Below are 46857 nucleotides of genomic sequence, written 5' to 3'. Positions count from 1 at the left end.
GCGCCCCCGCGCGAGACCCCCAGCGCGCCTCCCCCCCCAGCGACCCTCTCGTGGCCCCGCCCCCCGACACCGGCGCGGGCGCCCCGGCCCCACCCCCCCCCCCCCCCGCCCCCCCGGGGGCCGTTTAGAGTGACCGCGTCAGCCGTTGAGCGCGCCAGGTGCGCGCGCACGGAGAGCGACCAGGAGGTGAGGACATTGATGACTGTCACGGCGCTGGGCGTTGCCCAGGTTCAGAAGATCGTCCTCCTCATTCCCGTGGTCTCCGGCTGACTTTCCCTCTCTTTCCACGCCCGTGCGGGCGTGCCGGGGCCACCCTTCGAAGGGTCTCCCTTGAGTCTGTCCTCTCTCTCCACTCTCTCCACCACTTCGCACGCGCTCACCCCGTACGGCTGGGACATGGGCTGGGCCGCCGAGTTCGCCCCGTACGCCGAGCGCGGGCTGCTGCCCGGCCGGGTCGTACGGGTCGACCGCGGCCGGTGCGACGTGGCCACCACCGCCGGGGTCGTCCGGGCCGACACGGCCTTCGTGACCCCGCACGACCCGCTGCGGGTCGTCTGCACCGGCGACTGGGCGGTCGTCGACCCGGAAGGTACGCCCAGGTTCGTACGGGCGTGCCTGCCGCGCCGTACCGCCTTCGTACGCTCCACCTCCTCCAAGCGGTCCGAGGGCCAGATCCTCGCCGCCAACCTCGATCACGCGATCATCGCCGTCTCCCTGGCGGTCGAACTCGACCTGGGCCGGATCGAACGGTTCCTCGCCCTCGCCTGGGAGAGCGGCGCCCTCCCGCTCGTCGTGCTCACCAAGGCCGATCTCGTCGAGGACCCCGCCGTACGGGCCCATCTCGTCGAGGACGTCTCCACCTCCGCCCCCGGGGTGCAGGTGCTCGCCGTCAGCTCGGAGACGGGGGAGGGGATCGAGGTCCTGTCGGCCGTGCTGTCGGGCGGTACGAGCGTGCTGCTCGGCGCGTCCGGGGCCGGGAAGTCGACCCTCGCCAACGCCCTGCTCGGGGAGGAGGTGATGGAGGTACGGGCCACGCGTGACGTGGACGGCAAGGGCCGGCACACCACCACGACCCGCAACCTCCTCGTCCTGCCCGGCGGCGGCGTCCTCATCGACACCCCCGGGCTGCGCGGGGTCGGGCTCTGGGACGCGACGACCGGGGTCGGCCAGGTGTTCTCGGACATCGAGGACCTGGCGGGGGAGTGCCGCTTCCAGGACTGCGCCCATACGGCGGAGCCCGGATGCGCGGTGCTCGCCGCGGTCGAGGACGGTTCGCTCTCCGTACGGCGGCTGGAGAGCTACGGCAAGCTGCTGCGGGAGAACCAGCGCATCGTCGCCAAGACCGACGCCCGGCTGCGCGGCGAGATCCGGCGGGAGTGGAAGCGCAAGGGCGCGGAGGGGCGCGCGGCGATGGAGGCCAAGCGCGGCCGGGTCCGCTGACCGGCGGCCGGACCGGCGGTCGCGACGACTGCCGGACCGGCGGTCGCAACGGCTGCCGGACCGGCTCAGGACCGGCGGCCGGGGCGGCTCAGGACCGGCGGCCGGGGCGGACGGTGACCGGCGGACGGATGCGATGTCCGAAAGCCGCGAGTGCGCCCGTCCCGGCTGCCGCACACTGGACTCGTGATGGACGAAGAGACCAGGTACGAGGCGGTCGCCAGCCGTGATGCCCGGTTCGACGGCGCGTTCTTCTTCGCCGTCGAGACCACCGGCATCTACTGCCGGCCGAGCTGCCCCGCCGTCACCCCCAAGCGCCGCAACGTCCGCTTCTACCCGACCGCCGCAGCCGCCCAGGGCCACGGCTTCCGCGCCTGCCGCCGGTGCAGGCCGGACGCCGTGCCCGGGTCGGCGGAGTGGAATGTGCGCGCCGATGTCGTCGGCCGCGCGGTGCGCATGATCGGGGACGGGGTCGTGGACCGGGAGGGCGTGCCGGGGCTGGCCGGGCGGCTCGGGTACAGCACCCGTCAGATCCAGCGCCAGCTCACCGCCGAACTGGGCGCGGGACCCGTCGCCCTCGCCCGTGCCCAGCGCGCGCATACCGCCCGGGTCCTGCTCCAGACGACCGGACTGCCGGTCACCGAGATCGCGTTCGCCGCCGGGTTCGCGAGCGTGCGCCAGTTCAACGACACGATCCGGCAGATCTACGCCCGCACCCCCAGCGCCCTGCGCACCGAGTCCGGCACGGGGACCGGCGCCCGGCGCGACACCCGCGCGGCGTCCGGGAGCGCCGGGCCCTCCGTGCCCGTGCCCGCCCGGATACCGCTCCGGCTCGCCCACCGGGGCCCCTACGCCGCCTGCGACGTCTTCGACCTGCTCGCCCTGGAGGCCCTCCCCTCCGTCGAGGAGGTGACGGGGCCGCCCGGCGCCCGCACCTACCGCCGTACGCTGCGGCTGCCGCACGGCTCCGCCGTCGTCGCCGTCGACGAGGCCCCGCCCGCGCGCGGCGACACGGCGGGACGCTCCGCCAACGGCTGGCTGGAGGCGCGGATCCACCTCACCGAGCTGCGCGACCTCACCACCGCCGTCCAGCGGCTGCGCCGCCTCCTCGACCTCGACGCCGACCCGTACGCCGTGGACGAACGCCTCGGCGCCGACCCCGCGCTCGCCCCCCTCGTCGCGGCGCGCCCCGGGCTGCGCTCGCCCGGCGCCGCGGACCCGGTGGAGTACGCGCTGCGGGCAGTCCTCGGGGACGCCGGAGCCGCGCGGGCCGTGGAGACGTACGGGGAGACGCTGGAGCACCCGTGCGGCGGGCTCACCCGGCTCTTCCCCGGGCCCGCCGCGCTGCGCGCCGACCCGGTGGCGGGCCCGCTCGCGACCGCGCTCGCCGACGGCACCGTACGGCTCGACGCGGGCGCCGACCGGGACGCGGCCGAACAGGCGCTGCGGGCCGTCGCGGGGGTCACCCCCGCCATCGCCGCGCTGATCCGGATGCGGGCCCTCGGCGACCCGGACGTGACACCCGAGGGGGAGCGCGACGAGGAGGCGTGGCGGCCGTGGCGCTCCTACGCGGCCGGGCACCTGCGCGCGGCCCGGCGGGCCGCCGGAGCACCGGTCAGTCGAGACCCCAGCTGTGGATCTTCCGCGGATGGATACGGATCAGCTCCTCGCTGAAGTGCGGGCCGAGGTCGTGAGGGCCCGTCAGCAGCTCCGCCTCGCCCCGGACGTCCACCCCGCGCACCGTCCACGGCGTCGTGCTCACGATGTCGTCGACGACCAGGGCGACCCGGGGATTGGCCTGGAGATTGCGCCACTTCTTCGTCGTACCGAGGGCGAAACCACCGATCAGGATGGTCCCGTCGTCCTGCGGGAAGAAGCCGACCGGGTTGGCCTGCGGCTGCCCCTGCGGATCGACGGTCGCCATCCGGCCCAGCCGCTGGGTCCGCAGATACGCGCGTTCGGCCTCGCTGAATTCGGTCATGCCCCACCCTCACACGGGGACGGGGCCGCCGCACCGCTCTCCGGGACGGCCGGGGCCCCACCACCCCCGCGTGGCGGCCCCACGGCCGCGCTCTCAGCCCCGGGTCAGCACCACGCCCAGCCACGCCCCCACCACCAGCAGACACGCGAACAGCTCCACCAGCAGGGACGCCCCCGCCGTCCGCATCACCGCACGCGTGGACGCCGAGCCGTCCCGGTGGCTGCCCAGCCGAGCCCGTTCCGCGCCGTAGATCCCGCCCACGAACCCCAGGATCCCGCCCACCACCGGCACCACGAAGAACCCCACGATGCCCGCGACCCCGCCGGTCACCACCGTGCGGCCGGGCACCCCCGCACCACGCTGCCTGCGGGCCGGCAGGAGCGGCCGGAGCGCCTGGTTGAGCAGCAGGAGCGCGGTCGCGCCGATCAGCAGCGCCCAGGCGGGGCGGGTGGTGTCGGTCAGCGCCCACCAGAGCACGGCCGCCCAGACGATCGCCTGCCCCGGCACTCCGGGGACGAGTACGCCGAACAGACCGAGCAGCATGACCAGGGCGACCAGCACGAGCTGCCAGACTTCCATCCGCCAACTGTGCAGTACGCCGCCCGCTCCCGCAGGTCGCGCCCGCGCCGGGTGGGCGTGTTCAGCCCTCCGGGCCGCGGGCCACCCAGCCCCGCTCGTACGCGTGCCAGCCGAGCTGGAGCCGGGTCGTCACCCCGCTCAGCTCCATCAGTCCCTTCACCCGGCGCTGCACGGTCCGCAGCCCCAGGTCGAGCTGTTTGGCCACGCTCGCGTCCGTCATCCCGGCGAGCAGCAGCGACAGGATCTCCAGATCGGTGGGGTCGGGGCCGGGCGGACCGTCCTCCCGTACCGTCCCGTCCGTCCCCAGCCGCAGCGGCAGCCCCTCACGCCACACCGCCTCGAAGAGCCCCATCAGCGACTCCAGCAGCCCGCTGGCGTGCACGACCAGCGCCGCGGGCCCGATGCCGCGGCCGGTCAGCGGCACCATCGCCAGCGCGCGGTCCGCGACCACCAGCTTCGTCGGCACCCGCTCCGTGACCCGGACCCGTTCCTGCCGGCCGAGCGCGGCGGCCAGTTCGGTGAGCCCGGTGGGCTGGGCCAGCACCTCGCGCTCGATGACCACCCGGTAGGCGACGCCCCGGCTCGCCGCGCCGTCCTCGGCCTCGTTCTCCCGCCCGGTCACGGCGACCGGCTGCCCGGTGACCAGGGCGCAGACCTCCTCGGTGGCCCCGAGCTGGAGCTGGAGGAAACGGTGCGCCACGGCGCTGGCGCCCGTCACCACCTCGATCAGATCGTGCACGGCGGGCTCCGCCGCCTCCGCGCGGTACTCCTGGGCGAGCAGCACCGCGGCCAGCTCCGCCTGTTCGAGCTGATGACGGTGCTGGGTCAGCAGCGCGCCCAGCGCGACGGCGGGCGGTGCGGCGACCCAGCGGCCCGCCCGGGAGGAGGACCGGGCGGCCAGACCCTGCCGCTCCAGCCTGCGCAGCGCCCGTTCGGTCTCCGCTTCGGGAAGGGCCAGCCGGTGCGCCAGATCCGCGACCTCCGCGGCCCCGATCGCCACCAGCGCCCGATACGCGGCCTCGTGTCTCTCGTCCAGACCTATGGCTGACAGCACCCCGCCCACCCCTCCCCGCTCATGCCGCGCGACCTCCTCGGACGCTTCGGTACCCCGGCCCACCGTGGCGGATACCGGCCACGGCGTAAACCCGCCGTGCCCATCATCCCCTCTTGGCCCCGGCACTCTGTCATGGTGGCGCCATCACAGCAGCAACAGTCCCGGTCATATGCCTCTGTGCCTCTTCGGCCGGGTTGTGCTCGGGAGAGCGGTACGTGCGGCCCTGGCGCCCGCGTACCGGCCCGCGCTGGATCTGTGACCGTTCGCCGGGCGTCCTTCCCGTGGGGGGTGGGGTCGCCCGGCGGACTCATTTTCGGCGATGCCCGTTTTCGCTCCCCGGGAGCGGTCGACAATAAGGGACATGAGCGAGCAGGGGGAGCGGCCGGGCACGGACGACTGGTGGGCCCGCCTGTACGACGCGTCCGCGCCCGACACGGGCCCCGCCGCGAAGTCGGGGGACACGCTCGACGACCGCTTCGACTCGGCGGCGGGCGCGGTGAACACCTCCCCGGCCGAGGCGGAACCCGAACCGGAACCGGACGACGGGTGGCCGGGGGCGCGGCCCCCCGCCTGGTGGGAGCAGGCGCCCGCGCCGGCCCCGTACGCACCCAGCGACGCCAGACCCCTGCCGAGCACGGACGCCCAGGACGCGGTACCGCCCCCGGCCCCGCAGCCCCCGGCCGCCCCGCCGCCTTCGGCGACCCCGCCCGTACCCCCGCCCGTACCTCCGCCCGTACCCGCGCCCGCGCCCGCGTCCGGTCCGCGGGCCGTCCCCGATCCCCGCTCCGCGCCGGGGCGCGCCCCCGCCCCCGTACCGGAGCCCGCCCGGGTCACCCATCTCGGTGACCGGCCGCCCACCTACGCCCCCGAGCCCACCGCACTGCCCGCCGCCCACCCCGACCGGCTGGACCGGCTCACCGCCGACACCGTGCTCGACGGGGCCGCCTACGGGACGTACACCCTGCGGGCCGTGTCCGTACGGGGCGACTCCGCGCGGTACCGGGGCGAGCCCCGGCGCGACGCGCTGCTCACCGCCCGCTTCGGGACCGGGCCCGGCGCGCTCGTCCTCGTCGCCGTCGCCGGCGGCGCCCGTACGGCCGAGGGCGCCCACCGGCCCGCCGACGACCTCTGTCACTGGATCGGCGGCGCCGTCGGCCGCAGCCACGACAGGCTCGCCGAGGATCTGCGGGCCGACCGCAGGGGCGAACTCAAATCCGGGCTGCACCGGCTCACCGACCGGGGGTTCGGCAAGCTCCGGGCCCGCGCCGCCGAACTGGGCCTGGCGCCGCAGCAGTACACCGCGAGCCTGCGCTGTCTGCTGCTCTCCGCCGACCCCGGCTGCCGGACCCGGGTGTCCTTCGGGATCGGCCCCTGCGGTCTCTTCCGGCTCAGGGACGGCGGCTGGCAGGACCTGGAGCCCCCCGTCCCCGCCGCCGCGCCCGTCCCCGCCGCCGGGACGCCCGGGGGCGACCGGACCACCATGGACCTGGAGATCACCAAGAACCACGCCCCGTACATCGAGGGCCCGCTCCCGCCGCCGCCCGAGCCGTTCCGGTTCCGGGCGACCGTCGGCCGTCCCGGCGACACGCTCCTGCTGTGCAGCGCGGGGCTGGCCGAGCCGCTGCGCGGGGAGCCCGCGCTCGCCGGGGAGCTGGCCGGCCGCTGGGCGGCGCAGGAACCACCGGGGCTGGCCGACTTCCTCGCGGACACCGCACTCCGTGTGAAGGGCTACGCCGACGACCGTACGGCGGTCGGCGTCTGGGAGAGCTGACCGGGGAGACGCCCCTCGCCGGCAGGCGCGGCTGCGCGTGCGCGACCGGCCCCGCCATGGGTTGATGGAGACCGCGGGGCGGACCGGCCGCCCCGCCCGTCACCGGAGAGGGCGCGGATCCATGGCCAAGCAGAACGTGGCGGAACAGTTCGTCGACATCCTCGTCAGAGCGGGCGTCCAGCGGCTGTACGGAGTCGTCGGCGACAGCCTCAACCCCGTCGTCGACGCCATCCGCCGCACCCCCGCCATCGACTGGATCCAGGTCAGGCACGAGGAGACCGCCGCCTTCGCGGCCGGCGCCGAGGCCCAGATCACCGGGACGCTGGCCGCCTGCGCGGGCTCCTGCGGCCCCGGCAACCTGCACCTGATCAACGGCCTGTACGACGCGCACCGCTCCATGGCCCCCGTCCTCGCGCTCGCCTCCCACATCCCCTCCGCCGAGATCGGCCTCGGCTACTTCCAGGAGACCCACCCCGAACGGCTGTTCAACGAGTGCAGCCACTACAACGAGATGATCTCCAGCCCCCAGCAGATGCCCCGGCTGCTCCAGACGGCCGTCCAGCACGCCATCGGCCTGAGCGGCGTCAGCGTCGTCACCCTGCCCGGCGACATCGCCTCCTCGCCCGCCCCGGAGAAGGCGGTGGAGCACTCCCTCGTCACCTCCCGCCCGTCGGTACGCCCCGGTGACGCGGAGATCGAGAAGCTCGTCCGCCTGATCGACGAGGCGGACCGGGTCACCCTCTTCTGCGGCAGCGGTACGGCGGGGGCGCACGCCCAGGTGATGGAGTTCGCCGAGCGGATCAAGTCGCCCGTCGGCCACGCGCTGCGCGGCAAGGAGTGGATCCAGTACGACAACCCGTACGACGTCGGCATGAGCGGACTGCTCGGCTACGGGGCCGCCTACGAGGCCACCCACGGCTGCGATCTGCTGCTGCTCCTCGGCACGGACTTCCCGTACAACGCCTTCCTGCCCGACGACGTCAAGATCGCGCAGGTCGACATCAGGCCCGAGCGGCTGGGCCGCCGCTCCAAGCTGGACCTCGCCGTGTGGGGCGACGTCCGAGAGACGCTGACCTGTCTGACCCCGCGCGTCCGCGCCAAGACGGACCGCCGCTTCCTGGACAGGATGCTGAAGAAGCACGCCGACGCGCTGGAGGGCGTGGTCAGGGCGTACACCCGCAAGGTCGAGAAACACACGCCGATCCACCCCGAGTACGTCGCCTCCGTCCTGGACGAACTCGCCGACGAGGACGCCGTGTTCACCGTGGACACCGGGATGTGCAACGTCTGGGCGGCCCGCTACCTCACCCCCAACGGGCGCCGCCGGGTCATCGGCTCCTTCAGCCACGGCTCGATGGCCAACGCCCTGCCGCAGGCCATCGGCGCGCAGTTCACCGACCGGAACCGGCAGGTCGTCGCGATGTCCGGGGACGGCGGATTCACCATGCTGATGGGCGACTTCCTCACGCTCGTCCAGTACGACCTGCCGGTGAAGATCGTCCTGTTCAACAACTCGGCTCTCGGCATGGTGGAGTTGGAGATGCTGGTGGCCGGACTGCCCTCGTACGGCACGACCAACCACAACCCCGACTTCGCCGGGATCGCCCGCGCCGCCGGCGCCTACGGGGTACGGGTCGAGAAGCCCCGGCAGCTCGCGTCCGCCCTCAAGGACGCCTTCAAACACCGGGGTCCCGCGCTGGTGGACGTGGTCACCGACCCGAACGCGCTCTCCATCCCGCCGAGGATCAGCGCCGAGATGGTGACGGGCTTCGCCCTCTCCGCGAGCAAGATCGTGCTGGACGGCGGGGTCGGCCGTATGGTGCAGATGGCCCGCTCCAACCTGCGGAACGTACCCAGGCCCTGACCCCGCCGCCCACCGCCCCGGCGACCCGCGCCAACTCCGGTGCGGTTACGCCGGGGTGAGCCGCAGCGTCAGGATCTGGAACGGCCGCAGCCGCAGCCGCACCCCCTCCTCGCCCGGCTCCGCGTCGTGCAGCGGCCGTTCCAGCAGATCGGTCACGCGTGCCCCGCGCAGCGGGAACCCGACACGCAACGTGGCGTCGGCCCGGCCGCCCGCCGACTCGTAGAGCCGTACGATCACATCGCCGCTCCGGTCCTCGGCGAGCTTGACCGCCTCCACGGTCACCGCCGGGCTGTCGATGTCGACCAGCGGCGCCAGCTCCGGGGCCGCCGCCACCCGCAGCGGCAGATTGAGCGCCAGCCCCTCCTGCACACTCTCCTCCACCGTCGCGCCGGGCAGCAGCGCGTACCGGAAACGGTGCGTCCCCTGGTCCGTCTCCGGATCCGGGCTGTGCGGGGCGCGCAGCAGCGTCAGCCGTACGGTCGTCCCCAGGCCCTCCGGGTGGGGAGTGCGCGTCACATCGTGCCCGTACGTCGAGTCGTTGAGCACCGCGACCCCGTACCCCGGTTCGGCGACCCGCAGCCAGCGGTGGGCGCAGATCTCGAACCGGGCCGCGTCCCAGCCGGTGTTGTCGTGCGTGGCCCGGTGCACATGGCCGAACTGGATCTCGGCGGTGGACCGTTCGGCGTGCACATCGAGCGGGAACGTGGCCTTGAGGACCTTCTCCGACTCACGCCAGTCGATGTCCGTGACGACATCGATCCGGTTGCTGCCCGCCGTGAGCCGGATCTCCTGGGTGATCCGGGACGCCCCGAACGCCCGTACCACCCGCACCGCCGCCCGCAGCGGGCCCCGCTCCGTCACCTCGACGGACTCCGCCCCGACCAGATCCGTGTGCCGGTGCCGGTAGTGCCGGTCGATGTCCCAGGCGTCCCACTGGTTGGGGTGGTCGGGGTGGAGCTGGAGCAGATTGCCCCGGCCGCCGGGCGCCAGCACCTCGCGGCGCGCCACGAGATCCCGTACCGAGGAGAGCAGCCCGTCCGCGTCGACCACCACTTCCACCAACTGGTTCCTGAGCGTGACCGGCCCGCGACCGCCCCCGCCCTCCCCCGACACCGACACGGAGACCCCCGACCGGTCCAGCGCGCCGGTGAACGACCCGGACGCCAGCGACCGGGTGAACGCGGCGGCCAGCACCCGGCCGCCCGGCAGCGGCTGCGCGCGCACCGACGCCGGGACGTCCGCCGCCTGGAACTCGACCGGCTCACGGCGCGCGAACGGCGCCGCGTTGAGCACCGCGGGCCGGCCCCCGCCCAGCGCCGCCACCGCGTCCGCGACGATCCCCTCCAGCTCCTCCCGCACCGCCCGGTACGTCGCCCGCGCCTCCCGGTGCACCCAGGCGATCGACGAACCCGGCAGGATGTCGTGGAACTGGTGCAGCAGCACCGTCTTCCAGATCCGGTCCAGCGCCTCGTACGGATACGCGTACGGCCGCGCCCCGGGCGCGGGACGGCCACGCAGCGCCGCCGTCGTCGCCCACAACTCGGCCTCACGCAACAGGTGTTCACTGCGCCGGTTGCCCTGCTTGGTCTTGGCCTGGGTGGTGTACGTCGCCCGGTGCAGCTCCAGGTACAGCTCTCCCGACCAGACCGGCGCCCGCTCCCCGTACTCCTCGCGCGCCGCCGCGAAGAACGCCGCCGGGTGCTCGATCTCCACCCGGGGCGAGCCCTCCAGGGACTTCAGCCGGCGCGCCTTCTCCAGCATCTCCCGGGTGGGACCGCCCCCGCCGTCCCCCCAGCCGAACGGCACCAGGGAGCGCGACGCCCGGCCCTTCTCCGTGAAGTTCCGCTCCGCGTGGGCCAGTTCGGAGCCGTGGAACTGCGCGTTGTACGTGTCCACCGGCGGGAAGTGGGTGAAGACCCGGGTGCCGTCGATCCCCTCCCACCAGAAGGTGTGGTGGGGCATCCGGTTCGACTGGTTCCACGACAGCTTCTGCGTGAGGAACCACTTCACCCCCGCGAGCTTCGCCAACTGCGGGAAGGCCGCCGTGTATCCGAAGGAGTCCGGCAGCCAGATCTCCTCCGTCTCCACCCCCAGCTCCTCCTGGAAGAAACGCTTGCCGTGCACGATCTGCCGGGCCAGCGCCTCACCGCCCGGCATGTTGGCGTCGGACTCCACCCACATCGAACCCACCGGCGCCCAGGTGCCGTCCTTCACCGCCTGCTTGATACGCCGCCAGATGTGCGGCTGGTGATCCCGCACCCACGCGTACTGCTGCGCCTGCGAGCACGCGAAGACCAGCTCCGGATACTCCCCGGCGAGCGCCGTGACATTGGCGAACGTCCGCGACGCCTTGCGCACCGTCTCACGCAGCGGCCACAGCCACGCCGAGTCGATATGGGCGTGGCCCGCCGCCGAGACGCGGTGCGCGCTCGACGACGCCGGCCGCGACAGCGCGCCCGCCAGCTCCCGCCGCGCCCCGGCCGCCGTACTCGCCACGTCGTGCAGGTCCAGCGCGTCCAGGGCCGACTCCAGGGCGCGCAGGATCTCATGGCGCCGCGACCGGTCGGTGGGCAGCTCGGCCATCAGCTCCGAGAGCACCTCGATGTCCAGGACGAGATGCCACACCTCCTCGTCCAGCACGGCGAGTTCGGCCGAGGCGAACCGGTAGAGAGGGCGGTCGCCGGCCGTCAGCACGTCCCCGAGGAGCGTCGGCTCGAAGGAACGCAGCACCGCCGGGTTGGCCGCCGCCTCCAGCAGCAGATCCACGGACTCGCCGCCCACCGCCGGTGCGGCCACCGGGACATGCCGGTTGCGCGGATGGATGCCCTTGAGGGGCACGCCCGACGCGTCGTACACCAGCCCCTCGGCCTGGAACCCGGGCCCCTCACCGGTGAACCCGGGGTCGATCACCACCTCCACCCGGCTTCCCGCCCAGCCCTCCGGCACGGTGCCGGTCAGCCGGAACCAGCTCGTCGACCACGGCGAACCCCACTCCGTACCCGTGGCGAAGGGCTCGTACGTCCCGCGCAGCGCCCGCTCCACCGGCACCGGTTCCCCCGGGGCGTGCCAGACGGCGAGCGTCAGCGGCTGCCGCGCCGCGTACTGCGCGGGGCGGATGAACTGGCGGAGCGCGCGCTCCAGCCGCCCTTCCACGTGCGTGCGGTCGTCGTGCATCGGGGCTCCTCGCTCCTCGGGATCGCTCCCCCCAGGACTTCCCCGCGGCCGCCGTGCGCACCCACCCGGCCGTGGCGGACCGCTGCCGGGGCGCCGACAGGTGACGAACGCCATGAGTGGCCCATTCCGGCAAGGGGAATACACCTCTTGTACGCATGCGCCACGAGCCATTTCCGGCGGGGGCTTGAAGTGACGAGCGGGGGGACCGAGTGATGAGAGGGCTACGGCGCAGAGTGGGGGGCGCCGATCTGGCCGCCGTCCCCGAGGTGCGGCATGCCTTACGGGAGATGCTGGGCCACTGGCGGGAGCGGGACTCCGCCGAGGTGGCCGAGCTGCTGATGAGCGAGCTGGTGACGAACGCGCTGGTCCACACAGAGACGGGCGCGGTGGTGACGGCGACCGTCGCGGACTCGCGACTGCGCGTGGAGGTACGGGACTTCGTCGGCGCGCTGCCCGCGCCGCCCGAGCCGCACCGCCCGGTCCCCGACGACTCCACGCACGGCAGGGGGCTGGCGCTGGTCAGGAGTCTCGCGGACGACTGGGGGATAAGGGCGAGGCCGCTGGGGAAAGTCGTCTGGTTCGAGCTGGACGGTGAGGCGGCGTAGCCGGTGGTTCCCGAACGGAGGCCGCCCCGGCGGCCGGTGGAGGCGCGACGACGAAGGACCGGCGTGACGATGATCCGTCACGCCGGTCCGGGGAATGCCGCCGCACACGCCGGTGCGGGTGGTGCCTGTGGAGCTGGTCACACGGGTCGTGCTGGTGACGCGGATGGCGCTGTTCCACGTGGTGCGGTGCGGTGCGCCGATGGTCCGCCGAGCTGTCCGGACTCAGCCGAACTGACGCTCCATCTCCTTGAGCTTGCGCTCCAGGGAGTCGAGCCTCGGCAGCGCCTGGGTGTCGTCCTCGGCGGTGAGGTCCACCGTACGGGCCTCAGGACCCTTCGCGGGTTGAAGGGAGAGCCGGGAACGCTGGGGAAGCTGCGGCTGCTCCCCTATAGCAGGCTCCGCTGCGGCCTCGACGGCCGGCGGCGAACCCGACCCCGAAGTCGCCGAGGGAAGGGCGACCTGACGGCCGCCGCGCCCACGGCCCCAGGCGCGGTGCTGCCGGTTGAGCGCCTTGATCTGCGCCCGCTCCAGCTTCACCTGCTCGCGCCTGCGGAGACGGCCCTGCTCCTTCTGGCGCCGGTCCTCGCGCACCTCGTCGACGGCCTCGTCCAGCGTCCGCACGTTCTCCAGAAGCATCAGGGACCAGGCCGCGAAGGTCTCGCGCGGTGCCCGGAGCCACCGCACGATACGGATCTGCGGCAGCGGACGGGGGACGAGCCCCTGTTCGCGGAGCGCCGCCCGGCGGGTCTGCTTCAGCGCGCGGTCGAAGAGCACCGCGGCCGAGAGAGACATACCGGCGAAGAAGTGCGGAGCGCCCTCGTGGCCGAGGCCCGTGGGCGCGTGCACCCAGTTGAACCAGGCGGCGGCACCGGCGAACGTCCACACGAGCAGCCGCGACCCGAGGGCCGCGTCGCCGTGGCTGGCCTCGCGCACCGCGAGGACCGAGCAGAACATCGCCGCGCCGTCGAGACCGAACGGCACGAGATACTCCCAGCCGCCCGACAGACCCAGGTTCTCCTGGCCGAAGCCGACCAGACCCTTGAACGAGAGAGCCGCAGCCACGGCGGCACAGCAGAACAGCAGAGCATAGGAGGCCATCCCGTAGATGGCCTCCTTGCGCCTGCGGCGCTCCTCGCTGCGCTCCCACGAGTCCTCGACAGCCGGCTTCTCCCGGGAGCGCTTGCCACCGGCGAGAACCGCGACCGTCACCAGGGCCCCGACGACCAGCACGACGCCGGGAATCAGCCAGTTCAGCGATATGTCAGTCAGTCGCATGCGGTGTTCCTTGCATCGCAGTAGGGCGTTTGAATCGCCATTTTGGCGGAAGTGCGGTGCCCCTCAGAGGGTTTTGGGACAAGAGAACACCAACGGGGCGGTGTGGCACACAAATATGCACGATCGGCTAGAGCTGCCGTTCGGCAGGTGGCTGTCATGTTCGATTAATATCACTACTGAGGGTGGCGTGGAATCCACGGGTGACGGAGGGTCAGACGGTCGCGCTGAGCTTCCTGACCCGGTCGTCGTCGCAGGTACGCGGACAGGTGACGCAGGTGTCCTCGGGGCGCAACGTGTAGAAAAGGCAGCAACTCGCTCGGTCACGGGTCGGCAAAGATTCGCCCCCCGGACCCGTCAGCTCACGGAAGCCCGCGGCACCCACGTACGGCTTGGTCGCCCCCGGCAGCAGCAGCTCCAGCTCCGCCATCGCGCGCCGCTCCTCGCCGAGCAGATGCGCGACGTACCAGAGCCCCTCGACGATCTCGTCGGTCGCCATGCCCCACAGCGCCCGCCTGCCCCGCCGCATACGCGGGGCGAACCCCTCCAGGACGGGCCCGAGGTGCTCGGCCACGGCCGCCCGCACCTCGTCGCGCAGCGCCTCCTCGTCCGGTACGACACGGGCGCCGGGCAGTGACGCGGCGGGGTCGTCCGGCAGGCAGGCGAACTCGTGCACACGGACGGTCATCCGGCCCAGCGCCCGCTGGAACGAGACGGACCCGACCGGGATCCGCGGCACCCGGCGGTGCAGGAACCACGGCACGGTCATCAGCAGACAGGCCGGCCAGGCGTACCGGTGCAGCGCGAAGCTGGCGATCACATCGGGCCGGGCCCGCTGTCCGTAGTCGCGCAGCACCTGCGACTCGTCCCAGGCGAGAAACGTGTCCAGGGCGGGACCGCCGGCCGCCAGCTCGGCCGCGCCCACCCAGCCGCCGCCGACGGGCGGCTGCTCACTGTCGGTGAGCTGATGGATGCTCAGCGCGGGAAACACCTCGGTGAGACGGGCGTACGCGCCCGTCACGGGAGAGGGGAGGAGGCCGGGCAGGACGGCGGGGACGGTCATGCAGGGGACCACCGAATCGGGATCGTTTGCAGGTAAGCCTTACCTTACCCGATGTGATCGAGGTTTGAACTGCGCCCCGGTCGGCCTATCGTGCACAGGGAGGATCCGGCCCTCCCGCGAGCCGGGCTCACCGGAAGGCCGAGGAGGACCCGAGTGGAGCAGGGCAGAGCGCGTGAGGTCACCGCGCCGGTGACGCCCGCGCCCCGGGCCGCGCGGCCCGGGGCATCCGGCCCGTCCGGGGCGGCGGGGGCTCCCGGAGGGGCGCAGGGGGCGGCGTCCGGAGGCGTTCGGGTACCGGAGCAGGCGCGTACGGACGCGTGCGAGCCGGTACGTGGGGAGCACACGCACAGTGAGCGCCCCGAGCCCCCACGGGGACCGACCCGCACGGCGGACGGCTCCGGCAGTGTGGGCCGGACGGGTGGTTCCGGTCACTCCGTACGGCGCCACTCGGTGCGCGGCCAGATCCTCGCCGCGCTGCGGGACGCGCTCGTCGGCGGCGAGCTGGTGCCCGGCGAGGTCTACTCGGCTCCCGTGCTCGCGGAACGCTTCGGGGTCTCCGCGACCCCCGTACGCGAGGCCATGCAGCAACTCGCGCTGGAGGGTGCGGTGGAGACCGTACCGAACAGGGGGTTCCGGGTGACACTGCGCACACCCGGTGAGATCGCCGAGCTGACCGAGGTGCGCGCCCTGCTCGAAGTACCGGTGATGCTGCGGCTCGCCCGTACCGTCCCCGCCGAACGTTGGGCGGAGATCCGCCCGTTGGCGGAGGCGACGCACGCGTCCGCCGCCCTCGGTGACCGCGCGGCCTACGCCGAGTGCGACCGTGCCTTCCACCGCGCGGTGCTCTCCCTCGCCGGCAATCAGCACCTGGTCGCCATCGCCGACGACGTGCACCGGCGCTCGCAGTGGCCCCCGGCCGGAGCGCCGGCCGTACGCCGCGCCGACCTGATCGCGCACGCGGCGGAACACCTGGCGCTGCTGGAGGCGCTGGGCGCGGGCGATCTGCCCTTGGTGCAGTCGCTGGTACGCGCGCATTTCGCGGGGGAGCGGAACACCGCCTGAGCGGAATTACCGGTAATTCCCCGAGGGGCTGCCGGGCGCCGTGAAAAAAGTATTCCCTATATCCGTGATTTCCCGTCGGGGGCGAATGTCCTTTCCGTCTTTCCGGGGTGATCGCGTCCGGCGGCCCCGGACCGGGCGGCACCCCGGCAGGGCCCTGCGGGCAGGCAAATGTCCTATGACTTCCCAGGCCTGATGGGGCGTAATCCCAGATTTCCGCCCATTCGGATGTTTACGCCGTGGAGTCAAGTGAGAGCCGAGGGTAATGGAGCCCGGTGGATTTCTCAAGTCCGCCGGTCGGTGATCTTCAGCTCAAAAAAAGATCTTGTCAGCTCTGGAACAGGACGCACTGGCCGGTATTCAATTGTTTCAACCCTCTGTCCCTTGGTGTAAGGCGTTCATGCGGAGTAATTCATGACCATGCTGCCATTTCGTGACAAGGATCACCTCGAAGTGGCCCCGACCCGGGGCCACCTGCCGAAACAACGGAGGCGCAAGGTCCCTGCCCCCGAGCTGAGCGACGAACTGGCGTCCCTCCTCTTCGAAGGCGAGGACCAGGACCGGGTGCACGGGGCCTGGCGTGAACTGATCGCCACGAACGAATTTCGCCACCGCCCCCTGCTGTCGCCCGCGGAGCGGGTCGAACTCTCCTACTCCCGGCTGCGTCTGGTCAACGACGTCGCCGACGACGCCACGGAGCTGGCTCTCGACCCGCGCCGGCTCGCGGCGCTGCACGAGTGGATCGGGATCGTGGACGGCGGACTCTGCACCGTCGCGAGCATTCACTACAACCTGTTCCTGGGGAGCCTGCTCGACCAGCACGCCGGCGCCGGGGGACGTGAGGTGTCCGAGTTCACCTCGATGCGGCGCGTCGGGACGTTCCTCTGTACCGAGCTGGATCACGGCAACGACGCCTCCGCGCTCCGGACCACCGCCGAACTCGACCGGGAGACGGGGGAGTTCATTCTGCACACCCCCACGCCCGGCGCCCAGAAGTTCATGCCCAACACCAGCCTGGCGGGCGGCCCCAAGAGCGCGGTGGTGGCGGCGCGGCTGCTGATCGACGGGGTGGACGAGGGCTGCTTCCTCTTCCTCACCCCGCTGAGCGACGGCGAGACCCATCTGCCCGGGGTCCATGTCAGGCGGCTGCCCGACCGTACCGGCACCCCGGTCGACCACTGCCTGACCTCCTTCGACCGGGTGCGGCTGCCGCGTGAGGCGCTGCTCGAAGCGGAGCACGGGCGGCTGGACCAGGACGGCACCCTCCACAGCGACCTGGGAAGCGCGAGGAAACGTTTCCTGCACGCGATCGCCCGGGTCACCAGCGGCAAGCTCTGCATGAGCGCCGGCACCCTGGGGATGTCCCGGGCCGCGCTGGCCATCGCCGTACGGCACTCCCACTCGCGGCACATCAGCGGTCCCAAGCTCGGCGAACGGGTCCCCCTGGTCGCGCACCGCAGCCACTCCAGCAGGCTGCTGGACGCGACGGCGACCGCGTACGCCATGACCTTCCTCCACCGGGAAGTGGTCGCCGAGTGGGTCGGTCACACAGCGGAGAACCGGGCCGAGGCCGAGCGCCTGGTCGCCGTCGCGAAGGGCTGGATCACCTGGCAGGCGCGGGCGATAGCCATCGAGTCCAGGGAGCGCTGCGGGGCGCAGGGGCTGTTCCCGGTCAACGGGATATCGGACCTGCCGTTGAACATCGAGGGCGGCATCACCGCGGAGGGCGACAACCTTGTCATCTGGGTGAAGGCCGGCTCCGAGATGGTCTTCGGCCATCAGCCGGAGAGACGCCACCCGTCCGGCGTGCCGCTCGCGGAGCGGTCGTTGACCGAGCTGTCGTTCCTGCGCGACCTCCTCGTGGAGGTGGAGTCCGCCGCCCAGACCAGGGCACGGATCGCGCTGCGCCAGGGGCCCGCGGGCGACCCGCTCGGCCGCTGGAACGTGGCGTCCACCCCCGCGCTGGAAATGGTCTCGGCGTACGCCTGCCGCCGGGCCGCCGACGCGTTCGTCGACGCCGCGGCCCGGACGGCCGATCCGATGGCGCAGACGCTCATCAAGGATCTGTGCAGACTGTTCATGCTCCGTCAACTCGCGGCGCACAAGGGCGAGTTGCTTGCCGAGGGTCTGATGACCGCCGACCACGTCCGGGCGTTCCCCGATGTCATGGGTGACATCGTCGCCGGGCTCGCGCCTCATCTGCTGACTCTGGTGAAGGGCTTCGACCTGCCCGACGAGTTCATCGCCGCCGTTCCGATCGCCAGTGGCGGCCGGATCGGCGACGAGGAGGACGCGTGGTCGACCTGGGACCTGCGCTCGTCGAGCAGCCCGGAGCCCGCGGTGCGCTGACGGTCCGCCGCGTGGGCGGCCCGCCGCGCGGTAACGCTCCGATCATCCCTTCCACCAGGTCAGGAAGCCACTCCAGAACTTCCCCTTCTGCGCGGCGGGCGACTCCTCCGCCCGGTGGCTCCCGACGGTGCGGGCCGCCGACACGTAGGAGGCGGTGGCCCGCTCCTGGGTGCGGGCCGGGGTGAACCGGGCGGGCAGCGCGCTGAGCGCCCGGTGGAAGGGGCCGGGCCGGTAGACCAGGTCCTCCGGAAGCACCGATATCTCGATGTCCGGCAGGTCGTTGAGCAGCCTCTCGATGGCCCGTACGGCGATGACCATCGCGGGGTCCTTGGCCGGGCAGGCGTGCGGGCCCGCGCCCCAGGCGAGATGGGCGCGCTTGCTGAGCGTCTGCCGGCCGGTGGAGAGGTTCGGGTCGGTGTTGGCCGCGGCGAAGCTGATGAGGACCGGGTCCCCGGTGTCCAGCTTGCTTCCCGAAAGGTCGACGTCCTGCACGGGGAAGTGCGTGGCGTAGTTGGCGATCGGCGGGCTGTTCCACAGGACGTCGTTGATGGCGTCCTCGACCAGGAGCCCTCCGGAGTGCGGACCCTCGCTCTGGCCGCCCTGGGTGAGCAGGACGCGCAGGGAGTTCCCGATCAGGTTGGACATCGGCTCGAAAGCGGCCCCGATGAGCTGGATGATCTGGGGGATCATCTCCTCGTCCGACAGGTTCGCCGAGTGCTGCATCAGGTAGGTGATGATGTCGTCGCCGGGCTGGGTCCGCTTCAGCGCGACCAGCTCGATCAGCGCCTCGATCAGGACCTCGTTCGCCTTCTGCGCGTCGACCCCGTCGAAGATGCCGGAGATGCCGAAGGCGACGCGGTCGCCCAGCTCCCCCGGGCAGCCGAAGAGATCGTTGAAGACGAGCAGCGGGATGAGCTGGGAGTAGTCGGCGATCAGGTCGACCTTGCCCCGCCCGCTGAACTGGCTGATCAGATAGGTGGCGGTGCGCTCCACCATCCGCGTCAGCCGGTGCGTGTCGACCTTCGCCAGACTGTCCGTCACGGCCTGACGGAGCCGCAGATGCCGGGCGCCGTCCTCGAACAGCGGGCCGGGACGGTACGCCATCATGGGCAGCACCGGGCTGTCCGCCGGAATCCGGCCCTCGTTGAGCGCGCGCCAGCGCCGCGAGTCACGGATGAAGGTGTCGGGGTTCTGGAGCACGTGGAGCGCGGCGGCGTAGTCCGTGATGAGCGACGCGTTCACGCCCGGGGCCAGCTCGACGGGTGCGGCGGGACCGAAGTGCCGCATGTAGTCGTAGAAGGCGTTCGGGTTCCTGGCGAACTCCTGTGTGTACAGAGGGATCCCCTGCCCGCTGTTGTGCGCCGGGCAGCCCGGTGGCGGGGAGGGGAAATCCGAAGGAGATTGCATCTGCCGAACTCCTAGTTGAGGCGTGACTGAAGGTAACGGACGAGAGAGATGAGAGCGTTCGCCGAGGAACGCTGGTCCCGCGCGTCACAGTTGACGAGAGGCGTCTCGGGGAGCAGGTCGAGCGCTTCCCGTATCTCCTGGTCCTCGTGGTTCGGCCGGTCGTCGAATCGGTTCACGGCGATCGCGTACGGGATGCCGTAGTGCTCGACGAGGTCCATCACGGGGAAGGACTCCTCCAGCCGCTCCGGGTCGACCAGGACCAGGGCCCCGAGCGCACCCCGGGTCATGTCCTCCCACACCTGGACGAAGCGCTGCTGTCCCGGTGTGCCGAACAGGTAGAGGACCAGCCGGTCGCTGAGCGTGAGGCGGCCGAAGTCCATGGCCACCGTCGTGGTGGTCTTGCCCGGAGTGCCCTTGAGGTCGTCGATCCCCTCTCCCGCCTGGGTCATCACCTCTTCGGTGCGCAGCGGGGGGATCTCGGACATGGTCCCGATGAATGTCGTCTTGCCGACGGCGAAATGGCCGACCACAAGAATCTTCGCCGCGGTCTGCACCGACTCACGTAGATAGACGCCGTCATCCAAAACGGGCTTGAAGGCCATTCAGCACCTCCTCGAGTATGTGCCGCTCGACCAGCTTCGCGGCGGGTATGGGGGCACGCGTGACGAGGTACCCCTCCTGCGTGAGATCGGACAGCAGGATTTTCACGACCCCGACGGGAAACTGGGTGTGTCCGACTATCTCGGCGACCGAGAGATGGCCGCCCGAGCACAACTCCAGAAGACCGCGCTTCTCAGGATCGAGATGTCCCGCTCTGGGAGCGTCCTGAGCCGTCGTGACCAGGGTGATCAGTGAGAACTCGTGGTCATCGAGCAGGCTGCGGCCGTTGGTGATGACGTACGGACGTACTAATTGCGGGGCTACTGGTTCCTGATCCGGCTCTTCTGGTGTGGTCATGCTTTCGTGTCAGCAATCTCGCGAGGGGGACTGGTCAGGGCTTTGCCGAGCTGGCCGACGAGCTGTTGCATACGGAAGGTGATCTCGGCCATGTCCACCTCCGGTGTGGCCGAGACGCCGAGGTAGGCACCCTCGCCGGCCGAGATGAGGAACACCCAGCCGTGATCGAATTCGACCAGCGTCTGCCGCCACTGGGCGCGGTTGTTCGGAGGAGAACCGCAGAAGTCGGCCAAGGTGCGGCTCAACGACTGCATGCCGCTCATCGCGGCGGCAACGGTGTCGGCGTGGTCCTTGCCGACTTCCTTGGACCGGGCCATGAGGAGACCGTCGGCGGAGACGAGAATCGCGTGACGCGCTTCGGGCACTTCCAGAGCACTGTCAAGCATCCATGACAGATCGTAATTCACTGATTCTCATGCCCTTCACTGCTTGAGTTGTTGAAACGACGGCCTGATTGCGTTCCCCGCTGGAACGCGCCCATCACGGAAGCGGCCTGCTCGTGGTCGCGAGCCGGTGCCTCCGTGCTGTCGGCGGTCGGTACGATCGAGATCGCGCCCCGGCGACGGCGTTTGGGGAGACCGCCGAAGGTGGTCGAGGGGGCCGCCGGAGTCTCCTCTTCGGGCGGCATCGAAGAGGACGCGGCCACGGGGAACTCCTTGGGCTCGACGCGCGCGGGCGGGGGCGTGGGCCTGGCCTCGGGCTCCGGCATGGCGGTGAGCAGCTCCTCGGGCAGGAGTACGACCGCGCGCACCCCACCGTAGGGAGAGGCGGAATCCACGGACACGGTGAAGCCGTACCGGGCGGCGAGCACGCCGATCACGGTGAAACCGAACTGCGGCGGATTACCGAGACCGGAGACACCGGGCGAACGCTCGCTCGAAAGGAGCTTGGCGGCCCTGCTCTTCTCCTCCTCGTTCATACCGACACCGGCGTCGTCGACGATGATGCAGACGCCCTTGGGCACCGGCCGGATGTTGATCTCGATGATCGTTTCCGGCGCGGAGTAACTGGTGGCGTTGTCGAGGAGTTCGGCGAGGGTCAGCGCCACGGGCTCCACGGCCCGGCTGACAATGGCGAAATTGCTCTGGGTCCGGATCTCCACACGGGTGAAATGCCGGATGCGGCCCTTGGCGCTGCGCACCACGTCGTACAGCGACGCGGCGGCACGCTGCCGGCCCAGCCATCCGTCGCAGAGAACGGCGATGGACTGCGCGCGCCGTGCGAACTGCGAGTTCATGTGGTCGATGTCGAGGAGGTCCTGGAGAATCTGGAGTTCTCCGTACTTCTCCTGGAGCTTCGTGATCGCGAGCTGCTGTTCGCTCGCGAGACCCTGAAGCGTTCGCATCGCCGACTTCAGCGCGGTCTTGGTGTCTTCTTCCGCCCTGTCCTTGGCCTCTTCGACGGCCTCGGCGTAGTGCTCCTCAAGATTGGCGTAGTGCGCCTTGAGTTCCTGTTTCTCCTTTCTCAGCTCGGCAATCGACCTTCTGCCGCGAATGATCGCGGTCGCTGCGACAGGTGTACCGGCGATCAAACCCCAAATCGCAGGATCCTGGAAGTATTGCGTCATAAGGCTCTCTTCGGGCGAGTGGGCCACCGGGTGCTGAATGTCTGGAGTGTGCGTCGAAATGGGCTCGCGGTCACAGACAGACGGAATAGGCCGCGCACGCTCGCCTGCCGGACTGCCTCGAAAGGCCCGGCTAATGGCATAGTTCTCCCCGGGACGGCGGATTTCTGGGCCGATGCGCTGACTTTCCTGTATGCCATAGCTGGTTTAGCGCCACTTGGCAAGCTTGGCGATCTTATCACCACGGCATGTGCCTCCGGCCAGGTCGTTCTGGTCCGTTTCTGGCATCTGACGGTAATTCAGCAGCGTTTCCCTTTTGGGGGCGTTGGGCATCGTTACGCGCGCGTCGTGAGCCCCTCCCGCGCGGGTGAATCGCCTGCTCTTACGGTGACATATCCCTTCTGTTCCGGGAGCGGTCATGTGCCGGAGGCACATTCGTGACGGCCCGGTGTCGAGGACGTGGGGAGGTCGTGCGGATGCGTGTGGGTGTGTGTGGCGGAGGTGTCGTCAGGGCCTCCCGTCCATATCCGGCCGGGGCACATGAGCCCAGCCGGACCCGTACGAAAGGCCCTAAGGTGCGGGAATGGGCGACACGTACAGAGATCCCGGGACACCCGACCGGCGGGGCCCCGCACGCTACTTGTGGTGGCTGGCGACCAGTCAGCGGGGCCGGGTGGCGGCCGGGGCGTTCTGGGGCAGCGTCTGGATGGTCGGGCTGACCCTCTCGCCGTACCTGCTCTCCCGCGCCATCGACGACGGTCTCGAACCGGGCGACCGGCGCGCGCTGTGGGGCTGGTCCGGTGCGCTGCTCGCGGTCGGGGTGGCCAACGCGCTGGTGGGCATGGCGCGCCACCGCACCATGACCCGGGTCCGGATGGACGCCACCTTCCGCACCGTGCGCGTCGTGGTCCGCCAGGCGACCCGGCTCAGCGCGGCGCTGCCCCACCGGGTCACGGCCGGGGAGGTCGTCACGATCGGCATCTCCGACGTCGTCGCGATGAGCCTGTGCCTGACCGCGACCGGCCCCGGCGTCGGCGCGGTCCTCTCCTACGTCGTGATCGCCGCACTCCTGATGTCCGTGTCCCCCGTCCTCGCCGCCGTCGTCCTGCTCGGCGTACCGCTGCTCGCCGTCGCGGTCGGCCCGCTGCTGGGACGGTTGCAGGGGGCGGAGAGCGCCTACCGCGAGCGGCAGGGCGCGCTGGCCGCGCGCTTCACCGACATCGTCGGCGGGCTGCGCGTGCTCGGCGGACTCGGCGGCAAGGACGTGTACGCGGCGCGCTACCGCCACGACTCCGCCCGGCTCACGGACGAGGGATACCGGGTCGGTGCGGTGACGAGCTGGATCTCCGCCTTCGGCCTCGGACTGCCGGTGATCTTCCTGGCCGCCGTGGTCTGGCTGGCCGCGCGGCTCGCCGCCCGGGGCGAGATCTCCCTCGGCGAACTCGTCGCGGTGTACGGCTACACGGCCGTCCTCGTCGTCCCCGTGGGGTTCTTCGTCGAGGCCGGGTACGACCTGAGCCGCGGCCTGGTCTGCGCACGGCGGGTCGTACGGTTCCTGGACCTGGAGCCCGAACACACCGACACCGCCGCGACCGGGGACACCGGCGGGGCCCCGGAGCGCGCGCCCGCCGCGCCCGCCGCCCTGCGCGACCCTGCCTCCGGCGTCGAGGTGGCGCCCGGGAAACTCACCGTCCTGGTCGGCGCCCGCCCCGCGGACGCCGCCGAAGTCGCCGACCGGCTGGGCCGGTTCACCGCCTCCGACGCCACCTGGGGCGGGGTACGGCTCGACCGGATCCCGCTCCGCGAGGTCCGCGACCGCGTCCTCGTCGCCGACAACGAGGCCGACCTCTTCGCGGGCACCCTGCGCGACGCCGTCGAAGGCCGCTGGAACCACGGGGACGAGGCCGTCGAGGCCGCCGTCGCCGCCGCGGCGGCCCAGGACATCGTCCTCGGCCTGCCGGACGGACTCGGCTCCGGCCTCCTCGGCCGGGGCCGCAACCTCTCCGGCGGCCAGCGCCAGCGCGTCCGGCTGGCACGGGCGCTGCTCGCCGACCCCGAGGTCCTGATCGCCGTGGAACCCACCTCGGCCGTCGACGCCCACACCGAAGCCTCCCTCGCCGCCGGGGTACGCGCCACCCGCTCGGGCCGCACCACCCTGGTCATCAGCACCTCGCCGCTGATGCTGGAACACGCGGACACCGTCCACTACCTGGTCGACGGCCGCACGGAAGCGGTCGGCACCCACCGGGAACTCCTCGCGGGACACCCGGGCTACCGCGCCCTCGTGTCACGCGGCACGGACGACGAACCCGACCGTTACGAGGAGGCCGTGCGATGACGACGACCGGACACGGAACGGGCACGACGGGCGCGCTGCCGGTCGCCGCTCCCCGGCAGGTACGCCGCGCCGCGCTCGGGCTGCTGCGCCAGGACCGCCGCGCCTTCGCCGCGACGATCGGCCTCAACGCCCTCGCGGCGGCGGCCGGGCTCGCCGGGCCCTGGCTGCTCGGCCGTATCGTCAACGCGGTCAGGGCCGCGGACCCCGTGGCCACCGTCGACCGGTACGCGCTGATCCTCCTGGTGTGCGCGCTCGCCCAGCTCCTGCTGGCGCGCTACGCCCGCCTCGTCGGACACCGCTTCGGCGAGCGGACCTCGGCCCGGATCCGCGAACGGTTCGTCGACCGGGCGCTCGGACTGCCCGCCTCGGTGGTGGAGCGCGCGGGCACCGGCGATCTGACGGCCCGCGGCACCACCGACGTCACCCTCGTCGGCACCACCCTGCGCGACGCGGGCCCTGACGTCTTCATCGCCGGGCTCCAGGTCCTGTTCATCCTGGGCGCGGTCGTCGTCCTGGCCCCGCCGCTCGGCGCCTGCGCCCTGCTCGGCCTGGTCGGCATAGGGTGCGCCACCCGCTGGTACCTGCGGCGCGCGCGCACCGCGTACCTGGCCGAGGGCGAGGCCAACTCGGCCCTGGCGGAGATCCTCTCCGCGACCGCCGAGGGCGCGCGTACGGTCGAGGCGTTCGGCCTCCAGCGGCGCCGGCTCCACGCCTGCGAGGAGGCCGTCGGCCGGTGCGCGCGCACCCGGACCAGGACCCTGTTCCTGCGCAGCGTCCTCTTCCCGTCGGTCGACGCCTCGTACATCGTCCCCACCGTGGCCGTGCTGCTGGCCGGCGGCGCGCTGCACGACCGGGGCGTGGTGAGCCTGGGGGCCGTCGTCGCCTGCGCGCTGTACATGCGCCAGCTCGACCAGCCGCTCGACGTGATCCTGCGCTGGCTGGAGCAGATGCAGAGCAGCGGGGCGTCGTTCGCCCGGGTGGAGGGGCTGGGCGCGGCCCCGGGGGAGAAGGGGAGGAAGGGGGAGACCGAAGCGGGTGTGCCGCGGCCCCGGGTCCCGGCCGACGACCGGATCGAGGTCGCCGGGGTGCGGTACGCGTACGACGGCGGGCGCGATGTGCTGCGCGGGGTCGATCTGACCGTACGACCCGGTGAGCGGCTGGCCGTCGTCGGGCCGTCGGGCGCCGGCAAGTCCACCCTCGGCAGGCTGCTCGCGGGCATCGACACCCCCCGGGAGGGGTCGGTCACCGTGGGACGGGTGCCGATCGCCGCGCTCGGCCCCGAGGAGCTGCGCCGGCAGGTCGTCCTGGTCACCCAGGAACACCATGTCTTCCTCGACAGCGTCCGGGACAATCTGCTGATCGCCGCCCCCGCGGCCACGGACCAGGAGATCCGCGCGGCCCTCGCCGCCGTCGGCGCCGACTGGGTGGACGGACTCGACGACGGTCTGGACACCCGTCCCGGCCCGGGGGAGACCTTCCTCGACGGCGCGCGCGCCCAGCAACTGGCCCTGGCGCGGGTGGTGCTGGCCGATCCGCACACGCTGATCCTGGACGAGGCCACCGCGCTCCTCGACCCGGCGACCGCGCGCCACGCGGAACGCGCGCTGGCGGCGGTCCTCGAAGGCCGTACGGTCATCGCCATCGCCCACCGGCTCCAGACGGCGCGCGACGCGGACCGGGTGGCCGTGCTGGACGACGGCCGGCTCACCGAACTGGGCACGCATGACGAACTGGTGGCCCGGGGCGGCGCGTACGCGGCGCTGTGGCGCTCGTGGCACGGGGACCTCTCGCGGTAGCGGTGCGCGCGGCGCCCGCGTCCGGGCCGGTGGGACGACGACCGTCCAGGGGCGGGCGGGTCCGCTCAGACCGCCGGTGCCGGAGGCGAGGGGGCGAGCTGGTCCGCCAGCCAGGTGGGGACGCCGCCCAGGAGGCGGAAGAGGCGGCTCGCCTCGGCGCGCAGCCGGGTGGCCTCCGGTTCCGGCTCCGCGTCGGCGAGCGCCGCGAGAGCCGGGGCCGTACCCACCAGGTAGCCCAACTCCTCCCGGATACGGAGCGATTCCCCGAACCCGTGCCGTGCCTCGGCCAACTCGCCGTCCCGCAGGGCCAGTCCGGCGAGATGGCGCCAGGTGAAGGAGAGCAGCAGCGTCTGACCGTGCGCCGTCGCCGCGGCGTGCGCGCGCCGGTACGCGGCCCGCGCCGACTGCGGGGAGTCCGAGAGGTGTTCGGCCACCAGCCCGCGCCGGAAGTCGAGCAGCGCGCGCCCCGGAGCCGTCGGGTCCAGCAGTGCCGCCGCCCGCCCCAGGGCCGAGCGCGCCTCGTCGGCGCGGTCCCGCACCCCGAGCACGGTCGAGGCGTAGGCGAGATGGCCGCGCTCGCAGGCGGCGGCGCCCCGCTCACGGTCCTCGCGGGCCGTGGCCTCCGCCGCGCGCAGCGCGTCCTCGGCCTCCGGCCAGCCGCCACCGGTGAACAGGCAGCGCTCCACCAGCAGCGCGGCCCGCTGGAGCGCGGGCCCGGGGGAGTCGGCGTGAGGTGTCAGCAGGGCCGCCGCGTCGCTCCAGCAACCACGTGAGCGCAGCCGCCATACCGCGGTCTGGAGTGGGTCGTCACCAGCGGTGCTCGCGGAACCAGACATGGCGGTATACGCCACATTGCCCTCCCCTAGCGCGCCATTGTGCTGTTGAGTGTGGACGCATCTCAGCATGGATCAGCACGCCGGGCCAATAGGTCAGGTGAAAGAATTCACAATCACCCGGGCGCCGGTGGTGGCGGGGAAGGCGCCCGGCACAGGCCCGGGGACCCGGGTTCCGGTACGCCCCCACGGCCTCGCCCACCGGTGTGTACGGCTGCCACCTGGGGTGATCGCCCCGTTCCGCGGCGCGCCCCGGTGGCCGGGCGACGCGGCGGTACGGGCACCGTCCCCGCCGGGCCGGGCGGCGTAACGCTTCATGGCCGTTCAGGGTGACGGCGGTCAACCGGATGCGACAGCGGGCACCGTCCACCTGGCGCAGGGGGCACGGCACGGCCGCGCCTCAGGTCATGCGCAGCGCCAGGAAGAAGTCCAGCTTGTCCTCCAGGCGCGACAGGTCACGGCCCGTCAACTGTTCGATCCTGCCCACCCGGTACCGCAGCGTGTTCACATGCAGATGCAGCCGCGCCGCGCACCGTGTCCAGGAGCCGTCGCAGTCGAGGAACGCCTCCAGCGTGGCGATCAGCTCGGCCCGGTGACGGCGGTCGTAGTCGCGCAGCGGGTCCAGCAGCCGCGCGGTGAAGGCCCGGCGCACATCGTCGGGGACGAACGGCAGCAGCAGGACGTGCGAGGCCAGTTCGTGGTGGCCCGCGGCGCTGACCCGCCCCGGCCGGGCCGCCGCCACGCGCCGGGCGTGCCGGGCCTCCTCCAGGGCGCCCCGCAGCCCCTCGGCCGACTGCACCGCGGCGCTCACCCCGAGCGTCAGCCGGCCGTCGTCGCCGAGCCCGGCGTCGAGCGGGGCCCGTACGGCGGCCAGCAGCGTGTCCGCGTGCAGCCGGGGGTCCTCCACCGCCGAACCCGCTTCCGGACCGGACGCCTCCTGAGAAGCCGACTCTGCCCCTGCCTCTGTCCCCGCCACCGGCGCCGGTGACGGCGGACGCACGCCCTCCTCCGGCGTCGCCAGGGGCACCAGCGCGATCGCCTCGTCACCCATGTGGCCCACAGCGATACGGTCCGCCGAATCGGCCCCCGCCGGTCCGCCCCCGGGGCCCGCCGCGCCCACCAGGATCTCCTCCAGCAGCGACTGCGCCACGGCGGCGCCCGTCACCCCGTCCGCGCCGTCCGCGCCGTCCCGCGTCCACGCGATCCGCGCCACCACGACCTGCCAGTGCGGCGCCGTACCGCTCAGCCCCGGCAGCAGGACCGGCGCCGCCACCCGCAGCCGGGCGGCGATCTCCGCCGGGGCCGCGCCCGCCTGGACCAGTTCCAGGACCTCCTGGGCGAGCCGGCGCCGTACCGTACGGGCCGTGTCACGCCGTTCGCGCTCGACCGCGATGAGCTGGGTGACGCCCTGGAGCAGATCGAGCCGGGCCTCCGGCCAGTCGCCCGCGTCCGCCTCGACCGCGAGCAGCCAGTCGGCCAGCGCCGCGCCGCGCGTCGCCTCCTCGCCCCGGCCCTGGGGACGGACCGGGAAGAGGGAGTACGCCGTACCGTCGACGGCCGTGCGGTACGGACTCCTCAGGCCCGCGCGCACCGCGGAGAGATGGTCGCCGGCGAGCGCGGCGGCCCGCGCCGCGGGCAGCGGCGCGCCCGATCCCGCGATCTGCCGGCCGGTGGGGGAGAGCACCCAGGCGCGCAGGTCGAGGTCCGAGCCGAGGAGGTCGAGGACCACATCGGGGCCGCCGCCCGCCGGGCCCGAGGTCATCAGCCTGCGGTGCCGGTCGACGACCGCCGCCAGATCACCGGCGCGCTCCCCGGAGACCTGGCGGACCACATGCTCGGTGATGGTGGCGAACGCGACCTTCTCGTGCACCGCGAAGAGCGGCAGCCGGTGGCGGGCGCAGGCGGCCACCAGATCGGCGGGGATGTCGCCCAGCTCCGCCTCGCCCGCCGCGAGCCCGGCGACCCCGGCGCCCGCGAGGATACGGACGAAGGGCTCCGAGTCCTCGGGGGCCCGGCGCCAGGCGAGGCCGCTGAGGACCAGCTCGCCGCCCGAGAGATAGCGGCTCGGGTCGCGCAGGTCGGTGGTCATCACCCCGCGTACGGCCCGGTCCAGCTCGTCCTCGCCACCGAGCAGCCGCAGCCCCAGCGCGTCGGTCTCCAGCAGTGCGCGCAGCCGCATCGTGTCGCCGCCGATCTCTTTCCTCGTCCGCCGTCCAGGGCGCCGCTCCAGGAGCTGCCACCCCGACGGAAGTGTCCTACGTTTCGATGGGAAGACCTTTCGGTTACCGGTACCCCATCATTCGTTCGAATCTACAAGACTGAGTGGTGGACCAGCCAACTCCTTCATGGTTTCGGTGACTGCACCGGGTACGACGGCGGCTTGTGTACTGGTACGAGGCCACCAGGAGCTCCGGCCGTGCACACGCCGCCCCCGGCCCGGCGCCCCCGCCCCCGGCGACCACGATCGCGACGATCGGGAAGAGAGCCGCTCATGGACTTCCTTCGCCCCGGAAGCTGGGAGGAGGCGCTCGCCGCCAAGGCCGAGCACCCCGGCGCCGTCCCCATAGCGGGCGGCACGGACATCATGGTCGAGATCAACTTCGACCACCGGCGACCGGCCCAGCTCCTGGACCTGAACCGGATCGGCGAACTGCGCGACTGGGAGGTCGGCGCCGACGAGGTCGCGCTGGGAGCCTGTGTCCCGTACACCCACATCATGGAGCACCTGCGCGCCGAGCTGCCCGGTCTCGCGCTCGCCTCGCACACCGTCGCCTCCCCGCAGATACGCAACCGCGGCGGCGTCGGCGGCAACCTCGGCACCGCCTCCCCGGCGGGCGACGCGCACCCGGCGCTGCTGGCGGCGGGCGCCGAGGTGGAGGCGGAGTCCGTACGCGGCTCCCGGCGCATCCCGATCGACGCGTTCTACACCGGGGTGAAGCGCAACGCGCTCGCGCCCGACGAACTCATCCGGGCCGTCCACATCAGGAAGGCCGACGGTCCGCAGCAGTACTCGAAGGTCGGCACGCGCAACGCGATGGTCATCGCCGTCTGCGCCTTCGGGCTGGCGCTGCACCCGGACACCCGTACGGTCAGGACGGGCATCGGCTCGGCCGCGCCCACCCCGGTCAGGGCGCGTGACGCCGAACTGTTCCTGAACGCGGCGCTCGACGAGGGCGGCTTCTGGGAGAGCGGAAAGATCATCACACCGTCCGTGGTGCGTCAGTTCGCCGACCTCGCCGCGGCCGCCTGCAACCCCATCGACGACATCCGCGGCACCGCCTCCTACCGGCGGCGCGCGGTCGGCGTCCTGGCCCGCCGTCAGCTCGGCTGGGTCTGGGAACGCTACCGGGCCCGCGGCCACCGTTCCGGCGGACTCGAAGGAGCTGCGTGACCATGCGGGTCCACTTCACGGTCAACGGACGCGAGCAGACCGCCGACGACGTCTGGGAGGGCGAGAGCCTGCTCTACGTGCTGCGCGAGCGCATGGGCCTGCCCGGCTCCAAGAACGCCTGTGAACAGGGCGAATGCGGTTCTTGTACGGTACGGCTCGACGGCGTCCCGGTCTGCGCCTGCCTGGTCGCGGCCGGTCAGGCCCAGGGCCGGGACATCCTCACCGTCGAGGGCCTGGCGGACCACGCCAGGGCCCGCTCCGGCGCGGCCGGCCCCGGGACCGGCGGGACGTCCGGCGCGGGCACGGGCGCGGACGGGGACGCCGACGCGGACCGGGCCCCGGAGCCCGGTGAACTCTCGCCCGTCCAGCAGGCGTTCGTCGACGCGGGCGCCGTCCAGTGCGGCTTCTGCACGCCCGGTCTGCTGGTCGCCGCCGACGAGATGCTGGAGCGCAACCCCTCCCCGAGCGACGGGGACATCAGGGAAGCCCTCTCCGGCAACCTCTGCCGCTGCACGGGGTACGAGAAGATCCTGGACGCGGTCCGCCTCGCGGCCGCCCGGCAGGCCGCCCGCCAGGACGAGGCGGTGTGACGGCCATGGCCACCACCGGCATACCCACCAGCCTCACCCAGGGCTCCAGGACCCGCGGCGGCATCGGCGAGTCGACCCTCCGCCCCGACGGCACCCTCAAGGTCACCGGCGAGTTCGCGTACGCCTCCGACCTCTGGCACGAGGACATGCTCTGGGGCCACACCCTGCGCTCCACCGTCGCCCACGCCGAGATCCGCTCCCTCGACATCGCCGAGGCGCTGGCCACCCCCGGCGTCCACGCCGTGCTGACGTACGAGGACCTCCCCGCCGCCGTCAAGCACTACGGCCTGGAGATCAAGGACACCCCCGTCCTCGCCCACGGCAAGGTCCGCCACCACGGCGAGCCGGTCGCCCTCGTCGCCGCCGACCATCCGGAGACCGCCCGCCGCGCCGCCGCCAGGATCAGGATCGACTACGCCGACCTGCCCGTCGTCACCGACGAGGAGTCCGCGACCGGCCCCGGCGCCCCGCTGGTCCACGAGCACCGCACCGACCACTACGCGGGCCAGGTCCCCCACCCCAACGTCCTGCACCGCCAGCCCGTCGTCCGCGGCGACGCCGCGCGGGCCGCCCGGCGCGCCGATGTGATCGTCACCGGCGACTACGTCTTCGGCATGCAGGACCAGGCGTTCCTGGGACCGGAGTCGGGTCTCGCCGTACCCGCCGAGGACGGCGGCGTCGACCTCTACGTCGCCACCCAGTGGCTGCACGCCGACCTCGCCCAGATGGCGCCCGTCCTCGGCCTGCCCGAGGACAAGGTCCGGATGACGCTCTCGGGCGTCGGCGGGGCCTTCGGCGGCCGTGAGGACATCTCGATGCAGATCCACGCCTGCCTGCTGGCGCTGCGCACCGGCCGGCCGGTGAAAATGGTCTACAACCGCTTCGAGTCCTTCTTCGGCCATGTCCACCGCCACCCCGCCAGGCTCCACTACGAGCACGGCGCGACCCGCGACGGCAAGCTCACCCACATGAAGTGCCGGATCGTGCTGGACGGCGGCGCGTACGCCTCGTCCTCCCCGGCCGTCGTCGGCAACGCGGCCTCCCTGTCCGCCGGACCGTACGTGGTGGACGACGTGGACATCGAGGCCCTCGCCCTCTACACCAACAATCCGCCCTGCGGCGCGATGCGCGGCTTCGGCGCCGTCCAGGCGTGCTTCGCCTACGAGGCGCAGATGGACAAGGTGGCCGCCGCGCTCGGCATGGACCCGGTGGAGTTCCGCCGGATCAACGCCATGGAGCAGGGCACCCTGCTGCCGACCGGTCAGCGCGTCGACTCCCCGGCGCCCGTCGCCGAGCTGCTGCGCCGCGTCAAGGCCCGGCCGCTGCCGCCCGAGCGGCAGTGGCTCCTCGCGGGCGAGGAGGCGGACGTACGGGCGCTGCCGGGCGGCCTCTCCAACACCACGCACGGCGAGGGCGTGGTCCGCGGCGTCGGCTACGCGGTCGGCATCAAGAACGTCGGCTTCTCCGAGGGGTTCGACGACTACTCCACCGCGCGCGTCCGGCTCGAAGTGATCAACGGGGTGGCCGTCGCCGTCGTGCACACCGCGATGGCCGAGGTAGGGCAGGGCGGGGTCACCGTCCACGCGCAGATAGCCCGGACCGAACTGGGCGTCGCACAGGTCACCATCGTCCCGGCGGACACCCGCGTCGGCTCGGCCGGCTCCACCTCCGCCTCCCGGCAGACCTATGTCACCGGCGGCGCCGTCAAGAACTCCTGCGAGCACGTCAGGGAACGGGTCCTGGAGATCGGCCGGCGCAGATTCGGCACGTACCACCCGGCCTGGGCCACCGCCGAGCTGCTGCTGGAGGACGGCAGGGTCGTCACCGACGGCGGCGAGGTGCTGGCCGAGCTGGTGGACGTCCTGGGGGAGGAGGCGGTCGAGGTGGAGCTGGAGTGGCGGCACCGTCCGACCGAGGCGTTCGACCTCCGTACGGGGCAGGGCAACGGCCATGTCCAGTACTCGTTCGCCGCGCACCGCGCCGTGGTGGAGGTCGACACCGAACTCGGGCTGGTCAAGGTGGTCGAACTGGCCGTCGCGCAGGATGTCGGCAAGGCGCTCAACCCGCTCTCCGTCCTCGGCCAGATCCAGGGCGGCTCCACCCAGGGCCTGGGGGTCGCCGTGATGGAGGAGATCGTCGTGGACCCCGTCACGGCGAAGGTGCGCAACCCGTCCTTCACCGACTACCTGATCCCCACGATCCTCGACACGCCGACCATGCCGGTCGACATCCTGGAACTGGCCGACGACCACGCGCCGTACGGACTGCGCGGCGTCGGCGAGGCGCCGACCCTCTCGTCCACCCCGGCGGTCCTCGCGGCGATCAGGGCGGCGACGGGCCTGGAGCTGAACCGGACGCCCGTACGGCCGGAACACCTCACCGGCACCTGAGGGCCACCGGATCCGCACCGTACCCGGCCTCGCCCGGAGGGAGACCGACATGCTGGACATCGCGCGGGAACTGCACCGGTGGGTCGGGCAGGGCCGTGACATCGCCGTCGCCACGGTGGCGGCCGTCGGGGGCAGCGCGCCCCGGCAGCCGGGGGCCGCGCTCGCCGTCGACGGCGACGGCACGGCGATCGGCTCGGTCTCCGGCGGCTGTGTGGAGGGCGCCGTGTACGAGCTGTGCCGGGACGCGCTGCGCGACGGCGGCACGCTCCTGGAGCGGTTCGGCTACAGCGACGACGACGCGTTCGCCACCGGGCTCACCTGCGGCGGTGTCATCGATGTCCTGGTGACCCCGCTGCGGCCCGCGACCCCGCTCGGCGCGGTGCTCGCCGGGGCGCTGGCCGCCGCCGCGCGCGGGGAGCCCGCGGCGCTCGCGCGGGTCACCGAGGGCCCGGCGGGGCTCCTCGGCCGTGCCCTGCTCGTACGCCCCGACGGTTCGTACGAGGGCGGCTTCGGCGGCCACCGGGACCTGGACCGTACGGTGGCGGAGGAGGCGCGGGCCCTGCTGGACACCGGCGGTACCGGCCAGATCCTGATCGGCGAACGGGGATCGCGGTGCGGCCGGCCGCTGACGCTGCTGGTCGAGACGTGCGCCGAACCCCCGCGCATGATCGTCTTCGGGGCGGTCGACTTCGCCGCCGCGCTGGTCGCCACGGGCAAGTTCCTCGGCTACCACGTGACGGTCTGCGACGCCCGGCCCGTCTTCGCCACGCGCGCCCGTTTCCCCGGCGCGGACGAGGTCGTGGTGGACTGGCCGCACCGCTATCTGGCCGGGACCGCGGTCGACGGGCGTACGGTGCTCTGCGTGCTCACGCACGACGCCAAGTTCGATGTGCCGCTGCTGGAGGTGGCGTTGCGGCTGCCCGTCGCCTTCGTCGGCGCGATGGGCTCGCGCCGCACCCACGAGGACCGTGAGCGGCGGCTGCGTGAGGCCGGTCTCACCGGCGCCGAACTGGCCGGGCTGCACTCGCCGATCGGCCTGGACCTCGGCGCCCGTACGCCCGAGGAGACCGCGCTGTCCATCGCGGCGGAGATCGTCGCCGCCCGGCGCGGCGGGAGCGGCGCCTCCCTGACGGGCGCGCACACACCGATCCACCACGACACGGCGCGCACGCCCCCGCGCCGGATCGGGTCCGCGGCCTGAGTCCGGGGCCCTGAGTCCTGGGCCCTGGGCGCGCGCGGGGGCCGCGGCGTCCCGGGCGGCCATCGGGCGCCGTCCGTCCCGCGTCCCCCACGGATGCGGGACGGAGCGGCGCCTCGGCCCCGCCTGGTGGGCGGGGTCGCGCTCCCGCGCCGGGTTACGGCAGTCCGAGCGGGGCGGCGATGTAAGGAACCGCCTCCTCCGGTGTGGGAGCGCTCCCATGAGCCTTGTCGAGGCATCGTCCGTTGTCAAGGCCGGTGGAGGGGCGGGCCGTCGGGCGGAGGTGCTTCTCGGCCAGTGCGCGGCGCTCCGGGGCGCCGCGCACCGGCGTCGGCCGTCACCCCGAGACGCGCCGCACCAGTTCCGTACGGAGCACCACGTGCTGCCAGGCCGCCGAGGAGTCGTTGATCGTCTCCAGCAGCACCCGGGCCATCGTGCGCCCCATCTCCTCCACCGGCTGCCGTACGGACGTCAGCGGGGGATCGGTGTGGCGGGCGATGGGGGAGTCGTCGAACCCCACCACGGCCACGTCCTCGGGCACCCGGCGGCCCGCCGCCCGCAGTGCGTGCAGGGCGCCGACCGCCATCACGTCGGAGGCCGCGAACACCGCGTCGATGTCCGGATTGCGGGTCAGCAGCTCCGCCATCGCGCGGCGTCCGCTCTCCTCCGTGAAGTCGCCGTGCGCGATCCACGCGGGGCCGGCGTCCGCCGTGTCCCGTACGGCCTCCTCGTACCCCCGGAGGCGGCACTGCGCCACGTACATGTCCAGCGGTCCGGTGATCGTGGCGATCGCGCGCCGCCCGGACTCCCAGAGATGGCGCACGGCGGCGCGGGCGCCGCCCACGTTGTCCGAGTCGACGTACGACACGGACTCCTCCCCGGAGCGCCGGCCGCTCAGGACCGTCGGCATCTCCATCTCCGCGAGCAGATCGGGCAGCGGGTCGCTGCCGTGCACGGAGACCAGCAGGACACCGTCGATCCGGCGGGCCCGCGCGTACTGGAGGAAGCGCTGCCGCTCGCTCTCCGTGCGGACGAGGGTGAGCAGGAGCTGGAGATCGGTGTCGGCGAGCCCGTCGCCCACCCCGTGCACGATGTCGGAGAAGTACGGCTCGGCGAAGAACCGCTTCTCGGTCTCCGGTATGACCAGCGCGACCGCGTCCGTACGGCTGCCCGCGAGCGCGCGGGCGGCGCGGTTGGGTATGTAGCCGAGCTGGGCGATCGCCTGTTCGACCAGATGTCGGGTGGTGTCCTTCACCCGCGGCGAGTTGTTGATGACGCGGGAGACCGTGCCCCGGCCGACGCCCGCGAGCGCGGCGACCTCCTCCAGGGTGGGCTGGCCCGTGCGTGCCTTCGTCACCATCGTGCGACCTCCAGTCAGCCTGAACCCGGCCTGATCGGTGCGCAGGGCACGGGCTTCGGTCATCCAACCACTGGGAGCGCTCCCATGCACGAAATCGCCCTGAGGTGTATCCCCCGTAGCGCCGGGGACACCGCCCCGTCACCTCCCGTACGGAGTGCTGACGGTCCGTCAGTTCCCGTTTGTCCCACCGGGTGCGTTATCACTATCATCCGGCGATGATCATAAGTAGACGGTCAGCAGCCGCCGTGTGCGGTCTGGTGGCCACCCTGGCCGTAGGACTCTTTCCTCCCGCCGCTGCCGCCGCCGACGAACCCACCGACCGGCCCGCGCCGAAGGTCGATCTCGTCCTCGACGTCAGCGGCTCGATGCGCACCCGCGACATCGACGGCCAGTCCCGGATGGCGGCCGCGAAACAGGCGTTCAACGAGGTGCTCGACGCCGTTCCGCAGGAGGTGGAGCTGGGCATCCGCACGCTCGGCGCCGACTACCCGGGGAAGGACACCAAGGTCGGCTGCAAGGACACCAAGCAGCTCTACCCCGTCGGGCCCCTGGACCGCACGGAGGCGAAGACCGCCGTCGCCACCCTCGCCCCCACCGGGTGGACGCCCATCGGCCCGGCCCTCCTCGGCGCCGCCCAGGACCTCGAAGGGGACGACGAGGCCACCCGCAGGATCGTCCTGATCACCGACGGCGAGGACACCTGCGCACCGCTCGACCCCTGCGAGGTCGCGCGTGAGATCGCCGCCAAGGGCATCCACCTCACCATCGACACCCTGGGCCTCGTCCCCGACGACAAGACCCGCAGGCAGCTCACCTGTATCGCCGAGGCCACCGGCGGCACCTTCACCTCCGTCCAGCACACCGACGAACTCTCGCGCCGCGTCACGCAGTTGGTCGACCGCGCCGCCGACCCCGTCGCCACCCCCGTCGCGACCGAGGGCGCCGCGCGCTGCGCCGACGCCCCCACCGTCAAGCCCGGCCTCTACAGCGACCGCGAGAAGTTCTCCGAGCACCGCTGGTACCGCGTGGACGTCCTGCCGGGCCAGGAACTGCGCGCCTCGGTGAGCGTCGCCGCCGACCGCGCCGTCGACCGGGACTACGGCGTGCTGCTGCGCGCCGTCACCGTCCACGGCCGGGAGATCGTCCGCGGCTCCGAAGCGGGCGACGGACGTACGGACGTGATCTCGGCGGGGCTGCGCTACCCGAAGCCGGAGAGCGACGACACCTCCGACGACGAGCAGCCGGCCGCCGAGACCGTCTGCCTCCAGGTCAGCAACGCGTTCTCCGCGCCCGCCTCCGTCAAGACCACCCCGGGTCTGCCCGTCGAGCTGACCGTCGACCTCGTCGACGCGCCCGACACGGCCTCCGACATCGCCGCGTTCGGCCTCGGCCGCGGCTGGTGGCTCCTCGCCGTACTGGCGCTCACCGGTCTGCTCGCCGGACTGCTGTGGGGCTGGATCTCGCGCCTGCGTATCGTCTGGAGCAGCAACTGATGCGTATCACCGGTCTGTTCGCACCCACCAGGGCCTCCCGGTCCCTGGCCACCGCGGTCCTCCTCGCGGGGTCGCTGCTCCTCGGCACGGCGGGCGCCGCCGTCGCCGACGAGTCCCCCTCGCCCTCCGCCGGGGAGTCCGAGGACTCCTCCGACGCGCCGGCGCCGACCGAGGCGGGTACGTCGTTCCGTACGGCCACCGCCTTCCGGCCGGGCCAGACGGCCACGGCGGACGGCTCCTCGGGCGACTACCTCTACTGGGTCTTCCCCGTCGACACCGGGCAGCGCGCCACCGTCACCGCCAAGGTCACGCTCCCCGGGTCCGCCGCCGCGCGGAAGGGCTCGGCCACCTGGCAGGTCGACGTCTACGACGGGCTGCGCCGCCGCCAGCCGTGCGTGTACGGCGCCCAGACGAAGGCGCTCGCGGCCGACGCGAACGCGGTCGAGCTGCGCTGCGTGCTCCGTACCGTACGGGCGTGGGCCGAGCCGTGGTCCAACGATCCGCTGCCCGGCAGCTACTTCGTACGCCTCACGGTCCGCGACGCGCAGGAGAAGGACCTCGGCCTGCCGGTCCGCGCGGAGATCAAGGCCGACACCCCCGACCAGGGCGGCGCCCACGCGGTCGACGGCAAGCTGGCCGTACCGCTGACGCCCGGCCGCACCACCGTCTCCCAGGCGGGCGGCGGCGCGTCCGCCGAGGGCGCGCGGCTCGCCGCGTCCGGCGTCGAGCCCGAGGGCGGCTGGTCCTCCGGCTGGTGGTCGGACCGCTGGCTGTGGACCCTGGCCGGCGGCGTGCTCGGCGCGCTCGCGGGCATCGCCGGCTACACCCTGGCGCGCCCCGCGCGCCGGCCGGTGGCGTAGCACGCGCGACGACATGAGGGAGGCGGTCCGGGGCACACCCGGGCCGCCTCCCGCACGTCGCGGAGCGTCCCGGCGCCCTTACGGCAGCAGCCCCGCCCGGCGCGCCGCCACCACCGCTTCCAGCCGGGTGTGCGCGCCCAGTTTGCGCATCGCCGAGCGCAGATAGCCCTTCACCGTCTCCGGGCGCAGCCCGAGCAGTTCGGCGGCCTTCGCGTTGGTCGAGCCCGCCGAGACGCAGACCAGTACGTCCATCTCGCGCGGCGCCAGCGCCATCGGCGGCGGCTGTCCGCGCCGGGGGGCCGCGGGGCCTGCCGCGCCCGCGAGGCGTCCGCAGACGGTGAGCAGCTCCTCGCGCAGCTCCGTGTCGACTATGCGCGGCGCCAGGGCCCGCAGTGCGCTGTGGGCCGCGCGGACCTCCTCCCAGGCGTCCGGGCCCGCCGGCAGCTCCCGGGTCGCCGAGAGCAGCCGCCGCACCTCGTCCCGTACCGCCAGGGACTGCTCCACGTCGCGCGCGGCGGCCACCGCCGCGTCGAAGGTGCGCTCGCCGATCGGCAGGGCGCTGCGCAGAGCGCCGTACAGGACACCGCGCACCTTGCGCCGTACGACCACGGGCACCGCGAGCACCGAGCGCAGCCCCTCGGCCGCCACCGCCGCGTCGTACTCGTGGCTGATGTGGCGGGCCACCGCGTAGTCCGTCACCGCGCAGGGCCGCGACAGGGCCATGGACTTGCCGCCCAGACCGTTGCCCGTGGAGATCGCCAGGGCGCGCAGCGCGCCGGTCGCCGTGCCGCTCAGTTCGGCGATCCGCAGATGCCCCGACTCGGGCAGGAGCCCGCCGAAGGCGACGGGCAGCCCGGTCGTCCTGCGCAGCCGTCCCAGCGCGGCGCGCATCTCCACCGCCTCGGCCACGCCCTCTTCGGCCATGCCACTTCCTCCCGCCCACGTCGCCACCACCCCCGTCCGGGGGTGGTGAGACCTGCGTCACTGATTACACGATGTTAGTGAACGGTCCCGCAATGAGGAGGACATATGACGGCAAGGACACCGACCGGGCGCCCGGCGCCGCCCGGCGCCACCGCGACCGACCGGTTCCGGGCCGCCAGGGACTTCCTCCTCGCCCACCGCGAGGACTACACGACGGCGTACGAGGGGTTCCGCTGGCCGCGCCCGGAGCGCTTCAACTGGGCGCTCGACTGGTTCGACCGGATCGCCGGGGGCCCCGACGGGCGGGGCGGCGACCGGCTCGCCCTGCACATCGTCGAGGAGGACGGCAGCCGCACCCGCGTCACGTACGCCGAGATGGCGGCCCGTTCCAACCGGACGGCGAACTGGCTGCGCGAGCGCGGGGTGCGGGCCGAGGACCGGATCGTCGTGATGCTCGGCAACCAGGCCGAGCTGTGGGAGACCGCCCTCGCCGCGATGAAGCTGCGGGCCGTCGTCATCCCCGCCACGCCCCTCCTCGGCACCGCCGACCTGCGGGACCGTGTCGAACGCGGCCGGGCCGCCCATGTGATCGTCCGCACCGAGGACACCGGGAAGTTCGCGGACGTCCCCGGCCGCTTCACCCGGATCGCCGTGGGCGGCGCGCCCGACGGCTGGCACGCCTACGAGGACGCCCGCGACCGGTCCGCCGTCTTCGAGCCCGACGGGATCACCCACGCGGACGACCCGCTGATGCTCTACTTCACCTCAGGGACCACCGCCCGGCCCAAGCTCGTCGAGCACACCCATGTCTCGTACCCGGTCGGCCATCTCGCGACGATGTACTGGATCGGCCTGCGGCCCGGCGACGTCCATCTCAACATCGCCTCGCCGGGCTGGGCCAAGCACGCCTGGTCGAACCTGTTCGCGCCGTGGAACGCCGAGGCCACCGTCTTCGTACACAACTACACCCGCTTCGACCCGGCCCGGCTGATGGCGGAGATGGACGCGGCGGGCGTCACCAGCTTCTGCGCCCCGCCCACCGTCTGGCGGATGCTCATCCAGGCCGATCTCTCGCTGCTGCGCACCCCGCCGCGCGAGGCGGTCGCGGCGGGCGAGCCGCTCAACCCCGAGGTGATCGAGACCGTACGCCGCGAGTGGGGGGTCACCGTCAGGGACGGCTTCGGCCAGACGGAGACGGCCGTCCAGGTCGCCAACTCGCCGGGGCAGCTCCTCAAGGCGGGTTCCATGGGGCGGCCGACCCCCGGCTTCAAGGTCGAGCTGCTGGATCCGGTCACCGGCGAACCGGGCGTCGCCGAGGGCGAGATCTGTCTCGACCTCGCCGCCCACCCGGTCGGCCTGATGACCGGCTACCACGGCGAGCCGGACCGTACGGCGGACGCCATGGCGGGCGGCTACTACCGGACCGGGGACATCGGGGCGCGCGACGCCGACGGCTACATCACCTACGTCGGCCGCGCGGACGACGTCTTCAAGGCGTCCGATTACAAGATCTCCCCGTTCGAGCTGGAGAGCGCGCTGCTGGAGCACGAGGCGGTCGCCGAGGCCGCCGTCGTCCCCGCGCCCGACCCGCTGCGGCTCTCCGTGCCCAAGGCGTACGTGGTCCTCGCCGAGGGGTGGCAGCCCGGCCCGGACACGGCCAAGGTGCTCTTCGCCCACTCCCGCGCGCTGCTCGCGCCGTACCAGCGCATCCGCAAGCTGGAGTTCGCCGAGCTGCCCAAGACCGTGTCGGGGAAGATCCGCCGGATCGAGCTGCGCGAGCGGACGGCCGCGGGCTCCGACGCGGAGTACGACGAGACGGAGCTGCGATGACGGAGGGGGCGGCCCGTTCGTACACGCACGGCACGGGGACGACGGCGCTGCTGCACGAGACCATCGGCGCCCAGCTGGACCGGACGGTCGCGGCCTTCCCCGACCGGGAGGCGCTGGTCGACGTGGTGTCGGGACGGCGCTGGACCTACCGGGAGTTCGACGACGCGGTCACCACGCTGGCGCGGGCGCTGCTCGGGCACGGGGTGGCCAAGGGCGACCGGGTCGGGATCTGGGCCGTCAACTGCCCGGAGTGGGTGCTCGTGCAGTACGCGACCGCGCGGATCGGCGCGATCATGGTGAACATCAACCCGGCGTACCGCGCGCACGAGGTGGAGTTCGTCCTCCAGCGGTCGGGGATCTCGGTGCTGTTCGCGTCCCTCGCGCACCGGGGCAGCGACTACCGCGCCCTGGTCGACGAGGTGCGCGGACGCTGCCCCGAACTGCGCTCCGTGCACTACATAGGTGATCCGAGCTGGGATCAACTGCTCTCTTCCGCAGTCGAGGTGACGGTCGATCAGGTGAGGGAGCGGGAGGCGGGGCTCTCCTGCGACGACCCGATCAACATCCAGTACACCTCGGGCACCACCGGCTTCCCCAAGGGGGCCACGCTCTCCCACCACAACATCCTCAACAACGGCTATTTCGTGGGGGAGACGGTCGGCTACACCGAGCGGGACCGGGTCTGTCTGCCGGTGCCGTTCTACCACTGCTTCGGCATGGTGATGGGCAACCTCGGCGCCCTCTCGCACGGCGCGTGCGTCGTCGTCCCCGCGCCGTCGTTCGACGCCGCCGCGACGCTCGACGCGGTCCAGCGCGAGCGGTGCACCTCGCTCTACGGCGTACCGACGATGTTCCTCGCCGAACTGGACCTGCCCGGCTTCGCCTCGTACGACCTCTCCTCCCTGCGCACCGGGATCATGGCGGGCTCGCCCTGCCCGGTCGAGGTGATGAAGCGGGTCGTCGCCGAGATGAACATGCGGGAGGTGTCCATCTGCTACGGCATGACCGAGACCTCGCCGGTCTCCCTCCAGACCCGGCGCGACGACGACCTGGAACGCCGTACGGGCACGGTCGGGCGGGCGCTGCCGCACATCGAGGTCAAGGTGATCGACCCGGCGACCGGGGTGACCCTGCCGCGCGGCGAGCCGGGCGAGCTGTGCACCCGGGGGTACAGCGTGATGCTCGGCTACTGGAACGAGCCCGAGCGCACCGCCGAGGTGATCGACGCCGGGCGCTGGATGCACACCGGGGACCTCGCGGTGATCAGGGAGGACGGTTACGCGCAGATCGTCGGCCGGATCAAGGACATGATCATCCGGGGTGGTGAGAACGTCTACCCGAGGGAGATCGAGGAGTTCCTGTACGGCCACCCCAAGGTCGCCGACATACAGGTGGTCGGGGTCCCCGACGCGACGTACGGGGAGGAGATCGTGGCCTGTGTGGTCCCGCGCGATCCGGCCGATCCGCCGTCGCGGGACGAGATCGTGGCGTACTGCCGGGAGCGGCTCGCGCACTACAAGATCCCGCGCCAGGTGGAGATCGTGGACGGCTTCCCGATGACGGTCAGCGGGAAGGTCAGGAAGAACGAGCTGCGGGAGCGTTTCTCCGCGTGAGCGCCCCGGTCCCGCTCAGCGCCGCGGCGGCGGGTCCGGGAGCGCCCGGCGCATACAGACCCGGGGCCAGCGGTCGAGCCCGTGGGCGGCCTCCGTACGGCGGATCTCCCGCAGCCCGGCGGTGAGTTCGTCCTCGGCGAGGACACGGAAGCCGAGGCGCGCGTAGTACGGGGCGTTCCACGGCACGTCGGCGAAGGTCGTGAGGGTCAGCGCGGTGAGCCCGCCCCGCGCGGCCCGGCCGGCCAGATGGTCGATCAGCGCCCGGCCGATACCGAGGCGGGCCGCGTCCGGGTGCACCGACACCTGCTCGACATGGGCGGCGCCGTCGACCGGGTCGTGCAGCAGATACGCGACGGGCGGCGCCCCGCGGACGGTCTCGGCCACCCAGGCGCGGCCGGCGCTCCGGTAGCGCTCCAGCACGGCGAGGGGCGGTGGCGCGTCGTCGGCGACGGCCGCCATGCCCAGCGTGCGGAACGGCTCGCCCGCCGCCGCCTCGATGTCCTGGAGGACGGGCAGATCGGCCGGGGCGGCGGGGCGGACGAGCGTCGGGCGTACAGGTGTGGGGCGGTGGGGCATGGAGCGAGTATGACGGCGCCCGGCCGCGGCGGCGCGCGGATCCCCCGTGGTCACGCCCCGGCGGAGACCAGTTCGTCGGCTGGTCCGTTCACCGGTTTCGGTGAGCCGGAGAGGTCCATGACGAAGAGCGGCAGCCCGAGGTCGTCGGCGCGGGCGCGGGCGTCGTCCGCGTATCCGGCCAGCGAGAAGTAGACGCTCACCGCCGACGCGTTGAGGCCGTTGAGCCAGAGGCACTCCACGGAGCGCACGGACGCCGGGCTCATGGTCGGGTCGACCTGGGCGATCACGTCGGGGCCGCGCAGATCGATACCGGACTCGGGCCGCTCGTCCGCCTGGACGACGCTCTTGAAGCCCAGCCAGCGCAGATAGAGCCCGGCCGCGGTCACCGCGTCGTGGGACGTACGGATCGTCAGCGGCCGGAAGGCCGGGCGGGGCGAGGCGGCGGTCCTGGGCAGCGGGATGTGCGCGGGCCGCTCGGGGGCCCGGTCCTGCTCGGGCGCGTCCCGCGGCCCGGGGCGACCGGTCGGCTCGGCGGCTTCGGCGGCGGGCACGCTCCGTACGGGAATCAGCAGCACCGTGCCGCACGGGCAGCCCAGTTCGGGCCGGGGCTGTGCGCACGCGGTCCCGCACGCGTCGCAGCGGACCGTCACCCACGCGTCGTCCCACGTGCGCCGGGTGACGGGCTCCGCCGGTACGCCCACGGCGAGCGGCGGGGCCACCGGAGCCCCGCACACACAGGGGTAGACCGACGCCGTGAAGGTGTGCCCGCTGCCGCAGGACGGACAGCGCACCGGAACACTCCCACCCATCAGAGCCCCCTCCGTTCGATTGCGCTCAGTGTTCCATCGTCCACCAGGAGCGAGGCAACGGGGAGAGGCTTCGGCCATCCCTTTCGATACGGGAGGCGGCCGTGGAGACCGGGCGGCGGCGGCGCCGGGCGCGACCGTACGAGTGTCGGCGCCGCAGCCGCCCGGGGTTCAAGGGGGGGCGGGTCAGGAGGGCGGGGTGCAGGAGGGGGGAGTCAGGAGGGCGGGGTCAGGGCGTGCGCCAGCCGAAGGACTCGGCGCTCGGCCGGTCGCCCGGCTTGTACTCCAGGCCGATCCAGCCGTCGTAACCGGCCTTGCGCAGCCGCCCGACCAGCTCCTCCAGCGGGAGCGTCCCGGTACCCGGCGCGCCCCGCCCCGGGTTGTCCGCGATCTGTACGTGGCCGGTCCGGTCGGCGTACCGGTCGATCACCTCGGCCAGGTCCGCGCCGTTCATCGACAGGTGGTAGAGGTCCAGCAGGAAAGCGGCGTTGCCGAGACCCGTGGCCTCGTTGACCCGGTCCGCGACCTCGACCGCGGAGGCGGCGGTGACCAGCGGGTAGTCCGGCGACTCGGGCCGGTTGAGCGCCTCGATCAGCAGCAGCGCCCCGGCCTCGTGGGCCGCGCGGGCGGCCGGTACGAGGTTCTCCAGGGCCAGGGCGTCCTGCGCCTGCGGGTCCACCCCGGGCACGCGGTTCCCGTAGAGCGCGTTGAGCGCCGTGCACCCCGTGGCGGCGGCGAACCCGGCCGCGACCTCGATGTTGGCCCGGAACCGCTCGGACTCCTCGCCGGGCACGGAGAGCGCGCCCCGGTCCGGCCCCGGGAGCAGGCCCGCGTAGAAGTTCAGCCCCACCAGCCGGGTGCCCGCGTCCTCCAGGGCCGCGCGCAGATCGTCGAGGGCGGCGCGCGGCGGGGTGGGGGTGTCGGTCCACGGCCACCACAGCTCGACGGCGGTGAAGCCGGCGGCGGCCGCGGCGGCCGGGCGTTCCAGCAGGGGCAGTTCGGTGAAGAGGATGGACAGATTCACATCGAATCGCTGCTCTGTGCCGCGCCAGGGCGGGGAGACATAGGCCATGGGGAGTCCACCTCTACTTCCGCATAGTGAAAAAATATTTCTGCTGTACGGAATGTTGCCCGTTGGGCTTCCGTACTGTCAAGGAAACATGGAGACGGAGACTTCGGTGACCTATCAGCAGCCGGTGCTGGACGACCTGGACCGGCAGATCCTCGCGGCGCTCGTCGCGAACGCGCGCACCAGTTTCACGGAGATCGGCCAGTCGATCGGGCTCTCGGCCCCCGCGGTGAAACGCCGGGTCGACCGGATGCGCGAGGCCGAGGTGATCAACGGCTTCACCACGATCGTGCGGCCGGCGGCCCTCGGCTGGCGCACGGAGGCGTACGTCGAGGTGTTCTGCGACGCCGCCGGGCCGCCCCGGCGCCTCGCCGAGGTCGCGCGCACCTACCCCGAGGTGGTGGCGGCGGTGACCGTGACCGGCGGGGCGGACGCGCTGCTGCACATCAGGGCCGCCGACATCGACCACTTCGAGGCGGTGCTGGAGCGGATCAGGGCCGAACCGTTCGTCACCCGCACCAACAGCTTCATCGCCCTGACCCATCTGCTGCCCGACAGCCCGGAGGCGGGCAGCCCCGGTACCCCGCCCCGCGAAACGAACAGCCGCTGAAGAGCTTACGTACGCAGTGTTCTTGCGCGTACACGCAGTCATTCTTTCTTGAGTGCCGTCGCGTCCGCTTCCTATCGTGGAGGGTGCCCCCCCAGAACGACGAGAGGATGCCTCCGTGCCGCAGACCGGTGTGCCCCGTGTGTCCCGTGTACCGGGGACGTCCCGCGTACCGGGGACGTCCCGCGTACCGGGGGTGTCCCGTGTGCCGGGGGCGCCCCGCACCCCCCGCCCCCGGCGCTATCTCCTGTGCGCGCCGCGGTACTTCGAGGTGCGGTACGCCATCAACCCCTGGATGCGCGCGGACGTACCGGTCGACACCGGCCGCGCGCTCGCCCAGTGGGAGTCACTGGTACGGGTCCACCGCGGCCTCGGCCACACAGTGGAGACCGCCGAACCCGTCGCCGGGCTCCCGGACATGGTCTTCGCCGCCAACGCCGCGCTCGTCCTGGACGGCCGGGCCCTCGGCTCCCGGTTCCACGCCGAGCAGCGCCGGGCCGAGGCCGCCGCGTACGGGGTGTGGTTCGCGGCGGCCGGGTACGAGGTGCGCGGCGCCGCGTCGGTCTGCGAGGGCGAGGGCGACCTCACCCCGGTCGGCGGGGTCGTCCTGGCCGGCACCGGCTTCCGCACGGCGCGGGCCGCGCACCGGGAGGTACGGGAGTTCTTCGGGGTGCCGGTCGTCGGCCTGCGCCTGGTCGACCCGTACTTCTACCACCTGGACACCGCGCTCTTCGCCCTGGACGACGAGAACATCGCGTACTACCCGGGGGCGTTCTCGCCCGGGAGCCGCGCGAAGCTGGCGCGGCTCTTCCCCGACGCGGTGATCGCCACCCGGGACGACGCGCTGGCGTTCGGGCTCAACTCGGTCTCCGACGGCGCGCATGTGATCGTCGCGCCCGCGGCCACCGAGCTGATCGGGGAGCTGGAGCGGCGCGGGTACCTCCCCGTGCCGGTCGACCTCTCCGAGTTCCACAAGGCGGGCGGCGGGGCGAAGTGCTGCACCCAGGAGCTGCACGGGGCGCCTCCCGCGCCGCCGCTCGCGGGAGC

At 72.8% G+C, this 46857-nt stretch carries 37 protein-coding genes; 19 read left to right on the top strand and 18 right to left on the bottom strand.

The window, feature by feature from the left end:
- The first annotated feature begins 396 nt into the window (after positions 1 to 396).
- Both rsgA and ACFXPK_RS02460 read left to right on the top strand, forming a co-directional pair.
- Entirely contained in the window at positions 397 to 1440 is a 1044-nt protein-coding gene (gene rsgA / locus ACFXPK_RS02465; RefSeq protein WP_384999715.1) for a ribosome small subunit-dependent GTPase A, read from the top strand.
- 186 nt (positions 1441 to 1626) lie between these two features.
- Positions 1627 to 3111, top strand: a complete 1485-nt coding sequence (locus tag ACFXPK_RS02460; RefSeq protein WP_385070908.1) for an AlkA N-terminal domain-containing protein — start codon at positions 1627 to 1629, stop codon at positions 3109 to 3111.
- Here ACFXPK_RS02460 and ACFXPK_RS02455 read toward each other — a convergent pair.
- The 3 genes from ACFXPK_RS02455 to ACFXPK_RS02445 form a co-directional block, all read right to left on the bottom strand.
- Positions 3053 to 3418, bottom strand: a complete 366-nt coding sequence (locus tag ACFXPK_RS02455) for a PPOX class F420-dependent oxidoreductase (protein ID WP_384999697.1) — start codon at positions 3416 to 3418, stop codon at positions 3053 to 3055. The genes ACFXPK_RS02460 and ACFXPK_RS02455 overlap by 59 nt on opposite strands.
- Before the next feature lie 93 nt (positions 3419 to 3511).
- Positions 3512 to 3997 (bottom strand): DUF456 domain-containing protein, encoded by a 486-nt coding sequence (locus ACFXPK_RS02450; protein ID WP_385070733.1) that lies wholly within the window; start codon positions 3995 to 3997, stop codon positions 3512 to 3514.
- Between the two features lie 61 nt (positions 3998 to 4058).
- Entirely contained in the window at positions 4059 to 5051 is a 993-nt protein-coding gene (locus ACFXPK_RS02445; RefSeq protein WP_384999703.1) for a helix-turn-helix domain-containing protein, read from the bottom strand.
- A 361-nt stretch (positions 5052 to 5412) separates the two neighbouring features.
- On the opposite strand from ACFXPK_RS02445, the gene ACFXPK_RS02440 reads away from it, so the two are divergent.
- Positions 5413 to 6822, top strand: a complete 1410-nt coding sequence (locus ACFXPK_RS02440) for a protein phosphatase 2C domain-containing protein (RefSeq protein ID WP_385070730.1) — start codon at positions 5413 to 5415, stop codon at positions 6820 to 6822.
- A gap of 121 nt (positions 6823 to 6943) precedes the next feature.
- Complete coding sequence (locus ACFXPK_RS02435) at positions 6944 to 8686, top strand: pyruvate dehydrogenase (RefSeq protein ID WP_385070728.1); 1743 nt, start codon at positions 6944 to 6946, stop codon at positions 8684 to 8686.
- A gap of 45 nt (positions 8687 to 8731) precedes the next feature.
- Here ACFXPK_RS02435 and ACFXPK_RS02430 read toward each other — a convergent pair whose 3' ends face one another.
- Positions 8732 to 11860, bottom strand: coding sequence for a glycoside hydrolase family 38 C-terminal domain-containing protein (locus tag ACFXPK_RS02430; RefSeq protein ID WP_385070725.1), 3129 nt, complete (start codon positions 11858 to 11860; stop codon positions 8732 to 8734).
- A gap of 212 nt (positions 11861 to 12072) precedes the next feature.
- Here ACFXPK_RS02430 and ACFXPK_RS02425 point away from each other — a divergent pair, with 212 nt between their 5' ends.
- Positions 12073 to 12465, top strand: a complete 393-nt coding sequence (locus ACFXPK_RS02425) for an ATP-binding protein (RefSeq protein WP_384996679.1) — start codon at positions 12073 to 12075, stop codon at positions 12463 to 12465.
- 222 nt (positions 12466 to 12687) lie between these two features.
- Here ACFXPK_RS02425 and ACFXPK_RS02420 read toward each other — a convergent pair whose 3' ends face one another.
- Together ACFXPK_RS02420 and ACFXPK_RS02415 are read right to left on the bottom strand one after the other, a co-directional pair.
- On the bottom strand, positions 12688 to 13740 hold the full coding sequence (locus ACFXPK_RS02420) for a DUF2637 domain-containing protein (protein WP_384996678.1): 1053 nt from the start codon (positions 13738 to 13740) through the stop codon (positions 12688 to 12690).
- A 211-nt stretch (positions 13741 to 13951) separates the two neighbouring features.
- Positions 13952 to 14800 (bottom strand): (2Fe-2S)-binding protein, encoded by an 849-nt coding sequence (locus ACFXPK_RS02415; RefSeq protein ID WP_385070721.1) that lies wholly within the window; start codon positions 14798 to 14800, stop codon positions 13952 to 13954.
- 153 nt (positions 14801 to 14953) lie between these two features.
- On the opposite strand from ACFXPK_RS02415, the gene ACFXPK_RS02410 reads away from it, so the two are divergent.
- Positions 14954 to 15862 carry a GntR family transcriptional regulator gene (locus tag ACFXPK_RS02410; RefSeq protein WP_384996673.1) on the top strand — a complete coding sequence of 303 codons (909 nt, stop codon included), beginning with the start codon at positions 14954 to 14956 and terminating at the stop codon, positions 15860 to 15862.
- A gap of 417 nt (positions 15863 to 16279) precedes the next feature.
- Positions 16280 to 18208: an acyl-CoA dehydrogenase gene (locus ACFXPK_RS02405; RefSeq protein ID WP_385070718.1), complete on the top strand. Its 1929-nt coding sequence runs from the start codon at positions 16280 to 16282 to the stop codon at positions 18206 to 18208.
- Between the two features lie 42 nt (positions 18209 to 18250).
- On the opposite strand, the gene ACFXPK_RS02400 is transcribed toward ACFXPK_RS02405, so the two are convergent.
- Genes ACFXPK_RS02400 through ACFXPK_RS02380 form a run of 5 tightly spaced genes read right to left on the bottom strand, consistent with a single transcriptional unit; the run spans position 18251 to position 22139 of the window.
- Complete coding sequence (locus ACFXPK_RS02400) at positions 18251 to 19615, bottom strand: cytochrome P450 (RefSeq protein ID WP_384996667.1); 1365 nt, start codon at positions 19613 to 19615, stop codon at positions 18251 to 18253.
- Between the two features lie 11 nt (positions 19616 to 19626).
- On the bottom strand, positions 19627 to 20217 hold the full coding sequence (locus ACFXPK_RS02395; RefSeq protein ID WP_384996665.1) for an ATP/GTP-binding protein: 591 nt from the start codon (positions 20215 to 20217) through the stop codon (positions 19627 to 19629).
- Positions 20192 to 20572 (bottom strand): DUF742 domain-containing protein, encoded by a 381-nt coding sequence (locus ACFXPK_RS02390; protein ID WP_384996663.1) that lies wholly within the window; start codon positions 20570 to 20572, stop codon positions 20192 to 20194. Before ACFXPK_RS02390 ends, ACFXPK_RS02395 begins: the two co-directional genes overlap by 26 nt.
- Positions 20569 to 20979, bottom strand: coding sequence for a roadblock/LC7 domain-containing protein (locus ACFXPK_RS02385; RefSeq protein ID WP_384996661.1), 411 nt, complete (start codon positions 20977 to 20979; stop codon positions 20569 to 20571). Before ACFXPK_RS02385 ends, ACFXPK_RS02390 begins: the two co-directional genes overlap by 4 nt.
- The gene (locus ACFXPK_RS02380) at positions 20976 to 22139 is read right to left on the bottom strand and encodes an ATP-binding protein (RefSeq protein ID WP_384996658.1); all 1164 of its coding nucleotides are present in this window, start codon (positions 22137 to 22139) and stop codon (positions 20976 to 20978) included. Before ACFXPK_RS02380 ends, ACFXPK_RS02385 begins: the two co-directional genes overlap by 4 nt.
- A gap of 580 nt (positions 22140 to 22719) precedes the next feature.
- On the opposite strand from ACFXPK_RS02380, the gene ACFXPK_RS02375 reads away from it, so the two are divergent.
- Both ACFXPK_RS02375 and ACFXPK_RS02370 read left to right on the top strand, forming a co-directional pair.
- Positions 22720 to 24474: an ABC transporter transmembrane domain-containing protein gene (locus ACFXPK_RS02375; protein ID WP_385070713.1), complete on the top strand. Its 1755-nt coding sequence runs from the start codon at positions 22720 to 22722 to the stop codon at positions 24472 to 24474.
- A complete protein-coding gene (locus ACFXPK_RS02370; RefSeq protein WP_385070710.1) occupies positions 24471 to 26270 on the top strand; it encodes an ABC transporter ATP-binding protein in 1800 nt (599 codons plus the stop codon). Before ACFXPK_RS02375 ends, ACFXPK_RS02370 begins: the two co-directional genes overlap by 4 nt.
- A gap of 65 nt (positions 26271 to 26335) precedes the next feature.
- Here the strand turns inward: ACFXPK_RS02370 and ACFXPK_RS02365 are convergent, their stop codons facing one another.
- Both ACFXPK_RS02365 and ACFXPK_RS02360 read right to left on the bottom strand, forming a co-directional pair.
- Entirely contained in the window at positions 26336 to 27121 is a 786-nt protein-coding gene (locus tag ACFXPK_RS02365; RefSeq protein WP_384996652.1) for a hypothetical protein, read from the bottom strand.
- Positions 27122 to 27503: 382 nt separating this feature from the next.
- A complete protein-coding gene (locus ACFXPK_RS02360) occupies positions 27504 to 29282 on the bottom strand; it encodes a PucR family transcriptional regulator (protein WP_384996650.1) in 1779 nt (592 codons plus the stop codon).
- A 312-nt stretch (positions 29283 to 29594) separates the two neighbouring features.
- On the opposite strand from ACFXPK_RS02360, the gene ACFXPK_RS02355 reads away from it, so the two are divergent.
- From ACFXPK_RS02355 to ACFXPK_RS02340, 4 genes are read left to right on the top strand one after another with little or no spacing between them, the layout of a single operon-like run.
- Entirely contained in the window at positions 29595 to 30494 is a 900-nt protein-coding gene (locus tag ACFXPK_RS02355) for an FAD binding domain-containing protein (RefSeq protein WP_384996647.1), read from the top strand.
- Between the two features lie 2 nt (positions 30495 to 30496).
- A complete protein-coding gene (locus tag ACFXPK_RS02350) occupies positions 30497 to 31084 on the top strand; it encodes a (2Fe-2S)-binding protein (RefSeq protein WP_384996687.1) in 588 nt (195 codons plus the stop codon).
- A gap of 5 nt (positions 31085 to 31089) precedes the next feature.
- Positions 31090 to 33474: a xanthine dehydrogenase family protein molybdopterin-binding subunit gene (locus tag ACFXPK_RS02345; protein WP_385070706.1), complete on the top strand. Its 2385-nt coding sequence runs from the start codon at positions 31090 to 31092 to the stop codon at positions 33472 to 33474.
- Between the two features lie 49 nt (positions 33475 to 33523).
- A complete protein-coding gene (locus ACFXPK_RS02340; protein WP_385070703.1) occupies positions 33524 to 34675 on the top strand; it encodes an XdhC family protein in 1152 nt (383 codons plus the stop codon).
- Positions 34676 to 35009: 334 nt separating this feature from the next.
- Here the strand turns inward: ACFXPK_RS02340 and ACFXPK_RS02335 are convergent, their stop codons facing one another.
- Positions 35010 to 36032, bottom strand: coding sequence for a LacI family DNA-binding transcriptional regulator (locus tag ACFXPK_RS02335; protein ID WP_385070904.1), 1023 nt, complete (start codon positions 36030 to 36032; stop codon positions 35010 to 35012).
- A gap of 215 nt (positions 36033 to 36247) precedes the next feature.
- Between ACFXPK_RS02335 and ACFXPK_RS02330 the strand changes: the two genes are divergently transcribed.
- On the top strand, positions 36248 to 37525 hold the full coding sequence (locus ACFXPK_RS02330) for a VWA domain-containing protein (protein ID WP_385004531.1): 1278 nt from the start codon (positions 36248 to 36250) through the stop codon (positions 37523 to 37525).
- Positions 37525 to 38385, top strand: a complete 861-nt coding sequence (locus ACFXPK_RS02325; RefSeq protein ID WP_385070700.1) for a hypothetical protein — start codon at positions 37525 to 37527, stop codon at positions 38383 to 38385. Before ACFXPK_RS02330 ends, ACFXPK_RS02325 begins: the two co-directional genes overlap by 1 nt.
- Positions 38386 to 38463: 78 nt before the next feature.
- Here the strand turns inward: ACFXPK_RS02325 and ACFXPK_RS02320 are convergent, their stop codons facing one another.
- Positions 38464 to 39309 (bottom strand): response regulator transcription factor, encoded by an 846-nt coding sequence (locus ACFXPK_RS02320; RefSeq protein ID WP_385004527.1) that lies wholly within the window; start codon positions 39307 to 39309, stop codon positions 38464 to 38466.
- A 105-nt stretch (positions 39310 to 39414) separates the two neighbouring features.
- Between ACFXPK_RS02320 and ACFXPK_RS02315 the strand changes: the two genes are divergently transcribed.
- Together ACFXPK_RS02315 and ACFXPK_RS02310 are read left to right on the top strand one after the other, a co-directional pair.
- Positions 39415 to 41139, top strand: coding sequence for an AMP-binding protein (locus ACFXPK_RS02315; protein WP_385070697.1), 1725 nt, complete (start codon positions 39415 to 39417; stop codon positions 41137 to 41139).
- Complete coding sequence (locus ACFXPK_RS02310; protein ID WP_385004523.1) at positions 41136 to 42752, top strand: AMP-binding protein; 1617 nt, start codon at positions 41136 to 41138, stop codon at positions 42750 to 42752. Before ACFXPK_RS02315 ends, ACFXPK_RS02310 begins: the two co-directional genes overlap by 4 nt.
- A gap of 15 nt (positions 42753 to 42767) precedes the next feature.
- On the opposite strand, the gene ACFXPK_RS02305 is transcribed toward ACFXPK_RS02310, so the two are convergent.
- The 3 genes from ACFXPK_RS02305 to ACFXPK_RS02295 form a co-directional block, all read right to left on the bottom strand.
- Positions 42768 to 43328 (bottom strand): GNAT family N-acetyltransferase, encoded by a 561-nt coding sequence (locus tag ACFXPK_RS02305; protein ID WP_385070694.1) that lies wholly within the window; start codon positions 43326 to 43328, stop codon positions 42768 to 42770.
- Positions 43329 to 43378: 50 nt separating this feature from the next.
- Positions 43379 to 44137 (bottom strand): hypothetical protein, encoded by a 759-nt coding sequence (locus ACFXPK_RS02300; RefSeq protein ID WP_385004519.1) that lies wholly within the window; start codon positions 44135 to 44137, stop codon positions 43379 to 43381.
- A 226-nt stretch (positions 44138 to 44363) separates the two neighbouring features.
- A complete protein-coding gene (locus ACFXPK_RS02295; RefSeq protein WP_385004517.1) occupies positions 44364 to 45206 on the bottom strand; it encodes a TIM barrel protein in 843 nt (280 codons plus the stop codon).
- An 88-nt stretch (positions 45207 to 45294) separates the two neighbouring features.
- On the opposite strand from ACFXPK_RS02295, the gene ACFXPK_RS02290 reads away from it, so the two are divergent.
- Both ACFXPK_RS02290 and ddaH read left to right on the top strand, forming a co-directional pair.
- A complete protein-coding gene (locus ACFXPK_RS02290) occupies positions 45295 to 45813 on the top strand; it encodes an Lrp/AsnC family transcriptional regulator (protein WP_385004515.1) in 519 nt (172 codons plus the stop codon).
- A 193-nt stretch (positions 45814 to 46006) separates the two neighbouring features.
- Positions 46007 to 46857, top strand: an 851-nt coding sequence (gene ddaH / locus ACFXPK_RS02285; protein WP_385070690.1) for a dimethylargininase, incomplete at its 3' end; no start/stop codon positions are given.

It is taken from the genome of Streptomyces sp. NPDC059142 (assembly GCF_042755665.1).
Classification (GTDB): Bacteria; Actinomycetota; Actinomycetes; order Streptomycetales; family Streptomycetaceae; genus Streptomyces.
This window is presented reverse-complemented; position numbering and strand designations above follow the sequence as displayed.

Coding starts and splice junctions, on each gene's coding strand:
- ACFXPK_RS02320 (WP_385004527.1), bottom strand. CDS start 39,309: ATGGCCGAAGAGGGCGTGGCCGAGGCGGTGGAGATGCGCGCCGCGCTG.
- ACFXPK_RS02350 (WP_384996687.1), top strand. CDS start 30,497: ATGCGGGTCCACTTCACGGTCAACGGACGCGAGCAGACCGCCGACGAC.
- ACFXPK_RS02300 (WP_385004519.1), bottom strand. CDS start 44,137: ATGGGTGGGAGTGTTCCGGTGCGCTGTCCGTCCTGCGGCAGCGGGCAC.
- ACFXPK_RS02310 (WP_385004523.1), top strand. CDS start 41,136: ATGACGGAGGGGGCGGCCCGTTCGTACACGCACGGCACGGGGACGACG.
- ACFXPK_RS02400 (WP_384996667.1), bottom strand. CDS start 19,615: ATGCAATCTCCTTCGGATTTCCCCTCCCCGCCACCGGGCTGCCCGGCG.
- ACFXPK_RS02430 (WP_385070725.1), bottom strand. CDS start 11,860: ATGCACGACGACCGCACGCACGTGGAAGGGCGGCTGGAGCGCGCGCTC.
- ACFXPK_RS02440 (WP_385070730.1), top strand. CDS start 5,413: ATGAGCGAGCAGGGGGAGCGGCCGGGCACGGACGACTGGTGGGCCCGC.
- ACFXPK_RS02405 (WP_385070718.1), top strand. CDS start 16,280: ATGCTGCCATTTCGTGACAAGGATCACCTCGAAGTGGCCCCGACCCGG.
- ACFXPK_RS02325 (WP_385070700.1), top strand. CDS start 37,525: ATGCGTATCACCGGTCTGTTCGCACCCACCAGGGCCTCCCGGTCCCTG.
- ACFXPK_RS02305 (WP_385070694.1), bottom strand. CDS start 43,328: ATGCCCCACCGCCCCACACCTGTACGCCCGACGCTCGTCCGCCCCGCC.
- rsgA (WP_384999715.1), top strand. CDS start 397: ATGGGCTGGGCCGCCGAGTTCGCCCCGTACGCCGAGCGCGGGCTGCTG.
- ACFXPK_RS02340 (WP_385070703.1), top strand. CDS start 33,524: ATGCTGGACATCGCGCGGGAACTGCACCGGTGGGTCGGGCAGGGCCGT.
- ACFXPK_RS02295 (WP_385004517.1), bottom strand. CDS start 45,206: ATGGCCTATGTCTCCCCGCCCTGGCGCGGCACAGAGCAGCGATTCGAT.
- ACFXPK_RS02390 (WP_384996663.1), bottom strand. CDS start 20,572: ATGACCACACCAGAAGAGCCGGATCAGGAACCAGTAGCCCCGCAATTA.
- ACFXPK_RS02460 (WP_385070908.1), top strand. CDS start 1,627: ATGGACGAAGAGACCAGGTACGAGGCGGTCGCCAGCCGTGATGCCCGG.
- ACFXPK_RS02370 (WP_385070710.1), top strand. CDS start 24,471: ATGACGACGACCGGACACGGAACGGGCACGACGGGCGCGCTGCCGGTC.
- ACFXPK_RS02355 (WP_384996647.1), top strand. CDS start 29,595: ATGGACTTCCTTCGCCCCGGAAGCTGGGAGGAGGCGCTCGCCGCCAAG.
- ACFXPK_RS02425 (WP_384996679.1), top strand. CDS start 12,073: ATGAGAGGGCTACGGCGCAGAGTGGGGGGCGCCGATCTGGCCGCCGTC.
- ACFXPK_RS02435 (WP_385070728.1), top strand. CDS start 6,944: ATGGCCAAGCAGAACGTGGCGGAACAGTTCGTCGACATCCTCGTCAGA.
- ACFXPK_RS02290 (WP_385004515.1), top strand. CDS start 45,295: ATGGAGACGGAGACTTCGGTGACCTATCAGCAGCCGGTGCTGGACGAC.
- ACFXPK_RS02455 (WP_384999697.1), bottom strand. CDS start 3,418: ATGACCGAATTCAGCGAGGCCGAACGCGCGTATCTGCGGACCCAGCGG.
- ACFXPK_RS02415 (WP_385070721.1), bottom strand. CDS start 14,800: ATGACCGTCCCCGCCGTCCTGCCCGGCCTCCTCCCCTCTCCCGTGACG.
- ACFXPK_RS02330 (WP_385004531.1), top strand. CDS start 36,248: ATGATCATAAGTAGACGGTCAGCAGCCGCCGTGTGCGGTCTGGTGGCC.
- ACFXPK_RS02335 (WP_385070904.1), bottom strand. CDS start 36,032: ATGGTGACGAAGGCACGCACGGGCCAGCCCACCCTGGAGGAGGTCGCC.
- ACFXPK_RS02360 (WP_384996650.1), bottom strand. CDS start 29,282: ATGCGGCTGCGCGCACTGCTGGAGACCGACGCGCTGGGGCTGCGGCTG.
- ACFXPK_RS02395 (WP_384996665.1), bottom strand. CDS start 20,217: ATGGCCTTCAAGCCCGTTTTGGATGACGGCGTCTATCTACGTGAGTCG.
- ACFXPK_RS02420 (WP_384996678.1), bottom strand. CDS start 13,740: ATGCGACTGACTGACATATCGCTGAACTGGCTGATTCCCGGCGTCGTG.
- ACFXPK_RS02380 (WP_384996658.1), bottom strand. CDS start 22,139: ATGACGCAATACTTCCAGGATCCTGCGATTTGGGGTTTGATCGCCGGT.
- ACFXPK_RS02375 (WP_385070713.1), top strand. CDS start 22,720: ATGGGCGACACGTACAGAGATCCCGGGACACCCGACCGGCGGGGCCCC.
- ACFXPK_RS02315 (WP_385070697.1), top strand. CDS start 39,415: ATGACGGCAAGGACACCGACCGGGCGCCCGGCGCCGCCCGGCGCCACC.
- ACFXPK_RS02345 (WP_385070706.1), top strand. CDS start 31,090: ATGGCCACCACCGGCATACCCACCAGCCTCACCCAGGGCTCCAGGACC.
- ACFXPK_RS02450 (WP_385070733.1), bottom strand. CDS start 3,997: ATGGAAGTCTGGCAGCTCGTGCTGGTCGCCCTGGTCATGCTGCTCGGT.